Below are 57,671 nucleotides of genomic sequence, written 5' to 3' on the forward strand. Positions count from 1 at the left end.
GCCGCCAGCAGGTCGGGCGTGAGGCGGTCCAGCACCGGGCGCACCTGCAAGGCCAGGTCAGGCGGATTGGCGAAAGGCGCACGCTGCTCCACGCGCCACTGGCGGTGCAGGTCGCGTTGCACGATCTTGCCGGCTTCGAACTGGTCCTGGAAGAAGCGCCGCGTCCATGCGGCATCCAGTCCCAGTTTCTGTGCGCGGGCAGCGACGTCGTCGAGGATCACCGCCTCGCGCGCCGGATCGTCGATGGGCGCATGCGAATTCCATTTGCTGCGCGCTACCGGCGCGGCCACGTCGAGCCGGGTTTTCTGCAGGCTCAGCAATTGTTCGACATCGCTGCGCGCGGCCGGGGGCGGCGAGGTGGCGCAGGCGGTGAGCAGCAGGGTGGCGATCAGGGGAAGGACGGCGAAGCAGCGGGAAGACAGGCGGCGCATGGTCGGAAGAGTCGATTGCTGAGGTGAGTGCCGGGAAAGGCTGTGGATAAATCAACTGTGCGGCAGTATAGCGCCGCGCCTGCCCGCCCGGTCATGGCACGCGCCCTTTATAATCGCGGGATGCAAAATCTTCTCCACAACCTCAATGAAGAGCAGCTCGCCGCCGTGACGCTGCCCGCGCAATCGGCGCTGATCCTGGCCGGTGCCGGTTCCGGCAAGACCCGGGTGCTCACCACCCGCATCGCCTGGCTGATCCAGACCGGGCAGGTCTCGCCCTCGGGCATCCTGGCGGTGACCTTCACCAACAAGGCCGCCAAGGAAATGACCGCGCGCCTGTCGGGCATGCTGCCCATCAATACGCGCGGCATGTGGATCGGGACTTTCCACGGGCTGTGCAATCGCCTGCTGCGCGCGCATCACAAGGATGCCGGCCTGCCGCAGACCTTCCAGATCCTCGATACGCAGGACCAGCTCTCGGCCATCAAGCGTTTGTTGAAGCAGATGAACGTGGACGACGAGAAGTATCCGCCGCGCAACCTGATGTACTTCATCAACAGCGCCAAGGACCAGGGCCTGCGCGCCAAGGATGTGGATGCCTACGACGACTACAACCGCAAGTTCGTGGAGCTCTACGAACTCTACGACCAGCAATGCCAGCGCGAAGGCGTGGTCGATTTCGCCGAGCTGCTGTTGCGCACCTACGAATTGCTCTCGCGCAACCAGCCGCTGCGCGAGCATTACCAGGGCCGCTTCCGCCACATCCTGGTCGACGAGTTCCAGGACACCAACGACCTGCAATACAAATGGTTGAAGCTCATGGCCGGCCAGCACGGCGCGGTCTTCGCGGTGGGTGATGATGACCAGAGCATCTATGCCTTCCGTGGTGCGAACGTGGGCAACATGTCGGCCTTCGAGCAGGAATTCCATGTGGAGAACCTGATCAAGCTGGAGCAGAACTATCGCTCTCACGGCCACATCCTGGATACCGCCAACGAACTGATCGCCAACAACAGCAAGCGCCTGGGCAAGAACCTGCGCACCGATGCCGGCCACGGCGAGCAGGTGCGCGTCTATGAAGCCACCAGCGACCTGCAGGAAGCGCAGTGGATCATCGAACAGGTCAAGGACCTGATCGCCGAAGGCTGGGCGCGCAGCGAGATCGCCATCCTCTATCGTTCCAATGCGCAGTCGCGGGTGCTGGAACATGCGCTGTTCAGCTCGGCCATTCCCTATCGCGTCTATGGCGGCCAGCGCTTCTTCGAGCGCGCCGAAATCAAGCACGCGATTGCCTACCTGCAGTTGATGGACAACCTGCACAATGATTCGGCCTTCCTGCGCGTGGTCAACTTCCCCACCCGCGGCATCGGTGCCAAGGCCATGGAGTCCTTGCAGGATGCGGCGCGCCAGTATGGCTGCTCGCTCTATGCGGCCGTGCCTTACGTGGCGGGCAAGGCGGGTTCCTCGTTGAATGCCTTCATCAAGCTGATCGAAGGCGCGCGTTTCGAGACCCAGCATCTGCCCCTACCTGAAATGGTCAAGGTGGTGCTGGACCTGTCCGGCCTGATGACCCACTACCGCAACGAAAAGGAAGGCGCAGACCGCATCGAGAACCTGGAACAGCTGGTCAGTGCGGCCACGCTGTTCGTCTCGGAAGAGGGCTATGGGCTGGACGCCCCGGCCTTCCTCGGCCCGCAGGCACAGGCCACGGCCGGCACGGCCATCACCACCGCCGATGGCGTGGAAGTGCTCGATGCCGATGCGCCGCTGGTGACCATCATGTCGCCGCTGTCGGCCTTCCTCTCGCATGCCTCGCTGGAAGCCGGCGACAACCAGGCGCAGGCCGGCCAGGATGCCCTGCAGTTGATGACGGTGCACTCGGCCAAGGGCCTGGAGTTCGATGCGGTCTTCATCACCGGCATGGAAGAGGGATTGTTCCCGCACGAGAACAGCGCCAAGGAAGAGGGGGGCGTGGAAGAAGAGCGCCGCCTGATGTACGTGGCCATCACGCGGGCCAGGAAGCGTCTCTTCATGACCTTCTCGCAGACCCGCATGCTGCACGGCCAGACGCGTTACAACATGCGTTCACGCTTCTTTGACGAAATGCCCGAGCAGTCGATCAAGTGGCTCTCGCCCAAGATCGCGCAACATCACTGGTTCGCCAATCCCAAGGCAGCTTGGGATGAAGTACCGGAAGCGGGCAACAACCGGATCGCCCAGAACTTCTCGCGCCAGACCGATTCCGGCTGGCGTATTGGGCAGAACGTGTCCCATGCCAAATTCGGCGAGGGTGTCATCGTCAACATTGAAGGCGGTGGTGGAGCGGCGCGGGCGCAGATCAACTTCGGCAAGTTCGGGATGAAGTTGCTGGATCTGTCGGTGGCGAAGCTGGAGAAAATCTAAGTTTTTACGTTGCCGTTGAATTGGGTTGGAACAGTGAAACGCCCCGTTGCCTTCTGGAGTGCGACGGGGCGTTTTCCATGTCTGCTCAGGCGACTGAATTCTCCATTGTGCTGCTGGATGCACGGCGTGACCACGGACTGCAATCGTAAAATCGTAATAGAGATTCAGGCCCTTGCAACGATGGGTTTCGACGGGTAACTTGCCAGAATGACTGAAGTGGTAACAGCCCCGAACCTCGCCAGTGCATCGATCGCGGCTTCCAGTTGCGCCATCTCCTCCACCACGACGCGCACGATAAAGCAGTCTTCCCCCGTGATGCGGTCTGCATCAATCACCTCTGGCATTGACGCGAAGGCGAGCAAGCAGCGTTTGATCTCCGCGTGGGTCGTGCGAATCCGCACCAATGCGGAGATATGGTGTCCCACCAAGCCCGGATTTATTTTTGCCGCGTAGCCTTCGATGACACCCCGGTCTTCCAATTTCTTGATACGTGCGGTGACGGCAGGTTGAGATAAACCGATCTGCTTTCCCAGTTCCGTATTGCTGATGCGCGCATTGTGTTGAAGCGCCTCCAAGATGCGCCAATCCAGGCGGTCCAGCGCATCCCCTTTGATTTCATTCGTAGACTCACTCATCTTTTGTTGATTCATTCAGCTGAGGCCTTCAATTCATTCGAAGGTTCATGGTGCCTGAATTCCGTTCTTCATACAATGAGCGCTGTTTCATCAATGGAGACTTCGCAAATGCATCCTTCCGTCCTTCTGGTTCCTGGTATCGGCAACTCCGGCCCTTCGCACTGGCAGAGCTTGTGGCAGTCTTCACATCCGAATTGGCGGCGCCTCATGGTCGACAATTGGGACAACGTTGAATGCGAAGACTGGGTATCCGCACTGGAGCGACAACTTGTCAATGCTCCTGAAGACACCCTGCTGGTAGCCCATAGCCTGGGATGTCTGGCGGTGGCACATTGGGCTGCACAAACGCAGAAGAAGCTCGGTGGCGCCTTGCTGGTGGCCGTTCCCGATCCTGCCTCTGCTTCATTTCCACGTAGCGCGGCGCGTGGATTCTCGCCACTGCCTTCACAACCATTGAGGTTTCCGACGCTGGTCGTCTGCAGCACCGACGATCCCTACGGTAGCGTTGACCATGGCCGAGAATGCGCCAATGCCTGGGGCAGCGAGTTCGTCGTGGTCGGAGCGAAGGGACATCTGAATGCTGAAAGCAACCTGGGTGCCTGGCCGCAAGGGCTAGATTTGCTCGCAAGATTATCCTCTTCGATCGATGGTGGCCAAGGGAATCGATGAAACCTGGGGGCAACTTACACTTTCGCGCCGACGATGTCATCCCTGAAGCCATCAGATCAAAACCCCCGTTGGCGCTCCTGCTTCAGCCAAGCCTTGATCTGCTGCACATCCGCAAATGACGCCAACGCCGCCCGCAGCGCTTTGCCGTCTTCCCGCATCCAGGTCATTTCCTTGTTCAGGTCGCGCACGATGCCTTTGGGTGAGACGCGCGCATAGGGTGGCATGCCATAGCTCTGCTTGAAATGCTGTTCTACGTGAGATAGTTCCTGATCCAGCTCCACCAGTTGTTCCTTGAGGATCTGGTTGTAATGCTTCAATCGTTCCGCGCTGATGCCGTTCAACGCATCCTGGTCGATATGCTCCAGTTCCAGTTGGAGTTCAAGCAGTCTCAGCAGGTCGTTCTTTTCGTAGGCCTGGTTGACCTGCTGCATCAGCTGGGTCTTGCGGTCACGCTCGGCGGCGTCGGGTTCGCGGTCGGGATGCAAGGCGCTGGCGAGCTTGCGGTAGACCGCACGGATGGATTGGCTCAGTTCGATGCGCTCCGACTCAAGTTTTACTTCCGCTGCCCGCTGCCGCGGTGATTTCTTGCGGCTCGCGCGGCGCTCCTCGCGCGCTTGCGCCGCCGCCATTTCCTCCCGCTCCTTCTGTTCGAGCATGGCCTCCATTTTCTGCATGATCTCTTCCGGCGTCGCACTGCCAAGATCGTCGCCGAGATCGATGTCCAGCATCTCTTCGATCACCTGCTTGACCTCGTGGAGTTCCTCTTCGGCCTCACGATCATAGTCAGACGCACTGTGCTGGTTGTAGATGAGCTTGAGTTCAGGATCGTCCTGCTTTCCAAGCAGGCGATGCGCCATGTCGGCAATCATTTCCGAGAGCATGGTGCGCTCACCCTTGGTCAATCCCTTTTGTGGCCATGCTTCATGCAGGCGCCGGACCAGCTTGCCATTGAGTTCTTGTAGCTCCCGGTCCAGCGGCACGAATTGATCGACATATTTTTTTTGGAAGTCGGCCATGGCATTCTCCCATTCCGCCAGGCCAGCGCGCCGCTTGCCAATCTGCTTGATGAGGTCATTGAACTTCTTCTGGGCGGGCGACAGGGGGACTTCCTGTTCGGTGTCGTCAATACTGATGGCGCGCAGGTGTGGCTTGGTCATGGGGTAGGGGACTGACTTGGAAACCAGAATTTTAACCGGGTCCGCGACAAGCCAGATGCGTACCTTGGGGCTGGCGCCTTGTGCACTGGGCGGGCGTTGGTGAAGGAACTGGCAAGGGCCCAGACCAGGTGCGGCCGGGAGGACAGGCCTCCCGGCCGGGGTGAAGTTTTCTGTAAATTTGCCTCAGCCGCGCTCGATCATGGCTTGCACTTCATCCCAGGTCGCCGCATAGGCCCCGGCCTTGGAAGCGGCAATGGCCGCACCGGCCGCCGCACATTGCAGGTGGACCTGCGCGGGGGCCGCAGGCTGGCGCAACTGGCTGGCGATCCAGCCACCCATGGAGGCGTCGCCGCAGCCCACCGTGTCGACCACCTCGACGCGATAGGCGGGCTGGTCGATGACCTGCCCGCCCTTGATCCACTGCATGCCCTTGGCACCCAGCGTGTAGAGGATTTCCGCCTGCGGCGCCAGCGCTTGCAGCGTGGCCAGCGCATTGCCGTCGCCGGGGAAGAGGCGCTCCAGGTCTTCGTCGGACACCTTCACGTAATGCGACAGCGACAGCAGTTGCTGCAACAGGATGCGATACGAAGGGCTGTCCATGAGCTTGCGCCAGTTGGGATCGAAGGCGATCTTCTTGTTGCGCAGCGCCGCTTCCTGGGCGATCTGCAGCAGGCGCGAGGCCAGCGGTTCGCGGGTCAGGCTGATGCAGCCGAAGTGCAGCACGCGGGCCTCGTCCATCCAGCCGGCGGGCAGGCGTTGCGGATCAAAATGCAGGTCGGCGCTGTCGTCGCCGATGAAGAAGTAATCAGGCGGCGTGGTCGAGGTCACCATGGCCAGCAGCGGTGCCTTGGCGTGCTGCTGGGTGAAACGCATGTCCAGTCCGGCCGCTTCGGTGAGCGCATACAGCTCGGCGCCGAAGACGTCGGTACTGACGCTGCCGGCATATCCGGTGGCCACACCCAGGCGGGCGGCGGCGCGTGCCACGTTCCAGCAGGCGCCACCAGGAATGGCGCGCCACTGGCCGTCAGGCTGGCGGATGAAATCGGTGAGGGCTTCGCCGAAGACGACGAATGCGGCGCTCTGGGTCATGCTGGTCTCCGTGGGCTAGTCGTTATGTGGGTCAGGAATGGCTTGTCGATTCAATCTTGCAAGGCGTGGCGCGCGCAGGTCTCATCGGTCACCAGGCCGGTGAGCCAACCGCCGCGCAGGGCCGCACGCACGGCGTCGGCTTTCTTGCTGCCGCCGGAGAGCGCGATCACCGGCCGCTGCGGTGCCTGTGCCAGCGGCGGCGTGGTCACGCGCGCAGCCAGCGAAGAGGGCAGCATGACGCCGTCGATGTCGAAAGCGTGGCAGATCATCTCGCCTACCGCCCCCTGGCGCTGCAGGTCGGCCACTTCTTCATCGTCGATGAAACCGTCTTCGTGCATCGCGCCCTGCAAGGCGATGGTGCCGATGCCCAGGAAAGTCACATCGGCGCGCTCGGCCAGGCCGGTCACGATCTTGTAGGCGCGGTGGTTGCACCATTGCTGGCGGTCGCGTTCACTTTCGGCCACGCGCGGGGCGGGCAGCAGGTAGAAGCGCGCGCCCAGTTTTTCTGCGGCCTGCAGGGCCACGTCGTAGCGGTTGGCCGAACCGTCGGAGGCGAAAGCACCAATCATCGAGACGATCTGGTGCTGCGGGCGCTCCAGTTCCGACAGGCGCTCGATGGCCGCCTTGAGCGTGCGGCCCGAGCCGACGTTGACCACCAGCGGTGCTTCCGAACTGAGGTATTGCTCCATCACCTCGGCCCCGGCTACCGCCAGCATCTGCTGCACTTCCTGCGATTCGTTGGGATTGCCCGCGCCGCCTGCGCCGGGCACCACGCGGCACACCTCCAGCCCGTAGCGCTCCTGCAGGCCCTGCGCCAGTTCCAGGCAGGAAGAGACCGGATGCGTGATCTGCACTTTCACCAGGTTGGCATCGGCCGCATAGGCCACCATGCGCTGCGCCATTTGGCGCGAGATACCGAGCCGCTCGGCAATTTCATTCTGGGTGTTGCCGGCCACGTAGTACATCCACGCGGCACGCGCCGCCAGGTCCAGTTTGGATGCGCTGCTAGACATGTTCTCCTCGCCAGCCGGCCCGGCCCTGCAGGTGCAGGCGGGCGTGTGCTGTTGCTGTGATGTTGGTTGCGCGGGAGTTCGCGCTGAACTCCCTGTTGGGTCGCCATTTTACGGCGACTTGGCGCCTCCATTATTGCCAAGCTTGGGCAAATGCTCAATCGAAAAGCAAATGCTTGACACGACTTCGAGAATCGATGAATATTTGCCCATAAAAATAATATTTGCTCAAAAAGTCGTTCACGAAAACCGCCTTCCCCTGCATGTGTGCACGGGCCTCACCGGCCGCTGCCACCCAGGAAGACGTGCAGGAGGGCACATAACATTCGGAGACCAGCATGTCCAAACTCGTGCGCACCCGTGCGTCCGGCGCTACCCGCATTCGCTTCACCCTGGCCGCTGCGGCCGTCTCGGCCCTGTTTGCCACCGGCCTGGCGCAAGCCGAGCCGGTGACGTTGAACATTGCGTCCATCAACAACCCCGACATGATCGAACTGCAGAAGCTGGCACCGGCGTTCGAGAAGGCCAATCCCGACATCAAGCTGCGCTGGGTCACGATGGAAGAAAGCGTGCTGCGCCAGCGCCTGACCACCGACATCGCCACCAACAGCGGCCAGTTCGACCTGATGACCATCGGTGCGTATGAAGCGCCGATCTGGGCCAAGAAGGGCTGGCTGGCACCGATGAGCGGCCTGCCGGCAGACTACGATGAGGCCGATCTCATCAAGCCGGTGCGCGAGGGCCTGACCGTCGATGGCAAGCTCTATGCGCTGCCCTTCTACGCCGAAAGCTCGATGACCTACTACCGCAAGGATCTCTTCGAGCAGAAGAAGCTGACCATGCCGCAGCATCCGACCTGGGACGAAGTCGCCAAGCTGGCCGCGCAATTGCATGACCCGGCCAAGGGCGTCTACGGCATCTGCCTGCGCGGCCGTGCCGGCTGGGGCGAGAACATGGCCATCATCACCACCATGGCCAATGCCTGGGGTGGCCGCTGGTTCGACGAGCAATGGCAGCCGCAGCTGTCTTCGCCGGAATGGAAGAAATCGGTCAACTTCTACGTCGACCTGATGCGCAAGTACGGGCCCCCGGGCGCCAGCTCCAACGGTTTCAATGAAAACCTGGTGCTGTTCTCCAGCGGCAAGTGCGGCATGTGGGTCGATGCCACGGTGGCGGCCGGCATGCTCTATCACGGCAAGGATTCCAAGGTGGCCGACAAGACCGCCTTCGCTCCCTCGCCGCAGCAGGTGACCGACAAGGGTTCGCACTGGTTGTGGATCTGGTCGCTGGCCGTGCCGAAGTCCTCCAAGTCGCAGGACGCCGCCAAGAAGTTCGCCGCCTGGGCCACCTCCAAGGAATACATCAACCTGGTGGCCAAGGATTCCGGCTGGGCGCTGGTGCCGCCGGGTACGCGCAATTCGACCTACGCGTCGGCTGAGTACAAGAAGGTCTCGCCCTTCTCCGACTTCGTGCTCGATGCGATCCAGACGGCCGACGCCAACAAGCCGACCTTGAAACCGGTGCCTTATACCGGCGTGCAGTTCGCCACCATCCCCGAGTTCCAGTCGATCGGCACCGTGACCGGCCAGGCCATTGCCGGTGCACTGGCCGGCAAGACCAGCGCGGATGCCGCCCTGGATGCCGCGCAGGCGCAGGCGGTGCGGATGATGCGCCAGGGCCGCTACATCAAGTAAGCCCGGCCGCTTGTGGTTCCGCCGGCATGCAGCCCGTGCTGCATGCTCCGCGCGCGATGTGACCGTCATGCCTGCATGACGACCGCATCGCGCCGTTCTCCCCGGCTGTCTGCACCTTGCGTGCGCCGCCCGGATTGAAATGCCGAGGCCCTCATGTCCACGATCCACTCCACCCAGGTGTCGTCCACCTCACCGATGATGCAGAGTTCTTCCCAGCCTGCCGCGCGCCGGCAGCAGAGCAGTCCGCCGCGCAAGGAGCGCTTCAATCCCATCCGCCTGATGCAGACGCCGTCGGTGCTGATCCTGCTGGCGTGGATGATCGTTCCGCTGGTGATGACCATCTATTTTTCGGTCAATCGCTACAACCTGATGGCCCCGGACCAAACCGGTTTCGTGGGTCTGGAAAACTATATCTTCCTGTTGCAGGATCCGGCCTTCTGGCCTTCCATCGGCAACACCGCACTGCTGATCGGTTCGGTACTGGCCATCAGTGTCATCGGCGGCACCCTGCTGGCGGTGCTGTTCGACCAGCCGTTCCGCGGGCGCGGCATTGCGCGCCTCCTGGTGATCGGCCCCTTCTTCGTCATGCCCACCGTGGCCGCGCTGATCTGGAAGAACATGATCATGCATCCGGTCTACGGCATCCTGGCCTATGTGATGCGGCACCTGGGGCTGGAGCCCATCGACTGGCTGGCCGAGTACCCCATGCTGTCGGTCATCATCATTGTGGCCTGGCAGTGGATTCCGTTTGCCTTCCTGATCCTGCTCACCGCGCTGCAGTCGCTCGATACTGACCAGAAGGAAGCGGCCCAGCTCGACGGCGCGGGGCCGGTACGCATCTTCTTCTACATCGTCCTGCCGCACCTCAAGCGCGCCATCACGGTGGTCATCATGATCGAGACCATTTTCCTGCTCTCGGTCTTCGCGGAAATCTTCACCACCACGGCAGGCGGCCCGGGCACGGCCACCACCAACCTGACCTTCCTGGTCTATTCGATCGGCCTGCAGCAGTTCGACATCGGCATCGCTTCGGCGGGCGGCATCTTCGCAGTCGTGCTGGCCAACATCGTCTCGTTCTTCCTGGTGCGCATGCTGGCCAGGAACCTCAAGGGAGTCAACGAAAAATGAGCGATCCAAAGAAAAGCCCCCTGTGGGTGGCGGTGCTGGGCTGGGCCTGCGCCATCGTGCTGTTCTTCCCCATCTTCTGGGTGGCGGTCACGGCCTTCAAGACCGAGTCCCAGGCCTATACGCCCTCGCTGGTCTTCCTGCCAACGCTGGAGACCTTCCGCGAAGTCTTCAGCCGCAGCCACTACCTGGGCTATGTGCAGAATTCTCTGATCGTCTCGCTGGGGTCGACGCTGCTGTCGCTGCTGCTGGCGGTGCCGGCGGCGTATTCGATGGCCTTCTTCCCGACCGGCCGCACCCAGAAGCTGCTGCTGTGGATGCTGTCGACCAAGATGATGCCGGCCGTGGGCGTACTGATCCCCATCTATCTGCTGGCCAAGAACACGGGCCTGCTTGATACGGTAACGGGGTTGACCCTCATCTATACGCTCATCAACCTGCCCATCGCGGTGTGGATGGCCTTCACCTACTTCAATGACGTGCCCAAGGAAATCCTCGAAGCGGCCCGTATCGATGGTGCCAACGCCTGGCAGGAAATGATTTACCTGCTCCTGCCGACGGCCATGCCGGGCCTGGCTTCCACGGCCTTGCTGCTGATCATCCTGTCGTGGAATGAAGCCTTCTGGAGCCTGAACCTCACCAGCGTCAACGCGGCGCCGCTGACGGTGTTCATCGCCTCCTATTCCAATCCGGAAGGCCTGTTCTGGGCCAAGCTGTCGGCCGCCTCGCTGCTGGCGATCGCCCCGATCATGGCGCTGGGCTGGCTGGCGCAGAAGCAGCTGGTGCGCGGCCTGACCTTCGGGGCGGTGAAGTGATGATGGCGCGCCAGGCGATCACCCATCTGGTCTGCGACTGCGACGGCGTGCTGCTCGACAGCGAGAGCATTGCCCTGCGTGTGCTGCATCGCGAATTGCTGCCGCTGCTGCCGGCCTGGAGCGGTGCCGACGACGATGGCGAGCAGGAAGAGCAGCGCAGCCAGGCCCTGCACACCGCCATCGCGCATCGCCTGGGCATGTACACCGACATCCTGCTGGGCGAAGTCGATGTGGAATTCGAACTGGGCCTGGATGCCGCCGCTGCCGAGCGCATCCACCAGGCCGTGGCCGTGGCCTGCGGCGAACAAGCGCAGCCGGTGCCGGGCGTGGTGGAGGCCTTGCAGGCCATCCGTTTGCCGCGTGCGGTGGCCAGCAACAGCGATGCGCCGCGCATCGAAGCAGGCTTGCGCCGCTGCGGCCTGTATCCGCAATTTGCCGGCCGCATCTACAGCGGCCATGACGTGGCCCATCCCAAACCGGCACCGGATGTGTATCTGGCGGCAGCGGCAGGCTTCAACGTTGACCCGGCGCGCTGTGTGGCGGTCGATGACAGCGTCACCGGCGTGCGCGCGGCAGTGGCGGCCGGCATGCACGTGCTGGGCTTTACCGGCGTGGCGCACGACCGCAAGGCAATGGCCCGCAAGCTGAAGGATGCCGGCGCGCATCAGGTATTCGAGGACATGAAGCAGTTTCCGCAACTGGTGAGTGAATTGATCTGGCTGCGCTGAGCAAAGAGCGCGCAGTCCCCCTACAAGAGAACGAGGAGAACCCCATGGCAGCCGTGAGCATCAGGAACCTGGCCAAGCGCTACGACGACAACGAAGTCATGCGCGACATCAATCTGGAAATCGAGGATGGCGAATTCGTCGTCTTCGTCGGCCCCTCTGGCTGCGGCAAGTCGACCTTGCTGCGCATGATCGCCGGCCTGGAAGAGATCAGCGATGGCGACCTCGATATCGGCACGCGCCGCATGAACGACGTGCCTGCGTCCAAGCGCGGGGTGGCCATGGTGTTCCAGTCCTATGCGCTGTATCCGCACATGAGCCTGTACGACAACATGGCCTTTGGCCTCAAGATCGCCGGCAAGTCCAAGGCCGAGATCGATGCCGCCGTCCAGCATGCGGCCAAGATCCTGCACATCGATCACCTGCTGGACCGCAAGCCGCGTGCGCTCTCCGGCGGCCAGCGCCAGCGTGTTGCCATTGGCCGCGCTATCACGCGCCAGCCCAGCGTGTTCCTCTTCGATGAGCCGCTGTCGAACCTCGATGCCGCGCTGCGCGTGAAGATGCGCCTGGAATTCGCCAAGCTGCATGATGACTTGAAGACCACCATGATCTACGTCACCCACGACCAGATCGAGGCCATGACCCTGGCCGACAAGATCGTGGTGCTCTCCGAAGGCCGCATCGAACAGGTCGGTTCGCCCCAGCAGCTGTATCACCATCCGGCCAATCGCTTCGTGGCCGGCTTCATCGGTTCGCCCAAGATGAACTTCATCGAGGGCACCGTGGCCGCCGTGCAGGCCGATGGCGTGCAGGTGCAATTGCCCGGGGGCGGGCTGCAATGGGCTGCGGTTGACGGCAGCACGCTGCAAGCGGGGCAGAAGGTCACGCTGGGCGTGCGTCCCGAGCATCTCAACATCGCGCAGGGCCAGGCCGCGCTGCAGGCACGCTGCACGGCGCTGGAGCTGCTGGGCGATTTCTCTTACCTCTATGCAGCCTATGAAGGCAGCGACGATGCGCTGATCCTGCGCGTGCCCGACAGCCTCGATGCGCCACATGGCAGCGTCCTGCAGCTGGCTGCCGATCCGGCGCGCTGCCATCTGTTCGGTGCCGACGGCCAGGCCTTGCCGCGCCTGGCATCGAGCGTGGCTACGCCGCGCCAGCATTGATCCCTTTGCACATTCACTTCCTCGACAAGGACCAGGCATGACCCGTACCGCCACTTCCCTCGACCAGGACGCCGCCGACAGCCTGACCTGGCTGCACATCGGCGCCGGTTCCTTCCATCGCGCCCACCAGGCGGTCTACCTGAATGCGCTGCGCGAGAGTGGCGCCGACCGCCGCTGGCAACTGGCGCTAGCCAATATCCGCGCCGACATGAGCCCGCTGCTGGAAGCGCTGGCCCGCCAGCAGGGCCAGTACACGCTGGAGACCGTCACCCCCCAGGGCGAGCGCAGCTACCAGCGCATTGCCGCCATCGGCCGCATCCTGCCGTGGGATGAACGGCTCACGCAGCTGATCGCCGCCGGTGCCGAAGAACGTACCCGCATCATCTCCTTCACCGTGACCGAGGGGGGCTACTACCTCGACCATCACTACCAGCTCGACACGGGCAACCCCGACCTGGCCGATGACCTGCGCTGCGCCCTCGATGGCAGCGGTGCACCGCGCACCATCTACGGTGCGATCGCGGCCATCCTGCGTGCGCGCAGCCAGGCCCATCCGCAGGCGGCGCTGACCCTGCTGAACTGTGACAACCTGCGCCACAACGGCGAGCGCTTCCGCGACGGCCTGCGCCAGTTCCTGAGCCTGCGCGGCGAATCCGCACTGGTGGCCTGGATGGATGCCCAGACCACCAGCCCCAATGCCATGGTGGACCGCATCACCCCACGCCCCACACCGGCGGTTGCGGCCCGGGTGAAAGAAAATACCGGGGTCGACGATCCCTGCGCCCTGATGGGCGAGTCCTTCATCCAATGGGTGATCGAAGACGACTTCAAGGCCGGTCGTCCGCGCCTGGAAGCGGCCGGCGTGGAGATGGTGCAATCGGTGCTCCCCTACGAGGAAGCCAAGATCCGCATCCTCAACGCCAGCCACAGCTGCATCGCCTGGGCCGGTACGCTGGCCGGGCTGCAATACATCCACGAAGGCACGCTGCGCGAGGACATCCGCCAGATGGCCCATGACTACGTGACGCAGGATGTGATCCCCTGCCTCACGCCCAGCCCGATCGACCTGGCGGCATACCGCGATACGACCCTGGCCCGCTTCTCCAACCCGGCCATCCAGGATACCAACCAGCGCGTGGCCGCCGATGGCTATTCCAAGATCCCCGGCTTCATTCGCCCGACCCTGCAGGAGAGCCTGGCCGCCGGGCGCGATCCGCAGGCCACTGCCATGCTGCCAGCCTTGTTCCTGGTGTTCCTGCAGCGCTGGGCGGCCGGAGCGCTGCCCTACGAATACCAGGACGGCATCTTCGACGCCGCCGCCGCGCGCCGCATGCTGGGCGCCGAGGATGTGGTCCAGGCCTTCTGCGCGGATGCCGTGCTGTGGGGCGAACTGGCCGGGGATGCGCGTCTGGTCGCACTGGTGCGCTCGGCCTATGGACGTGTGCAGCAGTGGCTGGGGCAGGCGCACTGACGCTGCCTTTTGTGCCCAAGGCGTCATAGAATTGCCGTTCAATAACGAATAACGAGGAGCACCATGTATCTTGGGATCGACCTGGGTACGTCCGAGGTCAAGGCGGTGGTGATCGACGAGACGGGCGCGCTGCTGGCATTGGCCGGCAGTACGCTGACGGTCTCGCGTCCGCATCCGCGCTGGTCCGAGCAAAGCCCGGACCACTGGTGGCAGGCGACCTGTGCCACCGTGGACAAGCTGCGCGAGCAGCTCGGCAGTGAGCGCTTCGGCCGCATCCGCGCCATCGGCTTGTCCGGCCAGATGCATGGTGCCGTGCTGATGGATGCACAGGATGCCGTGCTGCGTCCGGCCATCCTCTGGAGCGATTCGCGCAGTGCTCCCGAATGCGCCGAGCTGGAACGCCGCGCACCGCGCCTGCATGGCATCGCCGGCAACCTGGCCATGCCGGGCTTCACCGCGCCCAAGCTGCTGTGGGTGGCGCGCCATGAACCGCAACTGTTTGCGCGCATCGCGACGGTCCTGCTACCCAAGGATTGGTTGCGCTTCATGATGACCGGGCGCAAGGTGTGCGATCCCTCGGACGCGGCCGGTACGCTGTGGCTGGATGTGGAAGGCCGCAACTGGTCCGACGAACTGCTGGCCGCCTCCGGCATGCGGCGCGATCAGATGCCGGCGCTGGTCGACGGCAGTGCGGTCTCCGGCACGCTGCTGCCCGAGGTGGCGCAGGCCTGGGGCTTGCGTGCGGACGTGATCGTGGCCGGTGGTGCCGGTGATGGTGCGGCCAGTGCGGTAGGCATCGGTGCGGTCAAGCCCGGGGATGGCTTCCTTTCGCTGGGCACTTCCGGTGTGCTGTTCGTGGTCAATGACCGCTTCCGCCCGAATCCGGGGCGCGCCATTCACGCCTTCTGCCATACCCTGCCGCAGCGCTGGCACCAGATGAGCGTGATGCTCTCGGCGGCCAGTTGCCTGCGCTGGTTCTGCCGCTTGTGTTCAGTCGATGAGAAGAGCCTGCTGGCCGAGATCGAACAACTCGATGAGGAAGCGCGCAACAATGCGCCGCTGTTCCTGCCTTACCTCTCGGGTGAACGCACACCGCACAACGATCCCTACGCCACCGGCGTCTTCCACGGGCTGACACCGGAACACCAGCGCGCCGCACTCGGCTATGCGGTACTCGAAGGCGTGGCCTTCGGCATGGTGGATGGGCTCGATGCGCTGCGTGCAGCGGGCACCGATGTGGCCGAATTGTCGCTGGTTGGCGGTGGCGCGCGCAGTGTTTATTGGGCACAGTTGCTGGCCGACGCGCTGCAGGTGCGCATCGTCACCCATGTGGGCAGCGAGGCCGGTGGTGCGCTGGGTGCGGCGCGCCTGGCCTGGCTGGCCGATGGCGGCGATGAAGCCGAGGTGTGCCGCAAGCCGGCACAGCAGGCGCTGTACCAGCCCGATGCGGCAAGGCATGCGGCCCTGCAGGTGCGGTTGCAACGCTATCGGGCGATCTATGCGCCGTTTGCGCCCTTGCAGGGAGAGAGTGCCTGAGCGCGGCGCTTACTTGCGCTGGAACTTGAACACCGAAATCGCCTGCAGCAAGCGCATCGTCTGCTCTTCCAGGCTGGTGGCCGCTGCTGCGGCTTCCTCCACCAGCGAGGCATTCTGCTGGGTGCTGGCATCCATCTGCGTGATGGCTTCATGCACCTGGTTGATGCCCGCACTCTGCTGCTGGGTCGCTTCGTTGATCTCGCTCATGATGCCCGAGACCCGCTGCACCGAGGCCACGATGTCGCGCATGGTGCTGCTGGCCTGCTCGACCTGGCGATTGCCCACCTCTACCTTGGCCACCGAGTCGTCGATCAACAGCTTGATCTCCTTGGCCGCCGCGGCCGACCGCTGCGCCAGCATGCGCACTTCCGAGGCCACCACGGCAAAGCCGCGTCCCTGCTCGCCTGCGCGCGCTGCTTCCACTGCGGCGTTGAGGGCCAGGATGTTGGTCTGGAAGGCGATGCTGTCGATCAGGCCAATGATGTCCACGATCTTGTTGGAGGATTCGCTGATCTCGTTCATCGTCGTGCCGGTACTGGCCACGGCATCGCCGCCGCGCATGGCGATGGACGATGCGGTACCGGCCAGTTCATTGGCCTGGCCCGCGTGATCCGCATTCTGGCGCACGGTGCCGGCCAGCTGGTGCATGCTCGATGCCGTTTCTTCCAGATTGGCTGCCTGCTGTTCGGTGCGGCGCGAGAGGTCCATGTTGCCGGTGGCGATTTCGCGGGTGGCCAGGTTGATGGTCTCGACGTTGGAACGCACGTCGCCGATGATGGCGGTCAGGTTCACGTTCATCTGGCGCAGCGAGGCCAGCAGGCGGCCCAGTTCATCATGGCGGCCGGTCTCGATGCGTACCGAGAGGTCGCCCCCCGTGATGGCGTGGGTGATATCGAGTGCCTGCTGCAGCGGCTTGATGAGCGCGGCACGCAGGGCGATCCACTGCACGATCGACAGCAGTGCTGACGCCGCCGCCAGCGCGCTGATCCACCACTGGTGCAGCGTCAGCATGCCGGCCAGGACGACAGCGACCTGGATCGCCAGCATCACGCCCATCGACCAGTTCAGGCGGGTGTTCAATTGCATGCGGCCGAGCTTGCCGATCCATCCCGCCAGCCCCGTGCGCACGACTTCACCACGATGCAAGGCAATGCCCTTGGCCTGGCCACGGCGCATGCTTGCGTAGAGCTTCTCGGCCCCTTCCACCGCCGCGCGTTCGGGCTTGGTACGCACCGACATGTAGCCGACTACCTGGCCGCTCTCACGGATGGGCGTCACGTTGGCGCGCACCCAGTAATGATCGCCGCTCTTGCTGCGGTTCTTGACCAGCCCGGTCCAGGGCATGCCGCCCTTGATGGTGGCCCACATGTCGGCGAAAGCCTCGGGCGGCATGTCGGGATGGCGGATCAGGTTTTGCGGCGCGCCCAGCAATTCCTCTTCCTCGAAACCGCTGATCTCGATGAAGTAGGGATTGACGTAGGTGATGTTGCCCTGGAGATCGGTCTTGGAAACGATGGCCTTGCCATCGATGAGCAGGCGTTCCTGCCCTGTGACCGGCATGTTCATGCGCATCTGATACCCCCGTGTAAGAAGCCGTAGTAATGGAAAGTCCAGCTGGCGGGGGCGGGCGGTGGAACCGAAGGTGTTCGCCTCTCCCTTGCGAACACGTCGGACCAGGCGTGCCAGGCAGCGACAGCCTGGCGCAAGGTCCTGCCTGACGGGAATGACGCGTCAGAGGATGGGATTGTCTCCGTTGTGCGGGCTGTCGGACCCTCTGCGGGGCTTTCCGAAGACGCTAGTGTAGGTCGGATAGAAGGAACAGTACATGATGACCGTCAATATTATCGAGATCGGCAGCAGGATGAAGAACACCACCGCGATGCTGCCGGTCAGCAGCGTGATGGCCATGCTGATGACCGTGGGCACCACGATGGCGATCACGATCCAGGCCAGGCCGTAGACCAGGAAGGCCCGGCCGGCGCGGCGCACGGTGAAGAAGCTGTAGAACAGCGCCTTCCCCAGAGGCATCTGCTGCCACATGATCAACGGCGCCGCATACCAGAAGGCCATGGCCGCCGGCACGTAGAGGGCGGCCGCCACCAGCATGGCGATGCGCATGCTGCCGGCGGCGCTTTCCAGTTCCTGGGTCGACAGGCCGCCGCCCATCATGGCTTTCCAGAAGGTGCCGCCATCGGCCAGGGCTGAGGCCGCCACCACCAGCGTGGCCACCAGCAGGTAGAGCAAGCCGAGCTTGAGCAAGGTATTGCGTGCCGGACTGCGGAAGGCGATCAACAGCAGGTTGGGGAAGACCCGTTCACCCCGCTCGATCTGCGCGCAGGCCTGCATGAAGGACATCGAGAACAGCGGGATCAGGATCAGCGGCAGCATCTGGCCGAGCACCGGGATGATGCCCAGGGCCAGCATCAGGAACATGTAGGCCAGGAACAGCGTGGAGATTTCGGCCGGTTGTTTTCTGAACAGGGTAAAGCCCTGTTTGACCCAGGACCAGCCGATGTGTGCGGGGATCTTTTCCATAGCTCCAGTGGTTACAGCGCCGGTGGCGCATCCTTGATGCGCAGGCGCAGGATGCGTTCGAAGTGCGTGGGGTCGTGCGGCGTGAGCATTTCGGCTTCGCGCGGCAGGTAGAAATCGTACAGGCGCGAGAGCCAGAAGCGCAGCGCGGCGGCACGCAGCATGGGCTGCCAGGCGATGCCTTCGGCCTCCGAGAACGGACGCACGGCACGGTAGGCGGCCAGCATGGCTTGGCTGCGGGCGGTATCGAGCACGCCTGTCTCCAGGTCCACGCACCAGTCATTGACGGTGACGGCCAGGTCGAAGAGCCAGGTATCGCAACCGGCGAAATAGAAATCGAAGATGCCCGAGAGCTGTTCGCCCACGAACATCGCATTGTTGCGGAACAGGTCGGCATGCACCGGTCCGCGCGGCAAGGCGCGGTAGTCGGGGGTGGCGGCGAAGTCCTTCTGGTATTGCACTTCGCTGGCCAGCAGTTGGCCCAGCTCGGCCGGCAGGAAGGGCAGTACCGCCGGGGTGGTTTCCAGCCACCAGGCCAGGCCGCGCAGGTTGGGCTGCAGGATCTTGAAGTCCTTGGCCGCCAGGTGCATGCGCGCCAGCATGTCGCCCAGCGCGGCGCAGTGCACCGGTTGCGGATCGAGCTGCGACTGGCCTTCGAGCTTGCTGACGATGGCCGCCGGCTTGTCGTTGAGCAGGTTGACGATGGCGCCCTTGTCGTTGGGTACCGGCGCCGGCACGGGGATGCCGCGCTGCGCCAAGTGGCGCATCAGTTCCAGGTAGAAGGGCAGTTGTTCGATATGCAGCTTTTCGAACAGGGTCAGCACATATTCGCCTTGCTCCGTGCCGATGAAGAAGTTGCTGTTTTCGATGCCCGAGGAGATGCCCTTGATCGAGGTGGCGCGGCCGAGCGGGAATTGTTCAATCCAGTCCGAGAGTTGTTCCAGACTGACCGGTGTAAAGACTGCCATGACGAAAATGAATAGAGGATGCTGGCTGGGGCGCGCTGCCGGCAGGTCCGGCCGCTGCGCGAGGGGGAGGGCAGTTGCGCCGTCCTTCCTGTTCCTGAACCGGCCGCGCAGTGCGGCCGGGTGATGCGCTTGATCGCTGGCGATGGCGCACCGTCACCGCGTGGCGAGGTGCGCGATCACGGGATCACTTCTTGGTGGTGCCGTCGGTGTCGCCTTCCTGGGGCTTCTTGACACCCCAGTCGAACTCGCCGACCTTCCATTGGGCCGAGCTCGGCGGCGGGCTTTGTGCATCGCCCGGGGTGGAGCCACCCAGCTGCGGGTTGGGACGCACGTAGTAGGTGCTGGGACCGGACTTGACTTCGATTTCCTTGGTCTGGCCGTGGTCGCGGCGTTCCTTGATGCTGTTGCCCTGGGTGCGGCTGTCTTCGCCCGGCTTGCGGATGGTCACGGCCGGCGGTTCGCCTTCTTCCAGCTTCTCCAGTTCGGGCGGCGGCGGGGCCGGCTGGGCAGCCAGGCCGGCAGGCGGCGTTTGCGCCAGGGCCAGTGGTGCGGCCAGGCCAGCCGATGCGCACAGCAGCACGGCTGCCAGGGACTCTTTGAACCGGAGTTGGGATGGTTTCATGATCTTGTGAAGAAAAAGGGGGTGTCGTTTTCTTCATTGTAGCAAACCATCAAGGCGGGGCCCTCGCGTTTCTTCATCGAAATGATCAACAAGGCAACAGGCAAACGCGAGTGGGGGGCGATTTGCGTGTGATCCGGGCCCGGCGCTAGTCCAGCAGCGGGACACGGGTGCTGATCCAGTCGGCCAGCGTGGGTGGCATGGGGACAAGCTTGACGAAATCTTCATCTTCGCCTTCGCTGGCATCGAAATAGGCCAGGTGGTCGCGGGCATAGTCGATCAGATGCGGGTAGGCGCCGCCCCAGTGCACGGTGAAGTATCGTACAGCGCGCCAGCGCCCCTGTTCATCGAAGATGCGCAGGCGGATATGGTCGCGCCGGCCGGGGTCGCTGCCGGTGCCGCACAGCTCCACCATGAAGTGTTCGCCGCGGTAGTGGCGCAATCCGCCGTTGAGCTTTTCGGTGTACATCCCGCACTGCTGGTAGTGCGGGCGGGTGGCGGTGACCACCGCGATGGCCACGCCATAGCTCATCACCAGCATGTAGAGCAGGGTGGTCGTCTGGTAGGCCGTACGCCAGCGCGGCTTGGCCAGCACGATGACGCGCCCCATGCCGTAGTAAAACCAGGCCAGGGTGCCGGCCATGAGCATGGCTGCCAGCCAGTACAGGTTTTCACGATGTTGCTGCAGTGCGCTGCGCCATTGGTGCAGTCCCCATTGCTGCAGCAGATCGTGGGGCAGCAGCAGCAGGGTGGCGCCTGCGGCCAGGGGCAGCAGGCACAGCAGCAGCGCTGCATGGAGCGTGCCCAGCAAGAGCTGCGTGAAATAGGCGCGGGCGAGGGGCATGGCAATGCAAGGGCAGGAAAATGAAGAACCTTCATGTAGTTGCCTTGCATCATGAATTCTTGGGCGGTTGTTTCAAATCGTACGTTGGTGAGGGGATGTGAACTATTCTTCGCCTATCCATGGCGCGACGCGGTCTGGCGCGTGCAAAGGAAAAGGCCGGAACGCATCGCTGCGCGCCGGCCTTCGCAGGGACAATGGCTGAGGGCGGATTACAGGTACATCCCGCTCTGCCGCTCCGCTTCCTGCTGGGTTTCTGCAGGCTTGGACTTCTCGGCATGGAATTTCTGGATCGCTGCCAGCACGTCGGCAGGTTCGTCGATCACCTGCAGCAGGTTCACGTCCTTGGGCGAGATCATGCCGTCGTCGACCAGGCGGGTCTTGATCCAGTCCACCAGGCCGGCCCAGAACTCGCTGCCCACCAGGATCACCGGCATCATGCGCGATTTGCCGGTCTGCATGAGGGTCAGTGCTTCGGTCAGTTCATCGAGCGTGCCGAAGCCGCCGGGCAGCACCACATACGCATCGGCGTATTTGACGAAGGCCACCTTGCGCGCAAAGAAATGACGGAAGGACAGCGAGATGTCCTGCCAGGAATTGCCATGCTGTTCGTGCGGCAGTTCGATGTTCAGGCCCACCGAAGGGGATGCGCCTTCGTAGGCGCCCTTGTTGGCCGCCTCCATGATGCCAGGGCCGCCGCCGGAGATGACGGCATAGCCGGCGTCGGAGATCAGGCGGGCGATCTCCACACACAGTTGATAATGGGGATTGTCGGGCTTGATCCGGGCAGAACCGAAGATGGAAACGGCAGGACGCAGCTCGGAGAGACGTTCGGTCGATTCGATGAATTCTGCCATAATCGTGAGTACATGCCACGACTCGCGCGCCTTCTTGGCCGTCGCGCGTTCGATGTCCCCCACCTCCCGCAGACGCGGGACATTTTTTCCTCTCTGTTCCATATGCAAAAAACCTTGTTGTTAGTTGATGGTTCCAGTTACCTCTATCGGGCCTTCCATGCACTGCCCGATATGCGTAACGCGGAAGGCGCGCCCACCGGTGCGCTGTACGGCATCATCAATATGCTGCGCCGACTGCGCAACGATTATCCCGCAAGTTACGTTGCCTGTGTGTTCGACGCCAAGGGCAAGACTTTCCGTGATGATCTCTATCCCGACTACAAGGCCACCCGCAAATCCATGCCGGAAGACCTGGCATTGCAGATCGAACCGATCCACGCCGCGGTACGCGCCCTGGGCTGGCCGATCCTGATGGTCGAGGGCATCGAGGCCGATGACGTCATCGGTACGCTCTCGGTCCAAGCCACCGCCGCCGGACTCGATACCATCGTCTCCACCGGCGACAAGGACATGGCCCAACTGGTCAACGAACACGTTACCTTGGTCAACACGATGAGCAATGAAGTTCTCGACATTGCCGGCGTGACCGCAAAATTCGGCGTGCCACCCGAGCGCATCGTCGATTACCTGAGCCTCATCGGCGACACCGTCGACAACGTGCCCGGCGTCGAGAAGTGCGGCCCCAAGACGGCCGTGAAGTGGCTCTCCGCCTATGGCTCGCTCGATGGCGTCATGGCCAATGCCGACAAGATCACCGGCGTGGTCGGCGAGAACTTGCGCCGTGCCTTGGACTGGCTGCCACAAGGCCGCGTACTGGTGACGGTCAAGACCGATTGCGACCTGTCGGCGCACATGAAGTCCATCCTCGAATCGCTGACCATGCAGCCGGTCGACAAGGAAGTGCTCAAGGATCTCTTCAGCCGCTACAACTTCCGCACCTGGCTGCGCGAGCTGGGCGAGGGCAGCGAGCCCACTGGTGCCAAGGTCCCGCTGGTCGGTGCCAGTGCCGCTGCGGCACTGGAAACGCCGGCCCAGGGTGGCCTCTTTGCCGCCGCGCCCAAGGTCGAGTACGAGACCGTGCTCACCGATGCGCAGCTGGATCAGTGGATCACCGCCCTCAACGCCGCCGAGCTGACCGCCGTCGATACCGAGACCACCTCGGTGGACGCGATGCAAGCCGAGCTGGTCGGCATCTCGCTGTGCTGCGCGCCGGGCCGTGCTGCCTACATTCCGGTGGCGCACAGCTACCAGGATGCCCCCGCACAATTGTCGCGCGACCACGTGCTGGCCAGACTGAAGCCCTGGCTGGAAGACGCCAGCAAGCCCAAGCTCGGCCAGCACCTGAAATACGACAGCCACATCTTCGCCAACTACGGCGTGCGCCTGGCGGGCGTGAAGCACGACACGCTGCTGGAATCCTACGTCTTCGAATCGCATCGTCCGCACGACATGGACAGCCTGGCTGCGCGCCACCTGGAGCGCAAGACCATCACCTATGCCGAAGTCTGCGGCAAGGGTGCGTCCCAGATCGGCTTCAATGAAGTGGCCATTGAACGCGCCACCGAATACGCCGCCGAAGATGCCGAAGTCACGCTGGCCCTGCATCACGCCATGTGGCCGCAGATCGAGCATGATGACAAGCTGCGCTTCATCTACGAGAAGATCGAAGTGCCCACCTCGGTGGTGCTGCAGAAGATCGAACGCAATGGCGTGCTGATCGACAGTGACCGCCTGGGCCAGCAATCGCACGATCTTGGCAAACGCATGCTGGAAATCGAACAGCAAGCCTACGACCTGGCCGGCCAACCCTTCAACCTGAATTCGCCCAAGCAGCTGGGCGAGATCCTGTTCGGCAAGCTGGAGCTGCCGGTGGTCAAGAAGACCGCCTCGGGCGCACCCTCCACCGATGAGGAAGTGCTGCAGAAGCTGGCCGAGGATTATCCGCTGCCCAAGGTGCTGCTGGACTATCGCGGCCTGGCCAAGCTCAAGTCCACCTATACCGACAAGCTGCCCAAGATGATCAACCCGGCCACCGGCCGCGTGCATACCAACTATGCACAGGCGGTGGCGGTCACCGGTCGCCTGTCCTCCAACGAGCCGAACCTGCAGAACATCCCGATCCGCACGCCCGAAGGCCGCCGCATCCGCGAAGCCTTCGTTGCACCCGAAGGCTGCGTGATCGTCTCTGCCGACTATTCGCAGATCGAGCTGCGCATCATGGCGCACATCTCCGAAGACGAGAACATGCTCAAGGCCTTCGCCAACAACGAAGACATCCACAAGGCGACCGCCGCCGAAATCTTCGGCATCGCGCCCGAGCAGGTCGAGTCCGAGCAGCGCCGCTATGCCAAGGTCATCAACTTCGGCCTGATCTACGGCATGAGCGCCTTTGGCCTGGCCGGCAACTTGGGCATCGAACGCTCTGCCGCGCAGATGTACATCGACAAGTACTTCATGCGCTTCTCGGGCGTGAAGCGCTACATGGATGAAACGCGCCTGCAGGCCAAGGCGCGCGGCTACGTGGAAACCGTCTTCGGCCGCCGCCTGTGGCTGCCCGAGATCAATTCGCCCAACGGCCCGCGCCGGCAGGGTGCCGAGCGTGCGGCGATCAATGCGCCCATGCAGGGCACCGCCGCCGACCTCATCAAGCTGGCCATGATCGCCGTGCAGGACTGGCTGGAATCGACCGGCATGAAGAGCCGCATGATCATGCAGGTCCACGATGAACTGGTGCTGGAAGTACCCCAGGATGAGCTGGACGTAGTACGTGAAAAGCTGCCGGAATTGATGAAAAATGTTGCGGAGCTGAAAGTTCCCTTGCTTGCCGAGGTCGGAATCGGTAAGAATTGGGACGAAGCGCATTAATCTTCACACCCCCTCCCGGAACATGCGGCTTTCCGCCGCGCGTCGGCGAGGGGTGTGAATGATTAGGTAAAAAGCAAGATTGGCAGGAAGGCAAGCTGATGCCGTGACACGACCCGTGTGGTCAGCAGGTGTCAGCACCGTCTACCAAGCCAGCACCTGAATGACAAGACAAGCAGACTGGCGTCACAACCGCAGACGAACAAAGACGGGATGACGCCCTGGGTGGTACCGGACGGGGTCCGGGCAACCGAGGCTGAGGCAGGGAGCAGGGGACAAGCACATTCATCACCGGCCATGACCGCATGCGGTTCGTGGCCGTCGTCATCTCCGTCTTTCCGTCCGGCCTCCGATGAACACATGGGAGGAGACGTCATGAAGTCAGGAATGAAGGTTGGTACGCGCCTGGGGCTCGGGTTTGCGTGGGTGGTCTTGCTGCTGGTGCTGGTGACCGGCTTTGGCATCTTCAACATGCACCAGGTGCAGGGACGCTTCACCCATGTGGTGGAGGTCAAGAATCCCGAGAGCGCACTGGTCAAGGAGATGCTGGAAACGGTGGGCGAGCGCTCCATCTCGCTGCGCAACCTCATGCTGCCCGCCGCGCCCGAAGACGTGGACATCGAAGCGCAATACATCGAGGGCCAGACCCAGAAATACAAAGTGGCCGCGCAGAAGCTGCAACAGCTCTTTGTCGACTCCGCCGACACCACCGAAGAAGAGAAGGCGGCCCTGCCCAAGATCCAGGCGCAGGCTGCTGCCGCCGAGAAGCTCATCAACGAGGCCGTCGAATTCGGCAAGCGCCGCGAGGCCTATGAACTGGCGCAATTCCTGAAGGAGCAATACCTGCCGGTGCAGAAATCCTGGCAGGTCGAACTGAAGGCGCTGGCCGCGCTGGAAGACAGGCTCAACCGCGAAGCCGCTGACAGCAGCGCCGCCGCTTATGCCCGCGCGCGCCTGCTGATGCTCATCATCAGCGCCATCGGCGTGGTCACAGCGATCCTGGCAGCGATCTGGATCACCCGCCAACTGCTGCGCAAGCTGGGTGGCGAGCCGGATTACGCCGTGCAGATCGCCGGACAGATTGCCGAAGGCGACCTGGCCGTCGTGATCGATACCCGCGCCGGTGACAATGACAGCCTGCTGGCCGCTATGCGCGTGATGCGCGACAAGCTGGCGGCGATCGTGTCGGAAGTGCGGCGCGGTTCCGAGACCATCACCACCGCCTCCACCGAAATCGCACGCGGCAACCTCGACCTTTCCAGTCGCACCGAGCAGCAGGCCGGCGCCCTGGAAGAGACCGCCTCCTCCATGGAGCAGCTCAACTCCACCGTCAAGCAGAACGCCGAAAATGCGCACCAGGCCAACGACCTGGCCCTGGCGGCCTCCGACGTGGCGGTGCAGGGCGGCAGCATCGTCTCGCAGGTGGTGGAGACCATGCAGTCCATCAATGCCTCCTCGCAGAAGGTGGCCGACATCGTCAGCGTGATCGATGGTATCGCCTTCCAGACCAATATCCTCGCACTCAATGCGGCGGTGGAAGCGGCGCGTGCGGGCGAGCAGGGGCGCGGCTTTGCGGTGGTCGCTTCCGAAGTGCGATCGCTGGCGCAGCGCTCGGCCTCGGCCGCCAAGGAAATCAAGGTGCTCATCGGCGACTCGGTCGGCAAGGTGGAAAACGGCAGCAAACTGGTCGAGCAGGCCGGCAGCACCATGACCGAGATCGTCACCAGCATTCGCCGCGTCACCGACGTGATGACCGAGATCACCCACGCCAACCGCGAGCAGAGCAGCGGCATCGAGCAGGTCAACGAGGCCATCATCCAGATCGACGACATGACCCAGCAGAACGCCGCGCTGGTCGAACAGGCGGCGGCGGCGGCCCGCCAGCTGCAGGAACAGGCGGCCGGATTGCAGCAACTGGTGAGCGTGTTCCGCATCGATGCGGGGCAGGCGCGCGTGACTTCGTCCACTTCTGCAACTTATGCACAGGCGGCTTCGGCTGAGCGCGTCATCGACGTCACGCCCGGTGCGCCGGAGCTGCCGGGCGGCAATGCGGCACTGGCGGTGCAGGGCTGAAGCAGGGTCAAAACCTGGTCAAGCCGCGCGCAACACGTTCTGCCGATTGCGGTTAGACTCCGGCAGGGGATGAAGCCGGCGTGCGCAACATGCCAGCCCATCCGGTGCCATGAAAGCGGTCTGCAAGGACCGCTTTTTCATGTTGGCGCTTCCCCGCATCACCATCACTTCCACCACAACGAGGCCAAGTGCCACCAAGATGGAGAACCCGATGAACGACCTTCGCAATGATTTCAACAGCCTGCTGGGCCAGAGCAACCTGTCCGGCAACGCTGATCGCCGCACCTTCCTCAAGACCGCCCTGGGCACCGGCTTTGCCGCCGCCGTGCTGCCGGTGTGCGCGCAGACCATGATCAAGACCGATACCCAGGGCCTGACGGCAGGCGAGGTCTCCATCGAGGTCAACGGCCAGCGTGTGCCGGCCTATCGCGCCCAGCCCGAGGGCAAGACCGGCCTGCCGGTGATCATCGTGGTCTCCGAGATCTTCGGCGTGCATGAGCACATCGCCGACATCGCGCGCCGCTTCGCCAAGCTGGGCTACCTGGCCATCGCACCGGACTTTTTCGTGCGCCAGGGCAACCCCATGGCCTATACCTCCATCGCCGAGCTGCAGAAGGAAATCATTTCCAAGGTGCCCGATGCGCAGGTGATGGGCGACATCGATGCCTATGTAAAGTGGGCCGGTGAGAACGGCGGCGACATCAAGCGCCTGGGCATCAACGGTTTCTGCTGGGGCGGCCGCATCGTATGGCTCTACAGCGCCCACAACCCCCAGGTCAAGGCCGGGGCCGCCTGGTATGGCCGCCTGGTGGGCGACAAGACTGCGCTGTTCCCGCAGCAGCCCATCGATATCGCGCCGACGCTGAAGACGCCGGTCATCGGCCTCTATGGCGGCAAGGACCAGGGTATCCCGGTCTCCACCGTGGAGCAGATGAAGGAAGCCCTGCAGAAGGCGGGCAACAAATCCGAATTCCATGTGTACATGAATTCGGGCCATGCCTTCAACGCCGACTACCGTCCCAGCTATGTGGAGGCGGATGCCAAGGATGCATGGGGCAAGGTCGTGGCCTTCTTCAAGCAGCATGGCGTGGCCTGATGCTGATGTAATAGTTCGGCGAGCTTCTTGTTGGTGCGCTTCTGATGCAGATCAAGGCAGGGCGCACCAAGATGTGCAGCGCGCAGGCAAAGGGACGGAGTTTTCCGTCCCTTTTTCATTGAATCGCAGAAAGAACACATGGGTTTACGGTGCTGCCGGCCTTGGCACGCCGTTTGCTAAAGAAGTGGTTGAGTAGAAGCGGCTAGCAGTCGGTAACCAAGACACTTACCTTCTCGCGGGGCATTGCTCGTGACGCCATCGGAGCCTTCCGGTGGTCCCTCTCTTTTGACAGGACACGAGACCATGCACATTGCCCAAGCGCCTTCTCATTCTGCATTGCCGTTTTTCGCAATACTCCCCCCGATCGATTCTCTTTTCGGCAATGCCATTCGAGGTGGGCGATGAACGCCGTCACCGATCGTTTCAACGGCAGTGCCGCCACCACGCTGCGTTTGCGGGTGAGAGCCGTGCGCCATGCGGCCGAAGGGATTCGTCTCTTTGAACTGGTGGCGCAAGACCACGCCGCATTGCCGCCCTGGACGCCGGGTGCGCACCTGCGCCTGCATTTGCAGGACGGTCTGGTGCGTGCCTATTCCCTCTGCAATACGCCGCAGCAGCGCGACTGCTACGTGATTGCCGTCAAGCGCGAGAGCGATTCGCGCGGTGGTTCCGCCTTCCTGCATGAACAGGTACAGGAGGGCGATTCGATCAGCGCATCGCCTCCCGTCAATGCCTTCCCCCTCATCGCCGACACGCGCGCGCCGCTGCTGCTGGCCGCCGGCATCGGCATCACCCCGCTGCATGCGATGGCCGCCGAGATGGCCGCGCAGGGCAGGCGTCATCGCCTGCATTACTTCGCGCGCAGCCTTGCACACGCTGCATTTTTCCATGAACTGGCCGCCTGTTCGCAGGGCATGTCGCTGCACCTGGGGCTGGACGGTATCGAGACCGGGCGTGCCATCGCAGCGGCGCTTGCCGCCGTGCCGTCTTCGTCGCCGCTCTATGTGTGCGGACCTGCACCTTTCATCGAGGCCGCGCGCCGGCATGCGCAACTGGCGGGCTGGCGCGAAGAGGACATTCATTTCGAATTGTTCGCTGCGCCTGTGATGGCGAATGCCGAAACGCCATCCGCTGCGCAGGCTCACGCCGAAGAGCGCGTGTTCGAACTGGTCCTGCAGCGCTCCGGCCTGCGCTGCGAGGTGCAGCCCGGCCAGAGCATCGTCGCAGCCGCTGCGCAACTGGGCGTGGTGATCGGCACCTCCTGCGGCGAAGGTTTCTGCGGCAGTTGCGAGAGCACCGTGCTGGAAGGCCAGCCCCTGCATCGTGACAGCGTGCTGTCCGGCGCCGACCGCGCGGGCGGACGCCGCATCCTGCCATGCGTATCGCGCTGTGCCGGCACGCGATTGGTCCTGGATCTGTAGTGACTGCACAAAGCAAGTTCAACCCACCTGGAGAGGAAGGCTATGAAGAAGCAATCGATGCAAAAGCGGACATTCCTGCGGCAGCTGGCCGCGCTGTGGCTGGGCGCGGCTGCCCTGTCGGTGACGGGTCTGGCGCACGCCGAGGACAAGGTCACGCTGCTGTCGAACTGGTATGCGCAGGCCGAGCACGGCGGCTTCTACCAGGCGGTGGCCAAGGGTATCTATAAAAAATATGGGATGGACGTGACCATCAAGATGGGTGGCCCGCAGGTCAACAACATGCAGATCCTGGTGGCGGGGCAGGCTGACTTCAGCATGGGCTATGACTTCACGGTGATGAAGGGCATCGAGCAGGGGCTGCCGCTGGTGACCGTCGGCACCTCTTTCCAGTCCGACCTGCAGGGCATGATGACGCATGACGATGTCAGCAGCCTGGGCGGCCTCAAGAACAAGACCATCCTGGTCGCGGGATCGGGCCAGTCGAGCTGGTGGCCGTGGTTGAAATCCAAATACGGATACACCGATGCGCAGTCCAAGGCCTACACCTTCAACCTGCAGCCCTTCTTTGCCGATCCCAATATTGCGCAGCAGGCGTATCCCTCCTCCGAACTGTTCCAGGCCGACAAGGCCGGCGTGAAGAGCAAGTTCTTCCTCTTCGCCAGCGACGGCTATCCGCCCTATGGCACCACCATCGTTACGCTGCAGAAGACCGTCGCCACCAAGCCGGACCTGGTGCAGCGCTTCGTCAAGGCGACTGCCGAAGGCTGGAAGAGCTACCTGGAAGATCCGGCACCGGCCAATGCCCTCATCAAGGCCGACAACAAGAACATGGGCGATGAGCAGCTGGCCTATGCGCTGGGCAAGCTCAAGGAACTCAAGGTCGTCACCGGTGGGGATGCGGCCAAGCTGGGCATTGGCGTGATGACCGATGAGCGCTGGAAGCAGACCTATGACGTCATGGTCGCCACCGGCCTGCTCAAGGCGGGCACCGATTACCACAAGGCCTACACCACCCAGTTCGTCAAGGACATGAAGGTCATGCCCTGAGCATGTGAGCAGCCTGATCGCTGCGGCCGTGTGCCGTGTGCTGCGCGCCGCAGCGATCCCCTTAGCGTGAGGACGCCATGATTCCCTACACTGTGCCCATGACCGCGCGCCGCATTCCGGTCATCGATTTTGCCGATGCATTCTCGCCCGAACTGGCTCGCCGCGAGGCGCTGGCTTGGGAGATCCACAAGATCTCGCGCGACGTGGGTTTCTTCTACCTCGTCAATCACGGTGTTGCGCCTGCGCTGGTGGAGGGGCAGTTTGACTGGGCGCGGCGTTTCTTTGCCTTGCCCCAGGCCAGCAAATCGGCCATCGACATGCGCCGCTCGCCCTCCGGCTACGGATACGAGCGCATGGGGGCCCAGGCCCTCGATGAAGGATCGCCCGCCGACCTGAAGGAGGGCTTCCAGTTCGGCTTCGATATCGCGCCCGATCACCCGTATGTGCAACGCGGGCTGCTGCGTTATGGCCACAACCTCTGGCCGCAGGACCTGCCGGGCTTCGAGGCGCACTCACGTTTGTATTACGAGGCCGTGCGCGCACTGTCGCATCGCCTGCTGGGAGTGATCGCGCTGTCGCTGGAGATGCCCGAGGATTTCTTCGAACCGGTGCTGCAGGCACCCATCGCCACCCAGCGCATGCTGCACTACCCGCCGCAGCCCGACGGTGCCCGGCACAACCAGATCGGTGCCGGGGCCCATACCGATTGGGGACTGGTCACCATCCTCGCGCAGGACGACATCGGCGGACTGGAAATCTGCAATGCCGATGGCCAATGGGTGAGTGCGCCGCCCATCGCGGACAGTTTCGTGGTCAACATCGGTGACTTGCTGCAGCGCTGGAGCAATGACCTGTATCACAGCAATGCGCATCGCGTGCTCAATGCGGGCAGCGCGTCGCGCTATTCGTTGCCGTTCTTCCAGGATGGCGACCAGGCCGCCGTGGTGGCCTGCCTGCCCAGTTGCTGCAGCGATGAACGCCCGGCGCGCTACGCCCCTTGCACCATCGGTGACTACCTGGAAATGAAAGTGAAACAGACCTTCGGGGCAGTGGCGGCGGCCTGAGCTGCCGGATGACACCTTGAAGCAAACGCATTTCGGCGAAGGCGACCGTGTTGGCACGCCGGCCGGACCACTGCGGACCATGGCGTTCGCAGTCCAAGCAGAAGGAGCAACCTCATGCTGGTAACTCAACAAAAAGTCCTGCGCAAGTTCTGGTACGCGCTCATGCCCATCACACAATTGAAGGAGGGGCCGCAGCCCTTCACGCTCCTGGGTGAGAAGCTGGTAGTCTGGCTCAAGGAGGATGGCTCGCCCGCCGCCCTGCAGGATCGCTGCTGCCATCGCACGGCCAGGTTGTCCAAGGGCTTCGTGGAGAACGGCAACATCGTCTGCGGCTATCACGGCTGGACCTTCAACGGCGAGGGGGCCTGCGTGCGTGTGCCGCAGAGCGTGGATGGCAGCGTACCCTCCGGCGCCTGCGTGAAGTCGTATTTCTGCAAGGAGCGCTACGGCTATGTGTGGGTGGCGCTGGAAGAACCGCTGCGCGATATCCCGGAGTTTCCCGAGGATGGTGCGCCCGGTTATCGCCGCATCTTCCAGTTCTACGAACGCTGGGAAACCAGTGCCCTGCGCATGATGGAAAACTCCTTCGACAACTCCCACTTCAGCTACGTGCATCGTGCCACCTTCGGCCTGTATGACCAGCCCAAGCCGGAGAAATACGAGATCGAGGAAACCGACTACGGCTTCGAAGCCGAAACCCGGGTGCCCATCAAGAACGTCCCGGCCAGCCATCGCGTCACCGGCAGCACCGCCGATACCACGGTACGCCACATGTTCAACCGCTGGTACCTGCCCTTCGTGCGCCGCTTCGGCTGCACCTATCCGGAGAGCGGCCGCCATCACATCATCTACAACTGCGCCACGCCCATCGATGATGGTGCCATCATGCTGTCGCAATGGCTCTATCGCAACGATACCGAGGAGCAGTGTTCCGAAGCCGAGCTGATCGCTTGGGATGCGCCCATCCTGGTGGAAGACCGCGAGATCCTGGAAGCCACCGACCCTGACGCCTGCATCGACGTGCGCCGGCGCCAGGAATTCCACATGGCCTCGGACCGGCCCGGCCTCATCATGCGCCGCATGCTGCTGCAATTGCTGGAAGAGCACGGCGAATCCGAAGTGTTCCGCATCCACCCCGCTGCATGAACCCGCCAGGAGATCCCATGGACAGAGATGAATTCGCCATGTCGCAGGCCGCGGCATGGGAGCAGGAGCGGGCGGCCGCGGTGGCCGCTGTGCCTGATGCGCCGCCGGTGCTGTCGGCACAGCGGGTGGAGAAGACCTATCGCAACGGCACGCGCGCGCTCGATGAGGTCAGGCTCGATATCGGGCGCGGCGAGTTTGTCTCGCTGCTGGGGCCCTCGGGCTGTGGCAAGAGCACCTTGCTGAAGATGTTCGCCGGGCTGGAAGAACCGTCCCACGGCCACATCCGCTGGTGGGGCGGCAACCTGGCCACGGTCGGTACGCCCGAACGGACGCTGGCCATGGTGTTCCAGGAGGCCACCCTGATGCCGTGGGCCACGGTGGAGCAGAACGCCAGGCTGCCGCTGGAGCTGCGCCACGTACCGCGCGCGCAGGCCGATGCGCGGGTGGCCGAGGCCTTGAAACTGGTGGGCCTGGAAAAATTCCACAAGGTGCTACCGCGCGAACTCTCGGGCGGCATGCAGATGCGTGCCTCCATTGCCCGTGCGCTGGCCACCTCGCCCAATCTGCTGCTGATGGACGAGCCCTTCGGTGCCCTCGATGAATTCACCCGCAACAAGCTCGATGCCGACCTGCGCGACATCTGGAGCAAGCAGGACCTGACCGTGGTCTTCGTCACCCACAGCATCTATGAAGCGGTGTTCCTGTCCTCGCGCGTGATCGTGATGGCAGCCCGCCCCGGGCGGGTGATTGCCGATGTGGCCATCGAGGTGGACGGTCCGCGTGATGAAGCTTTCCGTATTTCGGCCCCCTTCATGCAGTACTGCAAAACGCTTTCCGATTACCTCACGCTGGCCAACCAGCAAGGAGACGGCCATGAAGCCCAACACTGATCCGCTGGTCAATCGTCCCGGGTTCTGGCGCGTGGTAGCGCCCCTGTCCATTGGCATCGCCTTGCTGCTGATGTGGCAGATCGTCTGCACCCTGCTGGAGGTGCCGCCTTATCTGGTGCCCACGCCCGCGCTGATCGCCAAGACCCTGGTGGCTGATTGGGGCATGCTGATGGAGTCGCTGCTTGTGACGCTGAAGATCACTTTCCTGGCCTTCGTGCTGGCGGTGATCCTGGGGGTGGCCATTGCCTTCGTGTTCGTGCAGAGCCGCTTCATCGAGGTCAGTCTGTTTCCTTACGCGATCATCCTGCAGGTCACGCCCATCGTCGCCATCGCCCCGCTCATCATCATCTGGGTCAAGGACACCACGGCTGCGCTGACCGTATGCGCGACCATCATGGCGCTGTTCCCCATCATCTCCAACACCACGCTGGGACTGCGCAGCGTCAATCCGGGCCTGCTCAACCTGTTCCGGCTCAACAAGGCCACACGCTGGCAGACCTTGCGCCGCCTGCGCATCCCCAGCGCCTTGCCGTATTTCTTCGGTGGCCTGCGTATTTCAAGCGGGCTGGCGCTGATCGGGGCGGTGGTGGCCGAGTTCGTGGCCGGCACCGGTGGCACCGGATCGGGGCTGGCCTACCAGATCCTGCAGGCAGGTTTCCAGCTCAACATTCCACGTCTGTTTGCGGCCCTGCTGCTCATCACGTTGACCGGCATCCTGCTGTTCTGGCTGATGAGTGCGCTCTCGCGCGCCATGCTGGCCGGCTGGCATGAGAGCGAGATGGCATGATGACGACCTTCCACGGAGCCGACACGCCATGAACACTTTTTTGATCCGCAACCTGCAGGCCATCCTCACCGGCCTGCCCGGCGAGGCCGCGCGCCACGCCGGTCCTGACATCCGCGTGGCCGACGGCGTGATTGCCGCCATTGGAAAGCTCGACGCACTGCCCGGTGAAAGCGTGATCGATGCCGGCGATTGCGTGGCCTATCCGGCCTGGGTCAATACCCATCATCACCTGTTCCAGTCGCTGCTGAAGGGGGATCCGCTGGGCATCAATGCCACGCTCACGCCCTGGCTAGCGGCCACGCCTTATCGCTATCGCGCCAAGTTCGATGCCGGGTTGTTCCGCCTGGCTGCGCGCATCGGCATGGTCGAACTGATGCGCTCGGGCTGCGGCACGATTGCCGATCACAACTACCTGTATTACCCCGGCATGCCTTTCGATACCTCGGAGATCCTGTTCGAGGAAGCGGAAAAGCTGGGCCTGCGCTTCGTGCTGTGCCGGGGCACCGCCACCCGCACGCGGCAGCTGGAGGCGGAGTTGCCCAGTGCGCTGCGGCCGGAGACGCTCGATGCTTTCCTGACCGACATGCAGCGCCTGGCCAAGCGCTTCCATGATCCCGCGCCCGCTTCGATGCGGCGCGTGGTGATGGCACCGACCACGCCGCTCTATTCGGCCGCCCCGGAGGAAATGCGCACCATTGCCGATGCCGCGCGGGAGCTGGGTTTGCGACTGCACAGCCATCTCTCGGAGACGGTTGGCTACCAGGACAGCGCGCATGCCATGCATGGATGCCGGCCTGTGGACTTCTGCGAGCGCATCGGCTGGCTGGGGCCGGACGTGTGGTTTGCCCACCTGGTCAAGCTCGATGCAGAGGAAATTGCCTTGCTGGGAAGTACCGGAACGGGCATCGCCCATTGCCCGCAAAGCAACGGTCGCCTGGGCAGTGGCATCGCCCCGATCCGGGCACTGGAGGCGGCGGGCGTGCCGGTATCCATCGGTGTTGACGGCGCGGCCTCCAACGAGGCCGCCGACATGATCTCGGAAACGCACGCCGCCTGGCTGATGCAGCGCGCCCGGCGCGGCCAGGAGGCGACTCCGGCGTTCCGGGGCGGGGCCTTCGAAGGCGGTGCCGATGAAGCGACGGTGGAGGATGTGGTGCGCTGGGGCAGTACCGGTGGCGCCCGGGTGCTTGGCCTGGATGGACTGCAGGGATTGCAGGTGGGTCAGCAAGCTGACATCGCCTTGTACCGGCTGGACGATCCGCGCTACTTCGGCCTGCATGATCCGGCCATCGGTCCCGTGGCCTCGGGTGGCCGGCCTTTCCTGAAGGCAATGTGGGTCGGGGGCCGTGCCGTGGTCCGTGATGACGCCATCCCCGGCGTGGATCTGGCCGAACTCGGCGCGCAGGCGAGGCAGGCCGTCAAAAAGATGCTTGAGGGCAATTGATGGCTGCAAAGCCGGCTGCATGCGGCCGGCTTTGCGCGCGCTGCCCCACGAGCCACATGGGATCCCGGCCAAAACTGCTAAAATGCCGGGATGATCAAGAGACGCAATTCTCCCTTCAGTTTCTCAGCCGAGGATTTCGACGAATCCGTGGATTCCTTTGGCGCTTTCGACCCATTCCATTCCGACGCCCCTGCACGCCACGCTGCCGCCTCCGATGCCGCCGGCCAGGCCGAGGGCGGGGATGCCGCTGACGAGGTCCGTCCCCCGCTGGAACTGGACCTGACCAATCATTTCCTGATCGCCATGCCGTCCATGCTGGACCCGATCTTCGGCGGCACCGTGGTCTATCTCTGCGAGCACAACCACAACGGCGCGCTGGGCGTGGTCATCAACAAGCCCACCGACATGACCATGGATGTGCTGTTTGACCGCATCAACCTCAAGCTCGAGATCCAGCCCGACACCCCCGATGCCATGCCCGAGCTATATCGCCGCCCGGTCATGTTCGGCGGCCCGGTGCAGGTGGAGCGGGGCTTCGTGCTGCATTCGAGCTCGGAAAAATATTCCTCGACCCTGCAGGTCACCGATGATGTCGCGCTGACGACCTCCAAGGACGTGCTCGAAGCGGTGGCCCACGGCGATGGCCCCGAGCGCGTGCTGGTCACGCTGGGTTGCTCGGGCTGGAGCCCGGGCCAGCTGGAAGGCGAGATCGGCCGCAATGGCTGGCTCACCGTCAAGGCTGATCCGGCCATCATTTTTGAGTTGCCGGTGGAGCAACGCTTCACGGCGGCACTGGCCCTCTTGGGCATCGATCCGGTGATGCTCTCCGGCGACGCCGGCCGGGCCTGAGGGAGCGGGGACGTTTGGATACCATCCTGGCCTTCGACTTTGGCTTGAAGCGCATCGGCGTGGCCGTGGGCAATACGGGCCTGAAGCAGGCGCAGCCGCTGGCGGTAATCAGCGAAGCGACCAATGACGGCAAGTTCGCAGCCATTGCGCGCCTGATCGCGGAGTGGCAACCAGCACGCTGCGTGGTCGGCCTGCCCCTGCATCCGGACGGCGCCGAGCACGAGATGAGCGTGCGCTGCCGCCGCTTTGCCAACCAGTTGCACGGCCGCTACGGGATTGAGGTCACGCTGGTGGATGAACGCTACAGTTCGGCGGTCATCCAGCACCAGCGCGGCGAGCAGATCGACGACCAGGCGGCCGCCATCATTTTGCAGCAATACTTTGACGACGCACATTCATGAGCACAACACCTTCCCAGCTTGATGCAGAAGCGCTGTACCAGACCCTGGTGCAGCAGATCAAAGCCGGCCTGCAGGGCGCAACCGAGGTTGCGCTGGTGGGCATCCACTCGGGCGGCGCCTGGCTGGCCGAGCGCCTGGCCGCAGAACTGGGCCTGGCCGAACGCCTGGGCTTTGTCGATGTGTCCTTCTACCGCGACGACTTTTCCGAGAAGGGCTTGCGCGCCGACGTGAAGCCCAGCCAGGTTCCCTTCGATGTCGAGGGCGCAACCATCGTGCTGGTCGACGACGTGCTCTACACCGGCCGCACCACGCGGGCCGCCATCAACGAACTGTTCGACTACGGACGTCCGGCGCGCGTGCTGCTGGCGGCGCTGGTGGATCGCGGTGGCCGCGAGCTGCCCGTTGCCGCCGATTTCGTGGCGGCCTCGGTCGAACTCAGCAAACAAGAAAACCTGCAACTGCAACGCGCCGACGACGGCCGCTTCTCCCTTACGGTGGTCCATGCTTAATCCCCAACTCAACAAAAACGGCGAACTGCAACACCTGCTGACCATCGAGGGCCTGCCGCGCTCGATCTTGACGCACATCCTCGATACCGCGTCGTCCTTCGTCAGCATAGGCGACCGCGAAGTCAAGAAGGTGCCGCTGATGCGCGGCAAGAGCGTCTTCAACCTGTTCTTCGAGAATTCCACGCGCACCCGCACCACCTTCGAGATCGCCTCCAAGCGCCTCTCGGCGGACGTGATCAACCTCAACATCCAGGCTTCCAGCACCAGCAAGGGCGAGTCGCTCCTGGACACCATCGACAACCTGGCGGCCATGCACGCCGACATGTTCGTGGTGCGCCACGCGCAATCGGGCGCACCCTTCCTGATCGCCAAGCACCTGATCGATACCAAGCAGTCGCACGTCCACGTGGTCAACGCCGGTGACGGCCGCCACGCGCACCCGACCCAGGGTCTCTTGGACATGTACACCATCCGCCACTACAAGAAGGATTTCACCAATCTGCGCGTGGCTATCGTGGGCGACATCCTGCACAGCCGCGTGGCGCGCTCGGACATCCACGCGCTGACCACCCTGGGCGTGCCGGAAGTGCGAGCCATCGGTCCGCGTACATTGCTGCCCAGCGGGCTGGAGCAGATGGGCGTACGCGTCTTCCACAACATGGAAGAGGGCTTGAAGGACGTGGACGTCATCATCATGCTGCGCCTGCAGAACGAGCGCATGAGCGGTGCCTTGCTGCCCTCGGCACAGGAGTTTTTCAAGAGCTACGGCCTGACCCCGGAACGCCTGGCCCTGGCCAAGCCGGACGCCATCGTCATGCACCCTGGCCCCATGAACCGCGGCGTGGAAATCGACTCCGCCGTGGCCGATGGCGCACAAGCCGTGATCCTGCCGCAGGTGACCTTCGGCATCGCCGTGCGCATGGCGGTCATGAGCATCGTGGCTGGCAATTGAACCCGGGTGACGACGACCATCACCGCGACGTTTTGAACGATCCGTTAAGAAGACAAGAACTGATGAAACTGCATATCAAGAACGGCCGCCTGATCGACCCGGCCAACGGCATCGATGCCCAGCAGGATGTGTATGTGGCCGCCGGCAAGATCGTCGGTGTCGGCCAGGCCCCGGCCGACTTCGTGGCCAACAAGACCATCGACGCCACCGGCCTGATCGTGGCCCCCGGCCTGGTGGACCTGTCGGCCCGCCTGCGCGAGCCCGGCTACGAATACAAGGCCACGCTGGAATCCGAAATGCAGGCCGCCATCCAGGGCGGCGTGACCAGCCTGGTCTGCCCGCCCGATACCGACCCGGTGCTGGACGAGCCCGGCCTGGTGGAAATGCTCAAGCACCGCGCCCGTTCGCTGAACCAGGCCCACGTCTATCCGCTGGGCGCGCTCACCGCAGGCTTGAAGGGCAAAGCCCTGACCGAAATGGCCGAGCTGACCGAAGCGGGCTGCATCGGTTTCTCGCAAGCCGAAGAGCCGATTACCGATACCACGGTGCTGCTGTCGGCCCTGCAATACGCCAAGACCTTCAACTACACCGTCTGGTTGCGCCCGCAGGACCCGCACCTGGGCCGCACCGGCATCGCCCACAGCGGCCCGGCCGCTTCGCGCCTGGGTTTGTCGGGCGTGCCGGTGATGTCGGAGACCATTGCGCTCTACACCCTGTTTGAACTGATGCGCGCCACCGGTGCCCGCGTCCACCTGTGCCGCATGTCCTCTGCCGCCGGGCTGGAACTGGTGCGCCAGGCCAAGAGCGAAGGCCTGCCGGTGACCTGCGACGTGGGTGTGCACCACATCCACCTGTGTGACCTGGACATCGGCTTCTTCGATTCCAATGCGCGCATGACGCCGCCGCTGCGCTCGCAGCGTGACCGAGAAGCGATCCGCACGGCCTTGCTCGATGGCACCATCGACGCCGTCTGCTCGGACCATACCCCGGTCGATGACGACGAGAAGCTGCTGCCCTTCGGCGAAGCCTCGCCGGGTGCTACCGGCCTGGAACTGCTGCTGTCGCTGTCGCTGAAGTGGGCGCTGGAGACGGAAGGCGAGGGCAAGGAAGTGCTGTCCAAGGCGATCTCCAAGGTGACGCACCGCGCCGCCAAGGTGGCGGGCCTGAAGGCCGGCAACCTGGCCGTGGGCAGCGTGGCCGACCTGTGCCTGTTCGATCCCAACACCTTGTGGAAGGTGCAGGGTTCGGCATTGGCCAGCCAGGGCAAGCACACCCCGTTCCTGGGGTATGAGCTGCCGGGCGTGGTCAAGGCGACCATCGTGTCCGGCCATATTGCGTTCGAGCGCTGAACACTTTTTGCTTGATTTTCAGTTTGATTTCTTCTTGATCGAAGCTTGATTGCGGGCAACTTCGATCTTGAATTTCGATCAAGCGGTTTTTCGTCGCAACGATTCGATCACGACCTCATCAAGACCCGAATACGCCATGTTCGTTTTCCGTTTGCTGCGCCTGATCGCGCATCTCTTCAAGGGCATGGCGGTCTGTGCCTTCCTGTTCCCGTTCACGTCCGAGCAGGGGCGGCAGGCGCACATCCGGCGCTGGTCGCGCAAGCTGCTGCGCATCTGCGGCATCGCCATCAAGATCGACAGCCCCCTGCCGATCCCGCGTTCGCTGCTGGTGTCCAATCACGTGAGCTGGCTGGACATCTTCGTGGTCAATTCGCTGCAGCCCTGCCGTTTCGTGGCCAAGTCGGAAATCCGCAGCTGGCCGCTGATCGGCTGGCTGTGCGCCAAGACCGGCACCATCTTCATCTCGCGCGGCAAGGCCAGCGACGTGCGGCGCATCTTCAAAGGCCTGGTGGAAAGCATCGAGAAGGATGAGCACGTGGCCTTCTTCCCCGAAGGCACCACGGCCGCGCAGGGCACGCTGCTGCCTTTCCACGCCAACCTGTTCGAGGCGGCCATCGACGCCCGTGCGCCGGTGCAGCCGTACGCGTTGCGCTATGTGGACGCGGAAGGCCGGCTGCATGGGGCGGCCGACTTCATTGGTGACATGTCCATTGCCCAGAGCATCGTGAGCATCCTCAAGTCCAGGGGAATGACGGCCGAACTGAAGCAGTTGCCCCTAATCAGCACGGAGGGTGCGCATCGCCGCGACCTCGCGCGCACCGCCCGTGACGTCATTGCCGCCGGACTGGGTTATTCGCTGGAGTCGCTCAGCCCGGCCGCCGCGCCTGCGGACACGGCACCTGGAACAGCGCCCGATCCTCAAGTCGCACCGCGCTGAGCTTGCCGCCCCAGACACATCCGGTGTCCAGGGCGATCAGGTTCGGCCGCATCACCAGGCCCAGCGTGGACCAGTGACCGAAGACCACGGTCACGTCTGCAGTCCTGCGCCCTGGCACCTCGAACCAGGGCATCAGTCCTTCCGGCGCAGCCGCCGCGCCTTCCTTCACCGCAAAATCCATGGTCCCGTCCGCCTGGCAGAAGCGCAGGCGGGTGAAGGCATTGATGATGCAGCGCAGCCGATCATGGCCGGCGAGGTCGTCGCTCCAGCGGTCGGGCTGGTTGCCGTACATGTGGCGCAGGAAGTCCATCCACCGGTCGCTGCGCAGCATGGTTTCCACTTCGCTGGCCAGGGCCAGGGCTTGCTGCAGGTCCCATTGGGGCAGCACGCCGGCATGCACGATCAGGTGCCCCTGCTCGTGGATGGCCAGGGGCCGATGGCGCAGCCAGTTGATGAGCTCGTCGCGGTCGGGGGCGTTGAGGATATCGTCGAGGGTGTCGTCGCGGTGCGCGGGACGGATGCCGCAGGCCACGGCCAGCAGGTGCAGGTCATGGTTGCCCAGTACCGACTGGGCGCGCTCGCCCATCTGCATCACGGTGCGCAGGGTTTGCAGGGACTGGGGGCCGCGGTTGATGAGGTCGCCGGCCAGCAGGAAGCGGGGGGGCTCCCCTTCCTGATGAAGCAGTTGACGGAGTTGTGCGAACGATGCGGCGCATCCTTGGAGATCTCCAACGACAAAGTAGGACATGCGTGAATAGGATGTAATGGTGGCGTGAAGTCGGACCGTGGAAACCGCATGCGGTGGAACTTTGTATCGGCCGCGCTGCCTCTAGACGTATCAGAAAATCGCCCATGGTCGGGCACGGGTCAATGCAATCCGCAAATTGTTGGCGTTGGGAACGCACATGATAATTTTGGGGGAAGCTCGGTAGTTTTGTGATGTTCCGCCTCTGTAAATGTAAGTGAAGACGACAACTGTTGGTAGAATACCGGACTTTCGCGCGCGCACAGGCTGGCTGGCGTGAAGAAAAGCGCAAATTTGGCAAGGACATTCCCGAACTACCTGTCCCCGGCCTTGATGCAAGCGGCTGATGGTAGTGATTAACAGAGGCGGTAAATGGTGCAGACACCCAAGAATGAGCAGGCCCCCATGTTGGCAAGCAGGTCCCCCGAGTCGGTGAATATCGGCGAATTGATAGCAGTCATCGCATGCCGCTGGAAGCGAGTACTGGCATTCGTGGTCATCGGACTGATTATTGCTTTGGCAATCTGGGCTGTGATGCCAGCCAAGTGGCAGGGAGACATGGTGGTTCAGATCGGGAGGGTGTCGGAACGGCGTGCCGGTGAGAGCCCGCTGATCGAATCCCCTGAGCAATTTGCCGCACGAGTGACCAGCCGCAATTTCCTTGATCAGGTGTTCCTGGCTGCTGGCTATGGGGGGGGCGCTGGCGACACTCGCAAGCCGGAAGCGATGCTGTTGCTGCGTTCGATCAAAGCCAATGCAATCCGTAACGCGGATTTCGTGCAGATTTCCTTCCTTGCTTATTCCCGCGAGGATCTGGCCAAGTTCTCCAAGCTGATCGCGCAGCAGGTCGTGGCTGCCCACGATGAGACTTTCTCCCCCGTCAAAGTGCGCCTGCAAACGCAATTGCAGGACATCAACAACAAAATCGACGCCGCTGAAAAGGCGCGCAGTGCCATCCAGTCCGATAGCAGGATCGGTAAGGGAACCGCCGAATCGACCTCCGGCCTGCTCGCGGTCGGACTGATGCAGGCCAACGCCGTGTTGATGGAAAGCCTGATGCGCTCCAGGTCCGATCTGGAAAAATTCATGTCGCCGGCGGTCCTCTACCCGACCACCGTGTCTTCCCTCGTGATCGACGATACGCCCAACTCGCCAAAGTTGGGCTTGGCCGTCGCCCTTGGTATACTTGGCGGTTTCGTCGTCGGTGCGATCGCGGCGCTGATGTCCCGCCCGCGTTGAGGCCAGGTGCATCTGCGGTTGCTTCCTTGGCAGATTTGAAAACAAGATAATTTATGCACAAAAGAACTGTTTCAGTGGTGGGACTTGGCTACGTGGGTTTGCCCGTTGCCGTGGCGTTCGGCGCTCAAGGCCGCACCATCGGATTTGATATCAACACACAGCGCCTTGCCGAGTTGCGGGCCGGTCATGACCGGACCAATGAGGTCGAGGACGCGGCGCTGGCGCGTGCGGATATCGTGCTGACCAGCGATATTGCAACGCTGGCGCTGGCCGATTTCCACATTGTGGCCGTTCCTACGCCGGTCGACGAGGCGCATCAGCCGGATCTGACTCCACTGGAGCGCGCCTCAGAGACGGTCGGCAAGGCACTGAAGAAGGGCGATATCGTGGTCTACGAATCGACCGTCTATCCGGGTGCCACGGAAGAGGTCTGCGTTCCCATCCTGGAGCGTGTGTCGGGCTTGACCTGCGGCGTTGATTTCACCGTGGGCTACAGCCCGGAACGTATCAACCCCGGCGACAAGGAACATACTTTCACAAAGATCAGGAAGGTCGTCTCGGGTCAGGATGCAGCCACCCTCGATATCGTGGCTGACGTCTACGCTTCGGTGGTGACGGCCGGTGTTTACAAGGCCTCCACCATCAAGGTGGCCGAGGCCGCCAAGGTGATCGAAAACACCCAGCGCGACGTGAACATTGCGCTGATGAACGAACTGGCCATGATCTTTGGCCGCATGGGCATCGACACTCTGGAAGTGCTCAAGGCCGCGGGTACCAAATGGAATTTCCTGAATTTCCGCCCTGGCCTGGTAGGTGGACATTGCATCGGCGTTGATCCCTATTACCTTACGCACAAGGCTGAAATCCTGGGCTACATTCCCCAGGTTATCCTGTCAGGCCGTCGTATCAACGATGGTATGGCCGGCTATGTGGCACAGCAGGTCATCAAGCAGATCATCCACGCCGGCCATCCGGTGTCCGGTTGTACCGCCACCGTACTCGGTCTGACCTTCAAGGAAAATTGTCCGGACCTGCGCAATTCCAAGGTGATTGACTTGGTTCGCGAACTTGAGGAGTTTGGGGTCAACGTGCAGATTTGCGATCCTCACGCCGATGCGCAGGAAGCGAATCACGAATACGGGGTCGCGCTTACGCCGATGGCTGATCTCAAGCCGGCACATGCACTGATCTTCGCGGTAGCCCACGAGCAGTTCCAGTCGATGCAGATCGGCCAGTTGCAGGCACTGCTGGCGGACCGACCCATCGTGGCCGATATCAAGGGCGTGTGCGATCCCGAGGCGCTGAGCCAGGCTGGCATCAAGCTATGGCGTTTGTAATGGGAGCGGCCATGACACGATACCAGGAAGTACAGACACAACTGAAGGCCGAGCCGAAGATCTGGGCCTTGACCGGCGTGGCTGGCTTCATCGGCTCCAACCTGCTGGAAATGTTGCTCAAGCTGGACCAGACTGTCATCGGTCTGGACAACTTCGTTACCGGCCATCAGCGTAATCTCGATGAAGTCCAATCCCTGGTCAGTCCTGATCAGTGGGCGCGGTTCACGATGATCGTCGGCGATATCTGCGAGATCGAGGATTGCCGGAAGGTCGTCACCGGGGTGGACTATGTGCTTCACCAGGCGGCCTTGGGCAGTGTGCCGCGTTCGCTGAACGATCCGATTCGCACACACAAGACCAATGCCGACGGTTTCCTCAACATGCTCGTGGCGGCCCGTGATGCCGGTGTGAAGCAGTTCGTCTACGCGGCTTCCAGCTCCACCTACGGCGATCATCCGGGTCTACCGAAGGTGGAAGACCGGATCGGCAAGACGCTGTCCCCCTATGCGGTGACCAAGTATCTCAACGAGATGTATGCGGACGTCTTTGGTCGCTGTTATGGGATGTCAACCATCGGCCTGCGTTATTTCAACGTGTTTGGTTCGCGTCAGGATCCCGAGGGCAGCTATGCAGCAGTCATTCCTAAATGGTTCGGTGGCATGTTCGGCGGCGAAGAGATATTCGTCAACGGCGACGGTGAGACCAGCCGTGACTTCTGCTATATCGCCAATGCCGTACAGGCCAATATCCTGGCGGCGGTAGCAACCGATGCAGATGCCGTCAAGCAAGTCTACAACGTTGCAGTAGGCGGCCGCACCTCGCTCAACGAGCTCTACAGTTTCATGCGTGCACTCGCGTTGGAGCAGGGCGCAGGTACCATTGCCGAGAAGCCGACCTATCGTGATTTTCGTGCGGGCGACGTGCGGCATTCCCAGGCTGACATCAGCAAGGCGGCTTCCCGACTGGGTTATGCCCCGCAATATTCGGTGCGCCAGGGCCTGGAGCAGATTGCTGGCTGGTATCAGCGTTTTTTCAGCACGAGAGCTTGATGATCGACTGGTCGGCGGTGGCAGCGGCCAACACTGCCCATCTCCGTATGCGGGCATACGGTAATGGATAATCGCTATCGGAACGCCGCAGCGGAGCTCGCCCTGCTGGCCGCCGTGGTGTTCACCTCCATGGCGCTCTATTGGGGTGATTTCGACGAATCCACCGTGCTGGTGCTTTACGCCGGTTCGATGATCCTGGTGCTCACGTTGATATTGTCGACCTTTGACAATCTGATTTTCGCTGCCAGGCTGTTCCTTCTGTTCATCGTCGGTGCTTACCCGCTGGCCATCAAGCTGATGGGGCGGGACTTGTATTTTTCGGTGTTCGAATTCACCACGCAGACCTTGAGCGTTGCAACCACGATGTATGCTCTGAGCCTGCTGGCGGTGGTGGGCGCCTATCTGGGCTGGAAGGCGGGAGCCGGGGTGCGCGGCGCGAACGGTAGTGAGCCGCAACTGCCGGTGTTCGATGAATACCACTTCTGGGTGTTCGTCTTGAGCGCGCTGTTCGCCGTGTTATCGGGAGTGCTGATCACCGCTTCCTCGACGGGAACCATTCTCGATTCGGCCTACGGTTCCGGCACCGAGGGTTCGCCGGTCATCGGCAGTGCGAGCGCTATCGGCGGCATCGCCCTTTCCGTTATGTTCTATTGCTGCATGGCTGCGCGGCGCCAGGCATACTGGATTCTGCTCGGCCTGGTGGCGACCTACCTGCTGGTGTGGTGCCAGATTCTGCGTGGATTGCGCCAGGACGTTGTCGGAGCCGTGTTCTCCTGCCTGGTGCTGTTTCTGATGTTTCGTCTGCGCGATGTTTCCATCAAGGTCAGGTATATCCTGTACGTGGTCCCGGTGTTTCTTGCGCTGGAATTGTGGGGGCTGGTACGTACCGGCCTGAGCCTGTTCCTGGAAGGGCGGCTCAGCGTGCAGGAGTTGCTGGACATGGGCCTGGGTAACGCCGCCATCATGCCGGGGGTAGTCTACTCTGGCACGCTGGGTCCGATCGCGACCACCTTCGCCAATGTCGTAGCATTGTTCGAACGGGGCCAGGTCAACATGCTGTACGGTTCTGGCTATGTGGATTACCTGCTGCGCACGCCGCCCGAGTTTCTTTATCCGGATCGGCCGCAGGATTATGCGCTGATGTTTCCTGCCTACGGACTGTCCAGTGGTGGCGGTTTCTTCGAACTGGCAGAGGCTTATCTCAACTTTGGGCTGCTTGGCGCGCTGGTCGTCCCTTTCTTGATCAGTTTCGTGATCGCCAATTTCTATTCGAAGGCGCTCAGCAGAAAGAATATTTTTTACATCTTTGCCTTGTCCTCCATCCTTTGTGTCTGGTTGCGAGGATCGTGGTACCAGACGTTTGCGTTTTACAAATCGTTCATTTCAGGTCTGGCCATCTTCATGGTGATCCATGTGGTGGCGGTACTGATGACCAGCAATCGCCGCCAGCGACATTGAGCAGAGCGGGCTTGGCGGGAGGGGAATACCGTTGGGCGCGACAAAGATAACTATATCAACATGTGGAAAAAGGCATTGATTGTCTTCGGCTCGGCAGTGATGCAGCGTCTTTCGATGCTGGTCATGACCATGCTCGCCGCGCGCCTCATCGGCGCGGCGGAGCTGGGCAAGTTCGCGATCATCTATGCCACATGCGTCAACCTGACCGGCTTCGTTGGCGAGGCGTTGGCAGCGACCGTCAACCAGCGCGTGGCCTCGGCGGCGGACCAACCGAGACATGTCCAGTACGAGCTGGCAGGCATGATTCTGTCGTTCTGCGTGCTTCTGTCCTTGGGACTGGGAATCCTCATCGAATTGTTTGCGCCCTTGATCAGCAAGCTGACCAGTGGCAGTACGGAGCTGACTGCCTACATCCGGATCTCGGGCGTGATGACCATGTTTCTGCTTCCCAATACCGTGGTCAATGCGTTGCTCAATGCATTCGGGCGTAACCTGGCGGCCGCGTCGGTAGCTTCCACGGGGGCTGTGGCTTCCGTGCTGTTGGGACTGTTGGGCGCCTATTACTATGGTGCCTTTGGAATGTGCATGGGCTTTGCCACTGGAACGCTCCTGCTGAGCGGATTGTATTTGCTGGTGCTCAAACACCAGTTCTCGCGTACTTTCCTGGGGGTAGTGGACATGCACCGGTATTTTTCGTCGGGTATCTTCGCATCCTTTACCTTCCCCACCATGGCCACCATGGCCCTCGGTGGCCCGGTGCACTGGCTGTGCATGAGCTTTCTGGGATCATCTCCCGCAGGGGTGCGTCAGGTTGCCATCTTTACCGCCATGTTCCAGTGGTATTCGATCCTGACCTTCATTCCAGGTGCATTAATGAACTTCACCGTGCCTTGGTTGGCGCGCGCCAAGGCACTCGGGGAAGCCATGTTTCAGCGTCAAGCCCTGCGCATCGCTGTGGTCAACCTGATCTGCGCCGGCGCACTGCTGCTGGCGGTGTGGCTGCTGGAGTCTTTCATTCTGGCGTTGTACGGTAGCGATTTCCGGGATGAGGGGAGGGTGTTGCAAATCCTGGCTGCGTGCGGGTTCGTGGGCGTGCTCACGACCGTGATGAACCAGATCCTGTGGGCGTCTGGAAAAACCTGGAGCAATCTGTTGACCGCTTCGGTCTACGGCGTTACGTATGTGGTCAGCGCATTTGTTCTGGTCAAGTATGCCGAGCATGGCGTGATCGGTCTGGCCCTCTCCATCCTGATGGCCAGTGTGGTACAGGGTCTTATGCAGGGCCGTGTCGTATTGTCGTTCCAACCAAGCAAAACAAGGGCTTAGCAAATATGTGTGGTTTAGCCGGATTGATCTCGTGGCAGGGCGCCGACACCGAAGGCGCGCGACTGGCGGCGGCCCTCGACTCGATCGAGTCGCGCGGTCCGGATGGGCGCAATATCTGGCGAGACGGGCCCTGCATGCTTGGTCATCTGCGCCTGGCCATCATTGATCTTTCCGAGCGTGCATCGCAGCCGATGTTTTCTCCGGATGAACGCTACGTCATCGTTTTCAACGGTGAGATCTACAACTTTCAGGAGATACGCGACCGCCTCGGTGAGCAGTACCCGTGGCGCACCCAGGGGGATACCGAAGTGATCTTGGCAGCCTATCTGCGCTGGGGGGCGGAGTGCCTGCACCTGTTCCGCGGAATGTTTGCCTTTGCCATATGGGATCGTGTCGAACAGACGCTCTTCGTGGCACGCGACCGCGTGGGCGTCAAACCTTTGTACTTCCATGCCAGCGAGCAATGCTTCGCCTTCGCGTCGCGCCCTCGCGCCATGGGCCATCTAGTGCCCGGGCTGTCGATCCGCTTCGATCAGCAGGCCTTGCGCTATTATCTTGAGTCAGGCTATATCCCCGCACCTTACAGTTGCTTTGAGTCGATCCGCAAGCTGGAGCCCGGTCACTATCTTCGAGTGAGCAAAGCCGGGGTGGAATCCCATCGTTACTGGTCAATCGACGAGGTCGCAATCGATCCGGCCAAGGACCAGATGAGCGAGGAGCAGTTGCTGGATCAGCTTGACGCACTCATCGACCGCTCGGTGCAGCTACGCCTCGTCAGCAATGTCCCGGTTGGAGCCTTCCTCTCGGGGGGGATCGACAGTTCGTTGGTGGCAGCCTACATGAAGAAGCACGCCAGCGGCGATGTCAGGACCTTTACGATCGGATTCGACGATGCGCAGTTCGACGAGAGCCATCACGCGGCCGCCGTCGCCCGGCACCTGGGTACGCATCACGTCTGCGAGCAGCTCACGGCAGGGGATTTGCTGGCGTTGATGCCCACGTACCTTGCCGAATATGACGAACCCTTCTTCGATTACTCAGCCTTCCCCGTGATGGCAGTGTCGCGTACCGCACGGCGCCACGTAACGGTCAGCCTTTCCGGCGATGGGGCCGACGAGGCATTCGGCGGGTATCACTACTATCGTCTGGCAGAAAAGCTGGGCCGCTTGCGGGCTTTCCCCTCCGGCCTGAGGAAGCTCGTCGCGGCGGTATTGAAGCGGCTACCTTCGCATAAACTCAATCTGCTGGCAGGCGCCCTGTCCACCACCACGGCTGCCGATAATTTTGCATTCATGCGCAGCGTGATCAAGGATTTCAAGCAGGTCATGGGCCAGGAGATGGCCCGCAATACCGAGCCGCTGTCGGCCCTTTTTTCGCGCCGCGCGGCCTCTTTCGCGCCCGGACTGAGCGATGCCGAGGCCGCGATGCGTCTGGATATGGCCTATACCCTGCCCGATGATTACTTGCAGAAGGTCGACGTGGGCAGCATGGCGTTTTCGCTCGAAGCGCGTGAGCCGCTGCTGGACCATACCATCCTGGAGTGGGCCGCAAGCCTGCCACTAAAGTGGAAGGTCCGTGGCGGAATCAACAAGTACCTGCTGCGTCAACTGGCGTATCGCTATATTCCCCGGGAAATTCTGGATCGCCCGAAGATGGGCTTCGGCGTGCCGATGGCATCCTGGCTGCGCACTGAACTCAGGCCATGGGCCGAGCAACTGCTGGCCGATGAGGCAACCCTTACCCGTATCGGTCTCGACCATGCTCAGGTCATGCGTGTATGGAATGAACACCAGACCGGACGTCGCGATGCGCAGAGCTGCCTGTGGTCGATTCTGGTCCTGGTGCAATTTGTCAAAAATGTAGAGGCACAATCGTGAGAATCGTCATCAATGCCCTGTCGGCCCGCATCGGCGGTGGGCAAACCTATCTGCGCCAGTTGCTGAGCCGACTGCCGGATCGGGAGGATCTGGAGATCTTGATCTACGCGTCGCCTTCGCTGGAGGTGCCGGCCGACCGCAGGATCAGGCTGCTTGATCCGGAGTTTCCCACGGAATCGCCCCTGCCCCGCACATTCTGGGAAAAGTGCATCTTGCCGCGCAAGCTCAAGGCGCTCAAGCCCGACATCTATTTCTGTCCGGGGGGCGTAGTGGCCACCAAGGCGCCCAAGGGCTGTCTGACGGTCACCATGTTCCGCAACATGGTGCCCTTCGACGATAAGGTCAAGCGGCAGATGCCCATGGGACTGCAGCGCGTGCGGGTGGCCCTGCTGGAGAGAGTCATGTTGCGCAGCATGCACGGTGCGGACCTGGTGATCTTCATTTCGGAATATGCGCGTGGCGTGATCGAAGCGCGCATCCGCATGAAGAAGGCGGTGACCATACCGCACGGCATTTCGTCTCACTTCCGTCAGGTTGATCCAGCGCAACAGAATCCAGTAGCGACATCGTCCCAGCCGTACATTCTCTACGTCTCTCGTTTTGAATCCTATAAACACCACCAGGAAGTGGTAGAAGCCTATCTGAAACTGCCAGAGCAGTTGCAGAACCGCTATGATCTTGTGCTTGTTGGCGAAAACGACAACATTTTTGGCGAAAAGGTCCGTCGTTTCATCGAACAACAGGGTGCGCAAGGCAGAGTAAAAATGCTTGGCGGCGTAAAATACATGGCTTTGCCGCAGGCATATCGCCAAGCCGAGTTGATCGTCTTCGCCTCATCCTGCGAGAACTGCCCCAATATCCTGCTGGAAAGCTTGTCGGCCAGCCGCCCGATCCTGTGTTCCTCGGTCATGCCCATGCCCGAGTTTGGCTCAGACGCGGTGGCGTATGTTGACCCCACAGATGTCGATGCGATGCGCGACCAGATGGTGCTGCTGTTGACCGATGCGCGCTTGGCCGAGCAATACGGGCACAAGGCCGCGGTGCGGGGCTTGCGGTACGATTGGGATATTACGGCCCGCGATACTTGGAATGCGATCTTCGCACTCAAAGGCAGTCAGGCGTAAGCCCAGGTAGTATTGGTGGCCCCACAGATTCGTTCCAATGAAGTCGGGTTCCGGCGCGCAACAGGCGTCCGTTTCGACCAGCGTTTAGAGAGGTTATTTTGACCAAAATTGTAGTATTGGGTGCATCCGGAATGTTGGGCAATGCCATGTTCCGTCTGCTTTCCGACGTGCCCGAGTTTGACGTGACCGGCGCCCTTCGGGCGGCCTCCGGTGTGAAGAATTTTGATCAGAACCTGCGCGAGAAGCTGGTGGCTGGCATTGACGTGGAAAATCCTGACAGCCTGGCGCGTCTCTTCGCGCAGACGGCTCCGGATGTCGTGATCAACTGTGTCGGACTAGTCAAGCAGCTAGCCGACGCCGACGACCCGCTGGCAGCCATTCCGATCAATGCACTCTTGCCGCATCGTCTGGCGCGCCTGTGCGAGCTAGCAGGCGCGCGTCTGGTGCATGTGAGTACCGACTGCGTCTTTGCGGGTGATCGCGGAAACTACCGGGAGAGCGACTTCGCCGATGCCACCGACCTCTACGGCCGCAGCAAATATCTCGGCGAAGTGCGCGAGCGCGATAATGCGATCACCTTGCGTACCTCCATCATCGGCCGCGAGCTCAACAGTGCGCATGGGCTGATCGACTGGTTCCTGGCACAGCAAGGCAGCGTGCGCGGTTTCCGCCGGGCCATCTTCTCGGGCTTGCCGACGGTGGAGTTGGCGCGGGTGGTGCGCGATTACGTGATTCCGCGTCCTGAGCTTCATGGCCTCTATCATGTTGCGTCGGCTCCCATCTCCAAGCTGGACCTGCTGCATCTGGTGGCCGCGCAATATGGCAAGGAGACCAGCATCGTGGCCGACGATCAGCTAGTACTGGACCGCTCGCTGGATGCATCCCGTTTCGCAGCGGCTACCGGCTACGTCGCCGAGCCCTGGCCTGAGCTGGTCAAAAAGATGCATGCCTTCGGCTGATCTGCAGCGGTACAGGGCAGCGGCCCACAACATTAACGCAAACTGATAGCAAATAAGACACGATAGTGGAGCACAAATATGTTCAAGGGTAAGAAACTGTTGATTACAGGTGGAACGGGTTCATTCGGTAATGCCGTATTGCAGCGATTCATCCAATCCGATCTGGATGAAATCCGCATTTTCAGCCGCGACGAAAAGAAGCAGGAAGACATGCGCATCGCGCTGAACAACGACAAGGTGAAGTTCTACATCGGCGACGTACGCGAATATTCCAGCGTGCGCGAGGCACTGCGAGGGGTCAACTACGTGTTCCACGCGGCCGCTCTCAAGCAGGTGCCTTCGTGCGAGTTCTATCCGATGGAGGCGGTGCGCACCAACGTGATCGGCGCTGAAAATGTGATCCAGGCTGCCATCGAGAACGAAGTTGAACGCTGCGTCGTACTCAGCACCGACAAGGCCGTCTACCCGATCAACGCCATGGGCATGTCGAAGGCCATGATGGAAAAGGTCATGGTGGCCAAGTCGCGCCTTTGCGACCCCAACAAGACCGTACTCTCGGCTACCCGCTATGGCAACGTGATGGCCTCGCGCGGTTCGGTCATACCGCTCTTCCTTAGTCAGCTCGCGGCGGGCAAGGCCCTGACCCTGACCGATCCCAGCATGACGCGTTTCCTGATGTCGCTGGAGGAGTCGGTGGACCTGGTGCTCTACGCATTCGAACATGCCCGACCTGGCGATATTTTCGTCCAGAAGGCACCGGCCTCGACCGTGGGCGATTTGGCGCAGGCGCTCAACGAATTGCTGGGACGGGATAATTTGGTCAAGGTCATCGGTACCCGTCATGGCGAAAAGCTGTACGAATCACTGGTCTCCCGCGAGGAAATGGCGCGTGCCGAGGATCTGGGCGGCTATTACCGCATTCCGGCCGATTCACGCGATCTGAACTACAACAAGTACTTCATCGAAGGTCAGACCGAAATTGCAGAGATTGACGACTACACCTCCCACAACACCAAGCGCCTGACCGTGGAAGAGGTCAAGCAAGTGCTCATGAAGCTCGATATCGTGAAGGATGCCGTCAATGCTTAAGGTGATGACCATTGTCGGGACGCGACCAGAGGTGATCCGGCTGTCACGCGTCATCGAGAAACTCGACAAGTATTGTGATCACGTCCTGGTGCATACGGGCCAGAACTACGATTACGAGCTCAATCAGGTGTTCTTCGACGACCTCGGCATCCGCAAGCCGGACGTCTTCATGGAAGCGGCCAGCGGTTCCGCGGCCGAGACCATCGGCAACGTGATTGCGGCGACCGACAAGCTCATCGACCAGTATGCACCGCAGGCGATCTTGATCCTAGGCGACACCAACAGTGCGCTGAGCGCTATCGCGGCCAAGCGTCGCAAGGTTCCCATCTTCCATATGGAAGCGGGAAATCGCTCCTTCGATTTCCGTGTCCCGGAAGAAATCAACCGGCGCATCGTCGACCATACGGCTGATATCAACCTGCCTTACAGCACCATTGCGCGTGACTATTTGCTGCGCGAGGGCTTGAGCCCGGACCGCGTGATCAAGACCGGCAGTCCAATGCGGGAGGTGCTGTTGCACTACCGCGAAGGAATCGAGGCCTCCGATGTGCTGAAGCGTCTGGGCGTAGAGCAGGGCCGCTTCTTTGTCGTCAGCTCGCACCGTGAAGAAAACGTGGACACGCCGCGCAATCTGGCCAAGCTCACCGATGTGCTCAACCGCGTGGCAGAGCAGTACGATGAACCTGTCATCGTCTCCACCCACCCGCGTACTCAGAAACGCATCGACGCTGCCGGCCTGAGCTTCCATCCCAACGTGAAGCTGCTCAAGCCGCTGGGCTTCAACGATTACGTCAAGCTGCAAATCTCCGCCCGCGCCGTGCTGTCGGATAGCGGAACGATTACCGAGGAATCGTCCATCCTCAATTTCCCCGCGGTCAACATCCGCGAGGCGCACGAACGGCCCGAGGGTTTCGAGGAAGCCGCCGTGATGATGACCGGTCTGGACGTGGAGCGTGTGTTGCAGGCCTTGGCCATTCTTGCCGAACAGCCACGCGGGGAGTCGCGCGCACTGCATATGGTGCAGGACTATACGGCAGACAATGTCTCCGACAAGGTGTTGCGCATCATCCTCAGTTACACCGATTACGTCAATCGTGTCGTCTGGAGGCGGGATTGCTGATGAAAGTCCGGCAGGCCAGAAGGACAAGGGCATGAAGATCCTGATCGTCACACAGCATTTCTGGCCCGAGAACTTCCGTATCAACGATCTGGCTGAGCATTTCTCGACGGCCGGACACGAGGTGACCGTGCTGACGGGGCAGCCCAACTATCCCGAAGGCAGTCTGTTCCCGGAGTATGCTGCTGCTCCGGATCGGTTCAGCCAGTATCACGGTGTTCAGATCGTACGTATTCCCCACGTGCTGCGAGGCAGGAGCCGCTTGCGCCTGGTGGTCAACTACTTCAGCTATTTCGTGAGCGGATCTATCCTGGGCGCCTGGAAGCTGCGCGCACAGCGGTTCGACGCCATTTTCGTCTTCGCCGTGTCGCCCATTACCGTCGCAATTCCCGCAGTGGTGCTGGGCAAGCTGAAGAAGACCCCGGTCTTCGTGTGGGTGCAGGACCTGTGGCCCGAGACGCTCTCTGCCATCGGCGTGGTCCGTTCGCCCCGTATCCTGGGCGCAGTGGGCAGGCTGGTTAGCTGGATCTACAACCGCTGCGATCACATCCTGATCCAGTCCCGCTCCTTTGCCGACTCGGTGCGACGCTATTGCGCTGATGCGGACAAGCCCGGCAAGCTGATTTATTTTCCCAACTGGGCCGAGGAGGTCTTCGGTCAGCAGGTGCAGGCTCAGCAGAATGCCGTGCAGCGTCGCGAGGATCTTTTCACCGTGATGTTCGCTGGCAATATCGGCGAGGCCCAGGACTTCCCGGCCGTGCTGGACGCGGCGCAGGAGCTCAGTTCCGATCAGCGTATCCGTTGGGTGATCGTCGGTGACGGCAGAGCCCGGGAGTGGGTGACGGCAGAGGTCGAGCGCCGTGGGCTGCAGTCGTGTGTGGAGCTGGTCGGACGTTTTCCTGTGGAAACCATGCCGGCCTTCTTCGAGTGCGCCGACGCCATGCTGGTCGCCCTCAAGGATGACGAAGCCTTCGCCCGCACGGTACCGGGCAAAGTGCAGTCCTACCTGGCCGCCGCCAAGCCAATCCTGGGCATGATCAACGGTGAGGCCGGACAGGTCGTCAATGAATCCGGGGGTGGCTTGGCTTGCGCCGCGGGCGCATCGGCGGATCTCGCCGCCAATGTGCGCGCATTAGCGGCCATGCCGCGCGAGCAGTTGGTGCAAATGGGATTGCAAGGCCGGCAGTATTACCAGGACAATTTTGAACGCAAGACCTTGTTCGCCAAGCTCGAACAGTATTTTTCCCAGGCGGCGCGCTCCTGAGGCGCTCTTGCCATTTCCTCTCGTCCTATGAAAAGAGCTTTTGATTTCCTGCTGGCAAGCCTGGCACTCGTATGTCTGCTGATTCCAGGGATCGTGGTTGCGCTGATGGTGCGTCTCACCTCGGCGGGTCCGGTGATTTACTGGTCCGATCGTGTCGGTAAAGACAATCGGATCTTCCGGATGCCGAAGTTTCGCACCATGCGCGTCGATACGCCTGCGGTGGCGACTCACCTGCTGGATGACCCGGCGCGCTTCCTGACGCCGGTCGGTTCTTTTCTGCGTAAGTCGAGCCTGGATGAGCTTCCGCAACTATGGAGCATCCTCGCGGGAGACATGAGTTTCGTGGGGCCTCGGCCGGCGCTGCATAATCAGGCTGACCTGATTGCATTGCGTACGCAATGCGGGGTGCATGTGCTCACCCCCGGCCTGACGGGATGGGCGCAGATCAATGGCCGGGATGAACTTCCCATTCCCGAAAAAGTGAAACTGGATCAGGAGTATCTTCTGCGGCGTTCCTTCTGGTGGGATATCCAGATCATCGTACAGACCTTCTTCAAGGTCTTGCGCAAAGATGGCGTGTCCCACTAATCCTTCCCGTACTTTCCTGTCCGTTGCCACCAGCGGCGCGACAGGCTGTCCCCGCTTCTCATGAAAACAGTACTGCGCATTGCGGGCATCGTCTGCACCCTCCTGTTCCTTGGTTTCGCATTTTCCAAGGTGCATTGGCGGACCTTTCTCGACTCGCTTGCCGCCTTGCGTTATCCATGGGTAGGTGCAGCCGGATTGGCGTTGATGGCGTCGATGTACCTGCGCTCCCTGCGGTGGTTCATCGTGACCGGCCTGCCCCTGGCCGCACGTCATCGAGTCTGGTGCGCCGCCTGCGCCGGCTATCTGGGCATCATCTATCCGGCGCGGGTGGGTGAAGTACTGCGCATGATCAAGCTCAAGCAGCTCACTGGCATGGCGGGCGGCCTGGCCATTGGCTCGGCTATTGCTGATCGCATCCTTGATGGTCTGGGTCTGGGAGTCTTGCTGGCCTTGCTGATTCTCTACGGCCAGCGGGCAGCGGTAGTGCCGACCGCCTTGGTGGTGATTGTATGGATGTTCGTGGCAGCCGGAGTGATGATGATGATCTTCATCGCCAGTGGCAACGGGCTGCAAGGACTGTTTGCAAGAGTTGCGCGCATGGGTCGGGTGGGCGGCAAGCTGCACGTCTGGTACCAGGAATCGTTGGCCGGTTTGCAGGCCTTGCGTTCGCCGAGCCGTATCTTGCTGGCATTCGCCTGCCAGGCAGCCGTTTGCCTGTGCGACATTGCGGTGTGCTGGGCCCTGTTCAAGGCATTTGGATGGCAACCGCCGTTCATGGCCAATATCGCGATGCTGGTCTACCTGACCGCGGCCCTGACCCTGCCCTCTACGCCTGGCTTCGTCGGCATCTACCAGACCGCTGCCATTTTTGCGCTGGCGCCGTTCGCTATCGGCAATTCCGAGGCGGCGGCCTATGGCACTGTGCTGCAGGTGCTGACCCTGGTGCTCTTCATCTCTTCGGGCGTCTGGGCCCTGCGTGGCCAGGCGCCACGGACTTTGCTGGCCGATCAGCCGCGCTGATCGGACCGGATCACCTGCCATGCGCCAGGCGCGACTTCCTTGGTGGTCCACTGGACCGTCCCGGGCGCATCACGGAAGTCAAGCTTGTAGGCGCTGCCGTAACTGGTGCCGAAGAAAGCACCCCGCGGATACAGTTCGGTGACCGTGACCCAGGAAGGCGGTGACTTGATCATCTCCTTCCAGCGCTGCGAACCGTCCATGTACAGGTACTGGAAACCATGCTCATGCAGTTGCCGCCACAACTTCTCAGGATCACTTGGTTCCCATTTGAACGTTGCATTCTCAGGATCGTTGTTGGAGGTTTGAATCAGATCAGGACGCAGCCAGAACCGGAAATAGGAAGCCAAAAACACGCGTGCACCAGGTGCTGCATCTTGGTTGATGGTTTCGTAGCCGTCACGCGACAGGCTTTCGTTGATGTTGAGCAGCTTGGCTGACTGCGCCGGATCTTGGCCTGAGAACAGATATTGGCTGGCGATGTGGACAGGGAAGACCTGCGGCGACCAGACGTTGAAGACGATGTACAGACAGAAAACGGCTGCTGCCACTACGACGTTGTCGCAGACATCGCTGCTGCGTGCGAATCGTTCTGCCAGCCACGCCGCCGGCACAGCGAGGATCAGCAAGGTGGCCAGGAAGTAGCGCGGAATGGGCACTGCGGGCAGCATTGCCACCCAGCATGCGACTCCCAGAAGCCCGGCCAGTAGGAGTACGACGATCTTGGGCTGCGCGCGCCAGATGCGGGCCGGTAGAACGAATGCCAGCATCAGCCACGCCAACAGCAACACCGATATGTTGCCCAATTGCCCCCAGTAACGGCCGACCGTCAGAACCAGCGGGTAATTGAGGACGATATGCCGGGTAGTCTCCGATGTGAAGTACTGAAACGAGCCCTGTACCCCGTTGAGCGAG

General features: G+C 62.2%; 50 protein-coding genes and 1 pseudogene (2 of these 51 running past the window's edge). 38 read left to right on the forward strand and 13 right to left on the reverse strand.

Annotation, left to right across the window (positions count from 1 at the left end):
• A protein-coding gene (gene aroQ / locus FYB76_RS06845) for a gamma subclass chorismate mutase AroQ (protein WP_154133111.1) crosses the window boundary here: on the reverse strand, window positions 1-431 show its 5' portion. Its footprint begins 139 nt before the window's first position; 431 of the gene's 570 nt are visible here — the first part of the coding sequence; its start codon is at window positions 429-431; its stop codon lies off the left edge, out of view.
• A 120-nt stretch (window positions 432-551) separates the two neighbouring features.
• Here aroQ and FYB76_RS06850 point away from each other — a divergent pair, with 120 nt between their 5' ends.
• A complete protein-coding gene (locus FYB76_RS06850; protein ID WP_154133112.1) occupies window positions 552-2,831 on the forward strand; it encodes a UvrD-helicase domain-containing protein in 2,280 nt (759 codons plus the stop codon).
• A gap of 164 nt (window positions 2,832-2,995) precedes the next feature.
• Here FYB76_RS06850 and FYB76_RS06855 read toward each other — a convergent pair whose 3' ends face one another.
• Window positions 2,996-3,481, reverse strand: a complete 486-nt coding sequence (locus FYB76_RS06855) for an Lrp/AsnC family transcriptional regulator (RefSeq protein WP_229296901.1) — start codon at window positions 3,479-3,481, stop codon at window positions 2,996-2,998.
• A 93-nt stretch (window positions 3,482-3,574) separates the two neighbouring features.
• Between FYB76_RS06855 and FYB76_RS06860 the strand changes: the two genes are divergently transcribed.
• Window positions 3,575-4,135: an alpha/beta hydrolase gene (locus FYB76_RS06860; protein WP_195724585.1), complete on the forward strand. Its 561-nt coding sequence runs from the start codon at window positions 3,575-3,577 to the stop codon at window positions 4,133-4,135.
• Window positions 4,136-4,191: 56 nt separating this feature from the next.
• Here FYB76_RS06860 and FYB76_RS06865 read toward each other — a convergent pair whose 3' ends face one another.
• From FYB76_RS06865 to FYB76_RS06875, 3 genes are all read right to left on the reverse strand, one after another.
• On the reverse strand, window positions 4,192-5,292 hold the full coding sequence (locus tag FYB76_RS06865) for a J domain-containing protein (RefSeq protein WP_154133113.1): 1,101 nt from the start codon (window positions 5,290-5,292) through the stop codon (window positions 4,192-4,194).
• 183 nt (window positions 5,293-5,475) lie between these two features.
• Entirely contained in the window at window positions 5,476-6,381 is a 906-nt protein-coding gene (locus tag FYB76_RS06870) for a carbohydrate kinase (protein ID WP_154133114.1), read from the reverse strand.
• Between the two features lie 50 nt (window positions 6,382-6,431).
• Window positions 6,432-7,394 (reverse strand): sugar-binding transcriptional regulator, encoded by a 963-nt coding sequence (locus FYB76_RS06875; protein WP_145606195.1) that lies wholly within the window; start codon window positions 7,392-7,394, stop codon window positions 6,432-6,434.
• Between the two features lie 335 nt (window positions 7,395-7,729).
• Here FYB76_RS06875 and FYB76_RS06880 point away from each other — a divergent pair, with 335 nt between their 5' ends.
• The 7 genes and pseudogenes from FYB76_RS06880 to xylB all read left to right on the forward strand — a co-directional run bounded on the left by FYB76_RS06880 (window position 7,730) and on the right by xylB (window position 15,923).
• The gene (locus tag FYB76_RS06880) at window positions 7,730-9,085 is read left to right on the forward strand and encodes a sugar ABC transporter substrate-binding protein (RefSeq protein WP_154133115.1); all 1,356 of its coding nucleotides are present in this window, start codon (window positions 7,730-7,732) and stop codon (window positions 9,083-9,085) included.
• Window positions 9,086-9,238: 153 nt separating this feature from the next.
• Complete coding sequence (locus tag FYB76_RS06885) at window positions 9,239-10,213, forward strand: carbohydrate ABC transporter permease (protein ID WP_154133116.1); 975 nt, start codon at window positions 9,239-9,241, stop codon at window positions 10,211-10,213.
• Window positions 10,214-10,245: 32 nt separating this feature from the next.
• Window positions 10,246-11,025, forward strand: a pseudogene (locus FYB76_RS06890) (carbohydrate ABC transporter permease); the annotation flags it as partial.
• On the forward strand, window positions 11,025-11,753 hold the full coding sequence (locus FYB76_RS06895; protein WP_154133118.1) for an HAD family phosphatase: 729 nt from the start codon (window positions 11,025-11,027) through the stop codon (window positions 11,751-11,753). The pseudogene FYB76_RS06890 and the gene FYB76_RS06895, both read left to right, overlap by 1 nt.
• Window positions 11,754-11,797: 44 nt before the next feature.
• Window positions 11,798-12,916, forward strand: coding sequence for an ABC transporter ATP-binding protein (locus FYB76_RS06900; protein WP_154133119.1), 1,119 nt, complete (start codon window positions 11,798-11,800; stop codon window positions 12,914-12,916).
• Window positions 12,917-12,953: 37 nt separating this feature from the next.
• The gene (gene dalD, locus FYB76_RS06905) at window positions 12,954-14,387 is read left to right on the forward strand and encodes a D-arabinitol 4-dehydrogenase (RefSeq protein ID WP_154133120.1); all 1,434 of its coding nucleotides are present in this window, start codon (window positions 12,954-12,956) and stop codon (window positions 14,385-14,387) included.
• A 63-nt stretch (window positions 14,388-14,450) separates the two neighbouring features.
• Window positions 14,451-15,923, forward strand: coding sequence for a xylulokinase (gene xylB, locus FYB76_RS06910; RefSeq protein WP_154133121.1), 1,473 nt, complete (start codon window positions 14,451-14,453; stop codon window positions 15,921-15,923).
• A 9-nt stretch (window positions 15,924-15,932) separates the two neighbouring features.
• Here xylB and FYB76_RS06915 read toward each other — a convergent pair whose 3' ends face one another.
• From FYB76_RS06915 to FYB76_RS06940, 6 genes are all read right to left on the reverse strand, one after another.
• Window positions 15,933-17,495, reverse strand: a complete 1,563-nt coding sequence (locus tag FYB76_RS06915; protein ID WP_154133122.1) for a PAS domain-containing methyl-accepting chemotaxis protein — start codon at window positions 17,493-17,495, stop codon at window positions 15,933-15,935.
• Window positions 17,496-17,654: 159 nt separating this feature from the next.
• On the reverse strand, window positions 17,655-18,458 hold the full coding sequence (locus FYB76_RS06920; protein ID WP_154133123.1) for a BPSS1780 family membrane protein: 804 nt from the start codon (window positions 18,456-18,458) through the stop codon (window positions 17,655-17,657).
• Window positions 18,459-18,469: 11 nt separating this feature from the next.
• The gene (locus tag FYB76_RS06925) at window positions 18,470-19,423 is read right to left on the reverse strand and encodes a homoserine kinase (protein WP_154133124.1); all 954 of its coding nucleotides are present in this window, start codon (window positions 19,421-19,423) and stop codon (window positions 18,470-18,472) included.
• Window positions 19,424-19,607: 184 nt separating this feature from the next.
• Window positions 19,608-20,045, reverse strand: a complete 438-nt coding sequence (locus tag FYB76_RS06930; RefSeq protein ID WP_088756190.1) for a hypothetical protein — start codon at window positions 20,043-20,045, stop codon at window positions 19,608-19,610.
• Window positions 20,046-20,190: 145 nt separating this feature from the next.
• The gene (locus FYB76_RS06935) at window positions 20,191-20,886 is read right to left on the reverse strand and encodes a hypothetical protein (RefSeq protein WP_154133125.1); all 696 of its coding nucleotides are present in this window, start codon (window positions 20,884-20,886) and stop codon (window positions 20,191-20,193) included.
• A gap of 209 nt (window positions 20,887-21,095) precedes the next feature.
• Window positions 21,096-21,842, reverse strand: coding sequence for a TIGR00730 family Rossman fold protein (locus FYB76_RS06940; protein ID WP_154133126.1), 747 nt, complete (start codon window positions 21,840-21,842; stop codon window positions 21,096-21,098).
• On the opposite strand from FYB76_RS06940, the gene polA reads away from it, so the two are divergent.
• The 16 genes from polA to FYB76_RS07020 all read left to right on the forward strand — a co-directional run bounded on the left by polA (window position 21,843) and on the right by FYB76_RS07020 (window position 40,567).
• Complete coding sequence (gene polA / locus FYB76_RS06945; RefSeq protein WP_154133127.1) at window positions 21,843-24,605, forward strand: DNA polymerase I; 2,763 nt, start codon at window positions 21,843-21,845, stop codon at window positions 24,603-24,605.
• A 372-nt stretch (window positions 24,606-24,977) separates the two neighbouring features.
• Window positions 24,978-26,675 carry a methyl-accepting chemotaxis protein gene (locus FYB76_RS06950; protein WP_154133128.1) on the forward strand — a complete coding sequence of 566 codons (1,698 nt, stop codon included), beginning with the start codon at window positions 24,978-24,980 and terminating at the stop codon, window positions 26,673-26,675.
• A 211-nt stretch (window positions 26,676-26,886) separates the two neighbouring features.
• The gene (locus FYB76_RS06955; protein ID WP_034330920.1) at window positions 26,887-27,771 is read left to right on the forward strand and encodes a dienelactone hydrolase family protein; all 885 of its coding nucleotides are present in this window, start codon (window positions 26,887-26,889) and stop codon (window positions 27,769-27,771) included.
• A 401-nt stretch (window positions 27,772-28,172) separates the two neighbouring features.
• Window positions 28,173-29,192 carry a PDR/VanB family oxidoreductase gene (locus FYB76_RS06960; RefSeq protein WP_154133129.1) on the forward strand — a complete coding sequence of 340 codons (1,020 nt, stop codon included), beginning with the start codon at window positions 28,173-28,175 and terminating at the stop codon, window positions 29,190-29,192.
• A gap of 57 nt (window positions 29,193-29,249) precedes the next feature.
• The gene (locus FYB76_RS06965; RefSeq protein ID WP_229296902.1) at window positions 29,250-30,239 is read left to right on the forward strand and encodes an ABC transporter substrate-binding protein; all 990 of its coding nucleotides are present in this window, start codon (window positions 29,250-29,252) and stop codon (window positions 30,237-30,239) included.
• 77 nt (window positions 30,240-30,316) lie between these two features.
• On the forward strand, window positions 30,317-31,303 hold the full coding sequence (locus FYB76_RS06970; RefSeq protein ID WP_154133131.1) for an isopenicillin N synthase family oxygenase: 987 nt from the start codon (window positions 30,317-30,319) through the stop codon (window positions 31,301-31,303).
• A gap of 114 nt (window positions 31,304-31,417) precedes the next feature.
• On the forward strand, window positions 31,418-32,449 hold the full coding sequence (locus FYB76_RS06975) for an aromatic ring-hydroxylating dioxygenase subunit alpha (RefSeq protein ID WP_154133132.1): 1,032 nt from the start codon (window positions 31,418-31,420) through the stop codon (window positions 32,447-32,449).
• Window positions 32,450-32,466: 17 nt separating this feature from the next.
• Window positions 32,467-33,339 carry an ABC transporter ATP-binding protein gene (locus tag FYB76_RS06980; protein ID WP_154133133.1) on the forward strand — a complete coding sequence of 291 codons (873 nt, stop codon included), beginning with the start codon at window positions 32,467-32,469 and terminating at the stop codon, window positions 33,337-33,339.
• Window positions 33,323-34,126 (forward strand): ABC transporter permease, encoded by an 804-nt coding sequence (locus FYB76_RS06985; RefSeq protein WP_088756181.1) that lies wholly within the window; start codon window positions 33,323-33,325, stop codon window positions 34,124-34,126. The genes FYB76_RS06980 and FYB76_RS06985 overlap by 17 nt, the downstream gene beginning before the upstream one ends.
• Window positions 34,127-34,154: 28 nt before the next feature.
• On the forward strand, window positions 34,155-35,570 hold the full coding sequence (locus FYB76_RS06990) for an amidohydrolase family protein (RefSeq protein ID WP_154133134.1): 1,416 nt from the start codon (window positions 34,155-34,157) through the stop codon (window positions 35,568-35,570).
• Window positions 35,571-35,660: 90 nt separating this feature from the next.
• Window positions 35,661-36,419 carry a YqgE/AlgH family protein gene (locus tag FYB76_RS06995; RefSeq protein WP_154133135.1) on the forward strand — a complete coding sequence of 253 codons (759 nt, stop codon included), beginning with the start codon at window positions 35,661-35,663 and terminating at the stop codon, window positions 36,417-36,419.
• 14 nt (window positions 36,420-36,433) lie between these two features.
• Window positions 36,434-36,820 (forward strand): Holliday junction resolvase RuvX, encoded by a 387-nt coding sequence (ruvX, locus tag FYB76_RS07000; RefSeq protein ID WP_088756179.1) that lies wholly within the window; start codon window positions 36,434-36,436, stop codon window positions 36,818-36,820.
• Window positions 36,817-37,329: a bifunctional pyr operon transcriptional regulator/uracil phosphoribosyltransferase PyrR gene (pyrR, locus tag FYB76_RS07005; RefSeq protein WP_154133136.1), complete on the forward strand. Its 513-nt coding sequence runs from the start codon at window positions 36,817-36,819 to the stop codon at window positions 37,327-37,329. The genes ruvX and pyrR overlap by 4 nt, the downstream gene beginning before the upstream one ends.
• Window positions 37,322-38,281 carry an aspartate carbamoyltransferase catalytic subunit gene (locus FYB76_RS07010; RefSeq protein ID WP_008334861.1) on the forward strand — a complete coding sequence of 320 codons (960 nt, stop codon included), beginning with the start codon at window positions 37,322-37,324 and terminating at the stop codon, window positions 38,279-38,281. The genes pyrR and FYB76_RS07010 overlap by 8 nt, the downstream gene beginning before the upstream one ends.
• A gap of 62 nt (window positions 38,282-38,343) precedes the next feature.
• Window positions 38,344-39,630, forward strand: a complete 1,287-nt coding sequence (locus tag FYB76_RS07015) for a dihydroorotase (RefSeq protein WP_039789323.1) — start codon at window positions 38,344-38,346, stop codon at window positions 39,628-39,630.
• 136 nt (window positions 39,631-39,766) lie between these two features.
• Window positions 39,767-40,567: a 1-acyl-sn-glycerol-3-phosphate acyltransferase gene (locus FYB76_RS07020; RefSeq protein WP_154133137.1), complete on the forward strand. Its 801-nt coding sequence runs from the start codon at window positions 39,767-39,769 to the stop codon at window positions 40,565-40,567.
• Here the strand turns inward: FYB76_RS07020 and FYB76_RS07025 are convergent.
• Window positions 40,497-41,315, reverse strand: a complete 819-nt coding sequence (locus FYB76_RS07025) for a symmetrical bis(5'-nucleosyl)-tetraphosphatase (RefSeq protein ID WP_154133138.1) — start codon at window positions 41,313-41,315, stop codon at window positions 40,497-40,499. The genes FYB76_RS07020 and FYB76_RS07025 overlap by 71 nt on opposite strands.
• A gap of 369 nt (window positions 41,316-41,684) precedes the next feature.
• On the opposite strand from FYB76_RS07025, the gene FYB76_RS07030 reads away from it, so the two are divergent.
• The 13 genes from FYB76_RS07030 (at window position 41,685) to FYB76_RS07090 (ending at window position 56,759) form a co-directional block, all read left to right on the forward strand.
• Entirely contained in the window at window positions 41,685-42,551 is an 867-nt protein-coding gene (locus tag FYB76_RS07030) for a hypothetical protein (RefSeq protein ID WP_154133139.1), read from the forward strand.
• Window positions 42,552-42,604: 53 nt separating this feature from the next.
• Window positions 42,605-43,888, forward strand: coding sequence for a nucleotide sugar dehydrogenase (locus FYB76_RS07035; protein WP_154133140.1), 1,284 nt, complete (start codon window positions 42,605-42,607; stop codon window positions 43,886-43,888).
• Window positions 43,888-44,937 (forward strand): NAD-dependent epimerase/dehydratase family protein, encoded by a 1,050-nt coding sequence (locus tag FYB76_RS07040; RefSeq protein WP_304599216.1) that lies wholly within the window; start codon window positions 43,888-43,890, stop codon window positions 44,935-44,937. The genes FYB76_RS07035 and FYB76_RS07040 overlap by 1 nt, the downstream gene beginning before the upstream one ends.
• Window positions 44,938-45,000: 63 nt before the next feature.
• Window positions 45,001-46,395 (forward strand): hypothetical protein, encoded by a 1,395-nt coding sequence (locus FYB76_RS07045; RefSeq protein WP_154133141.1) that lies wholly within the window; start codon window positions 45,001-45,003, stop codon window positions 46,393-46,395.
• A gap of 60 nt (window positions 46,396-46,455) precedes the next feature.
• Window positions 46,456-47,721, forward strand: coding sequence for an oligosaccharide flippase family protein (locus FYB76_RS07050; RefSeq protein ID WP_154133142.1), 1,266 nt, complete (start codon window positions 46,456-46,458; stop codon window positions 47,719-47,721).
• Window positions 47,722-47,726: 5 nt separating this feature from the next.
• Window positions 47,727-49,598, forward strand: coding sequence for an asparagine synthase (glutamine-hydrolyzing) (gene asnB, locus FYB76_RS07055; RefSeq protein WP_154133143.1), 1,872 nt, complete (start codon window positions 47,727-47,729; stop codon window positions 49,596-49,598).
• On the forward strand, window positions 49,595-50,722 hold the full coding sequence (locus tag FYB76_RS07060; RefSeq protein ID WP_154133144.1) for a glycosyltransferase family 1 protein: 1,128 nt from the start codon (window positions 49,595-49,597) through the stop codon (window positions 50,720-50,722). The genes asnB and FYB76_RS07060 overlap by 4 nt, the downstream gene beginning before the upstream one ends.
• Before the next feature lie 116 nt (window positions 50,723-50,838).
• The gene (locus tag FYB76_RS07065) at window positions 50,839-51,681 is read left to right on the forward strand and encodes a dTDP-4-dehydrorhamnose reductase family protein (protein ID WP_370516319.1); all 843 of its coding nucleotides are present in this window, start codon (window positions 50,839-50,841) and stop codon (window positions 51,679-51,681) included.
• A 78-nt stretch (window positions 51,682-51,759) separates the two neighbouring features.
• Window positions 51,760-52,770, forward strand: coding sequence for a polysaccharide biosynthesis protein (locus FYB76_RS07070; RefSeq protein ID WP_154133146.1), 1,011 nt, complete (start codon window positions 51,760-51,762; stop codon window positions 52,768-52,770).
• Window positions 52,763-53,890, forward strand: a complete 1,128-nt coding sequence (gene wecB / locus FYB76_RS07075) for a non-hydrolyzing UDP-N-acetylglucosamine 2-epimerase (RefSeq protein ID WP_154133147.1) — start codon at window positions 52,763-52,765, stop codon at window positions 53,888-53,890. Before FYB76_RS07070 ends, wecB begins: the two co-directional genes overlap by 8 nt.
• Window positions 53,891-53,921: 31 nt before the next feature.
• Window positions 53,922-55,151 (forward strand): glycosyltransferase family 4 protein, encoded by a 1,230-nt coding sequence (locus tag FYB76_RS07080; RefSeq protein WP_154133148.1) that lies wholly within the window; start codon window positions 53,922-53,924, stop codon window positions 55,149-55,151.
• Window positions 55,152-55,178: 27 nt separating this feature from the next.
• Window positions 55,179-55,739, forward strand: coding sequence for a sugar transferase (locus FYB76_RS07085; protein WP_154133149.1), 561 nt, complete (start codon window positions 55,179-55,181; stop codon window positions 55,737-55,739).
• A gap of 60 nt (window positions 55,740-55,799) precedes the next feature.
• On the forward strand, window positions 55,800-56,759 hold the full coding sequence (locus tag FYB76_RS07090) for a lysylphosphatidylglycerol synthase transmembrane domain-containing protein (protein ID WP_154133150.1): 960 nt from the start codon (window positions 55,800-55,802) through the stop codon (window positions 56,757-56,759).
• On the opposite strand, the gene FYB76_RS07095 is transcribed toward FYB76_RS07090, so the two are convergent.
• Window positions 56,747-57,671 carry the final stretch of a hypothetical protein gene (locus FYB76_RS07095; RefSeq protein WP_154133151.1) on the reverse strand. It continues 1,031 nt past the right edge of the window, so 925 of the gene's 1,956 nt are visible here — the last part of the coding sequence; the start codon falls outside the window, past its right edge — the gene reads right to left on this strand; its stop codon occupies window positions 56,747-56,749. The two genes, FYB76_RS07090 and FYB76_RS07095, sit on opposite strands and share 13 nt — an antisense overlap.

It is taken from the genome of Herbaspirillum sp. CAH-3 (genome assembly GCF_009668275.1).
Classification (GTDB): domain Bacteria; phylum Pseudomonadota; class Gammaproteobacteria; order Burkholderiales; family Burkholderiaceae_D; genus Herbaspirillum; species Herbaspirillum aquaticum.

Coding starts and splice junctions, on each gene's coding strand:
- FYB76_RS06955 (WP_034330920.1), top strand. CDS start 26,887: ATGAACGACCTTCGCAATGATTTCAACAGCCTGCTGGGCCAGAGCAAC.
- FYB76_RS07025 (WP_154133138.1), bottom strand. CDS start 41,315: ATGTCCTACTTTGTCGTTGGAGATCTCCAAGGATGCGCCGCATCGTTC.
- FYB76_RS06975 (WP_154133132.1), top strand. CDS start 31,418: ATGCTGGTAACTCAACAAAAAGTCCTGCGCAAGTTCTGGTACGCGCTC.
- FYB76_RS07020 (WP_154133137.1), top strand. CDS start 39,767: ATGTTCGTTTTCCGTTTGCTGCGCCTGATCGCGCATCTCTTCAAGGGC.
- asnB (WP_154133143.1), top strand. CDS start 47,727: ATGTGTGGTTTAGCCGGATTGATCTCGTGGCAGGGCGCCGACACCGAA.
- FYB76_RS06895 (WP_154133118.1), top strand. CDS start 11,025: ATGATGGCGCGCCAGGCGATCACCCATCTGGTCTGCGACTGCGACGGC.
- pyrR (WP_154133136.1), top strand. CDS start 36,817: ATGAGCACAACACCTTCCCAGCTTGATGCAGAAGCGCTGTACCAGACC.
- FYB76_RS06855 (WP_229296901.1), bottom strand. CDS start 3,481: ATGAATCAACAAAAGATGAGTGAGTCTACGAATGAAATCAAAGGGGAT.
- FYB76_RS07035 (WP_154133140.1), top strand. CDS start 42,605: ATGCACAAAAGAACTGTTTCAGTGGTGGGACTTGGCTACGTGGGTTTG.
- FYB76_RS06930 (WP_088756190.1), bottom strand. CDS start 20,045: ATGAAACCATCCCAACTCCGGTTCAAAGAGTCCCTGGCAGCCGTGCTG.
- FYB76_RS06900 (WP_154133119.1), top strand. CDS start 11,798: ATGGCAGCCGTGAGCATCAGGAACCTGGCCAAGCGCTACGACGACAAC.
- polA (WP_154133127.1), top strand. CDS start 21,843: ATGCAAAAAACCTTGTTGTTAGTTGATGGTTCCAGTTACCTCTATCGG.
- dalD (WP_154133120.1), top strand. CDS start 12,954: ATGACCCGTACCGCCACTTCCCTCGACCAGGACGCCGCCGACAGCCTG.
- FYB76_RS06950 (WP_154133128.1), top strand. CDS start 24,978: ATGAAGTCAGGAATGAAGGTTGGTACGCGCCTGGGGCTCGGGTTTGCG.
- FYB76_RS06920 (WP_154133123.1), bottom strand. CDS start 18,458: ATGGAAAAGATCCCCGCACACATCGGCTGGTCCTGGGTCAAACAGGGC.
- FYB76_RS07080 (WP_154133148.1), top strand. CDS start 53,922: ATGAAGATCCTGATCGTCACACAGCATTTCTGGCCCGAGAACTTCCGT.
- FYB76_RS06970 (WP_154133131.1), top strand. CDS start 30,317: ATGATTCCCTACACTGTGCCCATGACCGCGCGCCGCATTCCGGTCATC.
- FYB76_RS07045 (WP_154133141.1), top strand. CDS start 45,001: ATGGATAATCGCTATCGGAACGCCGCAGCGGAGCTCGCCCTGCTGGCC.
- FYB76_RS07050 (WP_154133142.1), top strand. CDS start 46,456: ATGTGGAAAAAGGCATTGATTGTCTTCGGCTCGGCAGTGATGCAGCGT.
- FYB76_RS06935 (WP_154133125.1), bottom strand. CDS start 20,886: ATGCCCCTCGCCCGCGCCTATTTCACGCAGCTCTTGCTGGGCACGCTC.
- FYB76_RS07040 (WP_304599216.1), top strand. CDS start 43,888: ATGGGAGCGGCCATGACACGATACCAGGAAGTACAGACACAACTGAAG.
- xylB (WP_154133121.1), top strand. CDS start 14,451: ATGTATCTTGGGATCGACCTGGGTACGTCCGAGGTCAAGGCGGTGGTG.
- wecB (WP_154133147.1), top strand. CDS start 52,763: ATGCTTAAGGTGATGACCATTGTCGGGACGCGACCAGAGGTGATCCGG.
- FYB76_RS06875 (WP_145606195.1), bottom strand. CDS start 7,394: ATGTCTAGCAGCGCATCCAAACTGGACCTGGCGGCGCGTGCCGCGTGG.
- FYB76_RS07030 (WP_154133139.1), top strand. CDS start 41,685: ATGGTGCAGACACCCAAGAATGAGCAGGCCCCCATGTTGGCAAGCAGG.
- FYB76_RS06965 (WP_229296902.1), top strand. CDS start 29,250: ATGCAAAAGCGGACATTCCTGCGGCAGCTGGCCGCGCTGTGGCTGGGC.
- FYB76_RS07015 (WP_039789323.1), top strand. CDS start 38,344: ATGAAACTGCATATCAAGAACGGCCGCCTGATCGACCCGGCCAACGGC.
- FYB76_RS07090 (WP_154133150.1), top strand. CDS start 55,800: ATGAAAACAGTACTGCGCATTGCGGGCATCGTCTGCACCCTCCTGTTC.
- FYB76_RS06990 (WP_154133134.1), top strand. CDS start 34,155: ATGAACACTTTTTTGATCCGCAACCTGCAGGCCATCCTCACCGGCCTG.
- FYB76_RS06925 (WP_154133124.1), bottom strand. CDS start 19,423: ATGGCAGTCTTTACACCGGTCAGTCTGGAACAACTCTCGGACTGGATT.
- FYB76_RS06880 (WP_154133115.1), top strand. CDS start 7,730: ATGTCCAAACTCGTGCGCACCCGTGCGTCCGGCGCTACCCGCATTCGC.
- FYB76_RS06960 (WP_154133129.1), top strand. CDS start 28,173: ATGAACGCCGTCACCGATCGTTTCAACGGCAGTGCCGCCACCACGCTG.
- FYB76_RS07085 (WP_154133149.1), top strand. CDS start 55,179: ATGAAAAGAGCTTTTGATTTCCTGCTGGCAAGCCTGGCACTCGTATGT.
- FYB76_RS06985 (WP_088756181.1), top strand. CDS start 33,323: ATGAAGCCCAACACTGATCCGCTGGTCAATCGTCCCGGGTTCTGGCGC.
- FYB76_RS06850 (WP_154133112.1), top strand. CDS start 552: ATGCAAAATCTTCTCCACAACCTCAATGAAGAGCAGCTCGCCGCCGTG.
- FYB76_RS06870 (WP_154133114.1), bottom strand. CDS start 6,381: ATGACCCAGAGCGCCGCATTCGTCGTCTTCGGCGAAGCCCTCACCGAT.
- FYB76_RS06885 (WP_154133116.1), top strand. CDS start 9,239: ATGTCCACGATCCACTCCACCCAGGTGTCGTCCACCTCACCGATGATG.
- FYB76_RS06860 (WP_195724585.1), top strand. CDS start 3,575: ATGCATCCTTCCGTCCTTCTGGTTCCTGGTATCGGCAACTCCGGCCCT.
- FYB76_RS06940 (WP_154133126.1), bottom strand. CDS start 21,842: ATGGAACAGAGAGGAAAAAATGTCCCGCGTCTGCGGGAGGTGGGGGAC.
- FYB76_RS07070 (WP_154133146.1), top strand. CDS start 51,760: ATGTTCAAGGGTAAGAAACTGTTGATTACAGGTGGAACGGGTTCATTC.
- FYB76_RS07010 (WP_008334861.1), top strand. CDS start 37,322: ATGCTTAATCCCCAACTCAACAAAAACGGCGAACTGCAACACCTGCTG.
- FYB76_RS06915 (WP_154133122.1), bottom strand. CDS start 17,495: ATGCGCATGAACATGCCGGTCACAGGGCAGGAACGCCTGCTCATCGAT.
- FYB76_RS06865 (WP_154133113.1), bottom strand. CDS start 5,292: ATGACCAAGCCACACCTGCGCGCCATCAGTATTGACGACACCGAACAG.
- FYB76_RS06995 (WP_154133135.1), top strand. CDS start 35,661: ATGATCAAGAGACGCAATTCTCCCTTCAGTTTCTCAGCCGAGGATTTC.
- FYB76_RS06980 (WP_154133133.1), top strand. CDS start 32,467: ATGGACAGAGATGAATTCGCCATGTCGCAGGCCGCGGCATGGGAGCAG.